Source organism: Bartonella sp. AP58NXGY (genome assembly GCF_042195785.1).
Lineage (GTDB): Bacteria > Pseudomonadota > Alphaproteobacteria > Rhizobiales > Rhizobiaceae > Bartonella.
Window position 1 is genome coordinate 230,687 of record NZ_JBHIOY010000001.1, and the last position, 57,671, is coordinate 288,357.

Annotated in this window: 46 protein-coding genes, 1 tRNA gene and 4 pseudogenes (2 of these 51 running past the window's edge); 33 read left to right on the plus strand and 18 right to left on the minus strand. The window is 38.0% G+C overall.

Annotated elements, in window-relative coordinates:
• The 7 genes from zapE to lpdA all read left to right on the plus strand — a co-directional run.
• Window positions 1-351, plus strand: partial view of a cell division protein ZapE gene (gene zapE, locus ACFINC_RS00820; protein ID WP_375615755.1) — the final stretch only. It extends 849 nt beyond the left edge of the window; the window shows 351 of its 1,200 coding nt (coding positions 850-1,200); its start codon lies off the left edge, out of view; its stop codon occupies window positions 349-351.
• Between the two features lie 288 nt (window positions 352-639).
• Window positions 640-1,602, plus strand: a complete 963-nt coding sequence (gene mdh / locus ACFINC_RS00825; RefSeq protein ID WP_375615681.1) for a malate dehydrogenase — start codon at window positions 640-642, stop codon at window positions 1,600-1,602.
• 91 nt (window positions 1,603-1,693) lie between these two features.
• Window positions 1,694-2,890 carry an ADP-forming succinate--CoA ligase subunit beta gene (sucC, locus tag ACFINC_RS00830; RefSeq protein ID WP_375615682.1) on the plus strand — a complete coding sequence of 399 codons (1,197 nt, stop codon included), beginning with the start codon at window positions 1,694-1,696 and terminating at the stop codon, window positions 2,888-2,890.
• Window positions 2,891-2,893: 3 nt separating this feature from the next.
• Window positions 2,894-3,796, plus strand: coding sequence for a succinate--CoA ligase subunit alpha (gene sucD / locus ACFINC_RS00835; protein ID WP_375615683.1), 903 nt, complete (start codon window positions 2,894-2,896; stop codon window positions 3,794-3,796).
• A gap of 163 nt (window positions 3,797-3,959) precedes the next feature.
• Window positions 3,960-6,959: a 2-oxoglutarate dehydrogenase E1 component gene (locus ACFINC_RS00840; RefSeq protein WP_375615684.1), complete on the plus strand. Its 3,000-nt coding sequence runs from the start codon at window positions 3,960-3,962 to the stop codon at window positions 6,957-6,959.
• Between the two features lie 33 nt (window positions 6,960-6,992).
• Complete coding sequence (gene odhB / locus ACFINC_RS00845) at window positions 6,993-8,204, plus strand: 2-oxoglutarate dehydrogenase complex dihydrolipoyllysine-residue succinyltransferase (protein ID WP_375615685.1); 1,212 nt, start codon at window positions 6,993-6,995, stop codon at window positions 8,202-8,204.
• Between the two features lie 31 nt (window positions 8,205-8,235).
• Complete coding sequence (gene lpdA / locus ACFINC_RS00850) at window positions 8,236-9,642, plus strand: dihydrolipoyl dehydrogenase (protein ID WP_375615686.1); 1,407 nt, start codon at window positions 8,236-8,238, stop codon at window positions 9,640-9,642.
• Window positions 9,643-10,759: 1,117 nt separating this feature from the next.
• Here lpdA and ACFINC_RS00855 read toward each other — a convergent pair.
• Together ACFINC_RS00855 and ACFINC_RS00860 are read right to left on the minus strand one after the other, a co-directional pair.
• Window positions 10,760-11,998: a saccharopine dehydrogenase NADP-binding domain-containing protein gene (locus ACFINC_RS00855; protein WP_375615687.1), complete on the minus strand. Its 1,239-nt coding sequence runs from the start codon at window positions 11,996-11,998 to the stop codon at window positions 10,760-10,762.
• Between the two features lie 53 nt (window positions 11,999-12,051).
• Entirely contained in the window at window positions 12,052-13,149 is a 1,098-nt protein-coding gene (locus ACFINC_RS00860) for a carboxynorspermidine decarboxylase (protein WP_375615756.1), read from the minus strand.
• Window positions 13,150-13,315: 166 nt separating this feature from the next.
• Here ACFINC_RS00860 and ACFINC_RS00865 point away from each other — a divergent pair, with 166 nt between their 5' ends.
• The 7 genes from ACFINC_RS00865 to mnhG all read left to right on the plus strand — a co-directional run bounded on the left by ACFINC_RS00865 (window position 13,316) and on the right by mnhG (window position 20,091).
• Entirely contained in the window at window positions 13,316-13,813 is a 498-nt protein-coding gene (locus ACFINC_RS00865) for a BA14K family protein (RefSeq protein ID WP_375607889.1), read from the plus strand.
• A gap of 229 nt (window positions 13,814-14,042) precedes the next feature.
• Window positions 14,043-16,964, plus strand: a complete 2,922-nt coding sequence (locus ACFINC_RS00870; RefSeq protein ID WP_375615688.1) for a monovalent cation/H+ antiporter subunit A — start codon at window positions 14,043-14,045, stop codon at window positions 16,962-16,964.
• Window positions 16,964-17,305, plus strand: a complete 342-nt coding sequence (locus tag ACFINC_RS00875; protein ID WP_375615689.1) for a Na+/H+ antiporter subunit C — start codon at window positions 16,964-16,966, stop codon at window positions 17,303-17,305. The genes ACFINC_RS00870 and ACFINC_RS00875 overlap by 1 nt, the downstream gene beginning before the upstream one ends.
• Window positions 17,305-18,927: a monovalent cation/H+ antiporter subunit D gene (locus ACFINC_RS00880; RefSeq protein ID WP_375615690.1), complete on the plus strand. Its 1,623-nt coding sequence runs from the start codon at window positions 17,305-17,307 to the stop codon at window positions 18,925-18,927. The genes ACFINC_RS00875 and ACFINC_RS00880 overlap by 1 nt, the downstream gene beginning before the upstream one ends.
• Window positions 18,924-19,406, plus strand: coding sequence for a Na+/H+ antiporter subunit E (locus tag ACFINC_RS00885; protein WP_375615691.1), 483 nt, complete (start codon window positions 18,924-18,926; stop codon window positions 19,404-19,406). The genes ACFINC_RS00880 and ACFINC_RS00885 overlap by 4 nt, the downstream gene beginning before the upstream one ends.
• A complete protein-coding gene (locus ACFINC_RS00890) occupies window positions 19,406-19,687 on the plus strand; it encodes a K+/H+ antiporter subunit F (protein WP_375607884.1) in 282 nt (93 codons plus the stop codon). Before ACFINC_RS00885 ends, ACFINC_RS00890 begins: the two co-directional genes overlap by 1 nt.
• Window positions 19,684-20,091, plus strand: coding sequence for a monovalent cation/H(+) antiporter subunit G (gene mnhG, locus ACFINC_RS00895; protein ID WP_375615692.1), 408 nt, complete (start codon window positions 19,684-19,686; stop codon window positions 20,089-20,091). Before ACFINC_RS00890 ends, mnhG begins: the two co-directional genes overlap by 4 nt.
• Before the next feature lie 14 nt (window positions 20,092-20,105).
• Here mnhG and ACFINC_RS00900 read toward each other — a convergent pair whose 3' ends face one another.
• From ACFINC_RS00900 to ACFINC_RS00915, 4 genes and pseudogenes are all read right to left on the minus strand, one after another.
• Window positions 20,106-20,498 (minus strand): MliC family protein, encoded by a 393-nt coding sequence (locus ACFINC_RS00900; protein WP_375615693.1) that lies wholly within the window; start codon window positions 20,496-20,498, stop codon window positions 20,106-20,108.
• A 17-nt stretch (window positions 20,499-20,515) separates the two neighbouring features.
• Window positions 20,516-20,899, minus strand: a complete 384-nt coding sequence (locus tag ACFINC_RS00905) for an MliC family protein (RefSeq protein WP_375615694.1) — start codon at window positions 20,897-20,899, stop codon at window positions 20,516-20,518.
• Window positions 20,900-21,300: 401 nt separating this feature from the next.
• The gene (gene aroB / locus ACFINC_RS00910) at window positions 21,301-22,434 is read right to left on the minus strand and encodes a 3-dehydroquinate synthase (RefSeq protein WP_375615695.1); all 1,134 of its coding nucleotides are present in this window, start codon (window positions 22,432-22,434) and stop codon (window positions 21,301-21,303) included.
• Window positions 22,409-23,042, minus strand: a pseudogene (locus ACFINC_RS00915) (shikimate kinase). The gene aroB and the pseudogene ACFINC_RS00915 overlap by 26 nt, the downstream one beginning before the upstream one ends.
• A 255-nt stretch (window positions 23,043-23,297) precedes the next feature.
• On the opposite strand from ACFINC_RS00915, the gene ACFINC_RS00920 reads away from it, so the two are divergent.
• The 3 genes from ACFINC_RS00920 to ACFINC_RS00930 all read left to right on the plus strand — a co-directional run bounded on the left by ACFINC_RS00920 (window position 23,298) and on the right by ACFINC_RS00930 (window position 26,060).
• Window positions 23,298-24,236: a site-specific tyrosine recombinase XerD gene (locus ACFINC_RS00920; RefSeq protein WP_375615696.1), complete on the plus strand. Its 939-nt coding sequence runs from the start codon at window positions 23,298-23,300 to the stop codon at window positions 24,234-24,236.
• A 77-nt stretch (window positions 24,237-24,313) separates the two neighbouring features.
• Window positions 24,314-25,270, plus strand: a complete 957-nt coding sequence (locus ACFINC_RS00925) for an acetyl-CoA carboxylase carboxyltransferase subunit alpha (protein ID WP_375615697.1) — start codon at window positions 24,314-24,316, stop codon at window positions 25,268-25,270.
• 40 nt (window positions 25,271-25,310) lie between these two features.
• Window positions 25,311-26,060 carry a L,D-transpeptidase family protein gene (locus ACFINC_RS00930; protein WP_375615698.1) on the plus strand — a complete coding sequence of 250 codons (750 nt, stop codon included), beginning with the start codon at window positions 25,311-25,313 and terminating at the stop codon, window positions 26,058-26,060.
• A gap of 894 nt (window positions 26,061-26,954) precedes the next feature.
• Here the strand turns inward: ACFINC_RS00930 and ACFINC_RS00935 are convergent.
• The 4 genes and pseudogenes from ACFINC_RS00935 to ACFINC_RS00950 all read right to left on the minus strand — a co-directional run bounded on the left by ACFINC_RS00935 (window position 26,955) and on the right by ACFINC_RS00950 (window position 31,710).
• Entirely contained in the window at window positions 26,955-28,016 is a 1,062-nt protein-coding gene (locus ACFINC_RS00935; RefSeq protein ID WP_375615699.1) for a CobW family GTP-binding protein, read from the minus strand.
• Between the two features lie 20 nt (window positions 28,017-28,036).
• Window positions 28,037-28,150: pseudogene (locus ACFINC_RS00940) on the minus strand (integrase); the annotation flags it as partial.
• Window positions 28,151-28,789: 639 nt separating this feature from the next.
• Window positions 28,790-29,881 carry a D-alanyl-D-alanine carboxypeptidase family protein gene (locus ACFINC_RS00945; protein ID WP_375615700.1) on the minus strand — a complete coding sequence of 364 codons (1,092 nt, stop codon included), beginning with the start codon at window positions 29,879-29,881 and terminating at the stop codon, window positions 28,790-28,792.
• Between the two features lie 1,028 nt (window positions 29,882-30,909).
• A complete protein-coding gene (locus ACFINC_RS00950) occupies window positions 30,910-31,710 on the minus strand; it encodes a lysophospholipid acyltransferase family protein (RefSeq protein ID WP_375615701.1) in 801 nt (266 codons plus the stop codon).
• 130 nt (window positions 31,711-31,840) lie between these two features.
• Here ACFINC_RS00950 and thiD point away from each other — a divergent pair, with 130 nt between their 5' ends.
• The 3 genes and pseudogenes from thiD to ACFINC_RS00965 form a co-directional block, all read left to right on the plus strand.
• Window positions 31,841-32,698: a bifunctional hydroxymethylpyrimidine kinase/phosphomethylpyrimidine kinase gene (thiD, locus tag ACFINC_RS00955; protein ID WP_375615702.1), complete on the plus strand. Its 858-nt coding sequence runs from the start codon at window positions 31,841-31,843 to the stop codon at window positions 32,696-32,698.
• A 12-nt stretch (window positions 32,699-32,710) separates the two neighbouring features.
• Window positions 32,711-33,286 (plus strand): NADPH-dependent FMN reductase, encoded by a 576-nt coding sequence (locus ACFINC_RS00960; protein ID WP_375615703.1) that lies wholly within the window; start codon window positions 32,711-32,713, stop codon window positions 33,284-33,286.
• Window positions 33,287-33,932: 646 nt separating this feature from the next.
• Window positions 33,933-34,085, plus strand: a pseudogene (locus ACFINC_RS00965) (DNA adenine methylase); the annotation flags it as partial.
• A gap of 460 nt (window positions 34,086-34,545) precedes the next feature.
• Here ACFINC_RS00965 and ACFINC_RS00970 read toward each other — a convergent pair.
• The 3 genes from ACFINC_RS00970 to ACFINC_RS00980 form a co-directional block, all read right to left on the minus strand.
• A complete protein-coding gene (locus ACFINC_RS00970; protein ID WP_375615704.1) occupies window positions 34,546-34,698 on the minus strand; it encodes a hypothetical protein in 153 nt (50 codons plus the stop codon).
• Between the two features lie 21 nt (window positions 34,699-34,719).
• A complete protein-coding gene (locus ACFINC_RS00975) occupies window positions 34,720-35,355 on the minus strand; it encodes an N-acetyltransferase (RefSeq protein ID WP_375615705.1) in 636 nt (211 codons plus the stop codon).
• Between the two features lie 275 nt (window positions 35,356-35,630).
• A tRNA-Gly gene (locus ACFINC_RS00980) sits at window positions 35,631-35,705 on the minus strand.
• A gap of 186 nt (window positions 35,706-35,891) precedes the next feature.
• Here ACFINC_RS00980 and ACFINC_RS00985 point away from each other — a divergent pair.
• The 7 genes from ACFINC_RS00985 (at window position 35,892) to ACFINC_RS01015 (ending at window position 43,970) form a co-directional block, all read left to right on the plus strand.
• Window positions 35,892-36,869: an ABC transporter substrate-binding protein gene (locus ACFINC_RS00985; protein WP_375615706.1), complete on the plus strand. Its 978-nt coding sequence runs from the start codon at window positions 35,892-35,894 to the stop codon at window positions 36,867-36,869.
• Between the two features lie 63 nt (window positions 36,870-36,932).
• The gene (locus ACFINC_RS00990; protein WP_375612740.1) at window positions 36,933-37,829 is read left to right on the plus strand and encodes an ABC transporter permease; all 897 of its coding nucleotides are present in this window, start codon (window positions 36,933-36,935) and stop codon (window positions 37,827-37,829) included.
• Entirely contained in the window at window positions 37,822-38,616 is a 795-nt protein-coding gene (locus ACFINC_RS00995) for an ABC transporter ATP-binding protein (protein ID WP_375615707.1), read from the plus strand. Before ACFINC_RS00990 ends, ACFINC_RS00995 begins: the two co-directional genes overlap by 8 nt.
• Before the next feature lie 4 nt (window positions 38,617-38,620).
• On the plus strand, window positions 38,621-39,661 hold the full coding sequence (gene holA, locus ACFINC_RS01000; protein ID WP_375615708.1) for a DNA polymerase III subunit delta: 1,041 nt from the start codon (window positions 38,621-38,623) through the stop codon (window positions 39,659-39,661).
• Window positions 39,662-40,556: 895 nt separating this feature from the next.
• Window positions 40,557-41,489 carry a prephenate/arogenate dehydrogenase family protein gene (locus ACFINC_RS01005; RefSeq protein WP_375615709.1) on the plus strand — a complete coding sequence of 311 codons (933 nt, stop codon included), beginning with the start codon at window positions 40,557-40,559 and terminating at the stop codon, window positions 41,487-41,489.
• 1,117 nt (window positions 41,490-42,606) lie between these two features.
• A complete protein-coding gene (locus ACFINC_RS01010) occupies window positions 42,607-43,458 on the plus strand; it encodes a YihY/virulence factor BrkB family protein (RefSeq protein ID WP_375615710.1) in 852 nt (283 codons plus the stop codon).
• A complete protein-coding gene (locus ACFINC_RS01015; RefSeq protein ID WP_375615711.1) occupies window positions 43,455-43,970 on the plus strand; it encodes a YaiI/YqxD family protein in 516 nt (171 codons plus the stop codon). The genes ACFINC_RS01010 and ACFINC_RS01015 overlap by 4 nt, the downstream gene beginning before the upstream one ends.
• A gap of 1 nt (window position 43,971) precedes the next feature.
• Here the strand turns inward: ACFINC_RS01015 and ACFINC_RS01020 are convergent, their stop codons facing one another.
• The gene (locus ACFINC_RS01020) at window positions 43,972-44,670 is read right to left on the minus strand and encodes a TlpA disulfide reductase family protein (protein WP_375615712.1); all 699 of its coding nucleotides are present in this window, start codon (window positions 44,668-44,670) and stop codon (window positions 43,972-43,974) included.
• 33 nt (window positions 44,671-44,703) lie between these two features.
• Here ACFINC_RS01020 and argH point away from each other — a divergent pair, with 33 nt between their 5' ends.
• The 5 genes from argH (at window position 44,704) to ACFINC_RS01045 (ending at window position 51,149) form a co-directional block, all read left to right on the plus strand.
• The gene (argH, locus tag ACFINC_RS01025; RefSeq protein WP_375615713.1) at window positions 44,704-46,104 is read left to right on the plus strand and encodes an argininosuccinate lyase; all 1,401 of its coding nucleotides are present in this window, start codon (window positions 44,704-44,706) and stop codon (window positions 46,102-46,104) included.
• 43 nt (window positions 46,105-46,147) lie between these two features.
• The gene (locus tag ACFINC_RS01030) at window positions 46,148-46,327 is read left to right on the plus strand and encodes an LPS translocon maturation chaperone LptM (RefSeq protein WP_375615714.1); all 180 of its coding nucleotides are present in this window, start codon (window positions 46,148-46,150) and stop codon (window positions 46,325-46,327) included.
• 9 nt (window positions 46,328-46,336) lie between these two features.
• A complete protein-coding gene (gene lysA, locus ACFINC_RS01035; RefSeq protein WP_375615715.1) occupies window positions 46,337-47,611 on the plus strand; it encodes a diaminopimelate decarboxylase in 1,275 nt (424 codons plus the stop codon).
• 114 nt (window positions 47,612-47,725) lie between these two features.
• Window positions 47,726-50,155 (plus strand): TIGR02302 family protein, encoded by a 2,430-nt coding sequence (locus tag ACFINC_RS01040; RefSeq protein ID WP_375615716.1) that lies wholly within the window; start codon window positions 47,726-47,728, stop codon window positions 50,153-50,155.
• Between the two features lie 223 nt (window positions 50,156-50,378).
• Window positions 50,379-51,149, plus strand: a complete 771-nt coding sequence (locus ACFINC_RS01045) for a class I SAM-dependent methyltransferase (protein ID WP_375615717.1) — start codon at window positions 50,379-50,381, stop codon at window positions 51,147-51,149.
• Window positions 51,150-51,901: 752 nt separating this feature from the next.
• Here the strand turns inward: ACFINC_RS01045 and ACFINC_RS01050 are convergent.
• From ACFINC_RS01050 to tsaD, 4 genes and pseudogenes are all read right to left on the minus strand, one after another.
• Window positions 51,902-52,582, minus strand: coding sequence for a response regulator transcription factor (locus ACFINC_RS01050; RefSeq protein ID WP_375615718.1), 681 nt, complete (start codon window positions 52,580-52,582; stop codon window positions 51,902-51,904).
• Window positions 52,583-53,780: 1,198 nt separating this feature from the next.
• Window positions 53,781-54,215, minus strand: coding sequence for an EVE domain-containing protein (locus ACFINC_RS01055; protein ID WP_375615719.1), 435 nt, complete (start codon window positions 54,213-54,215; stop codon window positions 53,781-53,783).
• A 462-nt stretch (window positions 54,216-54,677) separates the two neighbouring features.
• Window positions 54,678-54,809: pseudogene (locus ACFINC_RS01060) on the minus strand (integrase); the annotation flags it as partial.
• Between the two features lie 387 nt (window positions 54,810-55,196).
• Window positions 55,197-56,291 (minus strand): tRNA (adenosine(37)-N6)-threonylcarbamoyltransferase complex transferase subunit TsaD, encoded by a 1,095-nt coding sequence (gene tsaD / locus ACFINC_RS01065; protein ID WP_375615720.1) that lies wholly within the window; start codon window positions 56,289-56,291, stop codon window positions 55,197-55,199.
• A 362-nt stretch (window positions 56,292-56,653) separates the two neighbouring features.
• Here tsaD and ACFINC_RS01070 point away from each other — a divergent pair, with 362 nt between their 5' ends.
• On the plus strand, window positions 56,654-57,671 hold the 5' portion of the coding sequence (locus ACFINC_RS01070) for a mitofilin family membrane protein (protein ID WP_375615721.1). It continues 167 nt past the right edge of the window; only the first 1,018 of its 1,185 coding nucleotides appear in the window; the start codon lies at window positions 56,654-56,656; its stop codon lies off the right edge, out of view.

Here is a 57,671-nt window from a genome sequence, read left to right on the forward strand (position 1 = left end):
GGATGTGCACGCTTTGATTATCGAGATTTGTGTGTACAGCCTTTGGCAGCGGCTGAGTATTTGGTATTAGGCGAGCGTTATCATACGATTTTTATCGATAATGTACCGGTTATGGATGATACATGTCGCAATGAAACAAAACGGTTTATTTTGCTTATTGATATTCTTTATGAGCGCCACATACGATTATTTATGTCTGCAGCAGCAGATGTGGAGCATTTGTATAAGGGGCATGCGCAGATCACGGAAACATTTGAGTTTCAAAGAACACAGTCACGTCTTTTTGAAATGCAAAGTCACGATTATTTGAAACTTTGGGAAGAACATTTTCTTTTGAAGAAGAAGCGTTGATTATACTTTTACCTTTACGTAAACTGTAAAAATAATAACTCTTTGAAATTAAAGATATGCAATAATTCTGTTGTATTTTTTTAAAATTCACTTTATCGATACATCATGATAATTTTCTAATAGTTGTTTGTGCGGAGGGTTATTGTTTTTGTGAAGAGAGAAATTTGTAAACTTCATTTCTTTACTCCTTTTTATGATATTGTTTAAATATGGTTGAATTCAAAAATATTCAGTATACGGACGCAAATGAGTGTGCGCTGGATTGTCTAAAAGTTAGGAAAAAATAAAATGGTACGAAAAAAAATAGCTCTCATTGGTTCAGGTATGATTGGTGGTACTTTGGCACATATTATTGGGCTTAAAGAGCTTGGTGATGTTATCTTGTTTGATATTGCAGAAGGTGTACCACAAGGTAAAGCTCTTGATATTGCTGAGTCCTCACCTGTTGATAGTTTCGATGTTCATTTAAAAGGGGCAAATGCTTATGATGCAATTGAAGGGGTTGATGTTGTTATTGTAACAGCAGGGGTTGCACGGAAACCTGGTATGAGCCGTGATGATCTTTTGGGTGTTAATCTAAAAGTTATGGAACAAGTTGGTGCTGGAATTAAAAAATATGCACCTTCAGCTTTTGTTATTTGTGTTACAAATCCCCTTGATGTAATGGTATGGGCATTGCAGAAATTTTCAGGTCTTCCGGTGCATAAAGTGGTTGGTATGGCTGGTATTCTGGATTCAGCGCGTTTTCGTTACTTTTTATCTGAAGAATTTAAAGTCTCTGTCAAAGATGTGACAGCTTTTGTTTTAGGTGGGCATGGTGATTCAATGGTGCCCTTGGTGCGTTATTCAACAGTTGGTGGTATTTCTTTGCCTGATCTTGTTAAAATGGGTTGGACAACACAGGAAAGAATTGATCAAATTATTCAACGTACCCGTGATGGTGGTGCAGAGGTTGTTAGTTTGTTAAAAACAGGTTCTGCTTATTATGCACCAGCAGCTTCTGCTGTTTGTATGGCTGAAGCCTATTTAAAGGATACTAAGCGTGTTGTGCCTGTTGCAGCCTATCTTTCAGGGGAATATGGGGTTAACGATACATACGTTGGTGTTCCTGTTGTACTTGGTGCAGGTGGTGTTGAACGGGTCATTGAAATTGATCTTGATAAAGAGGAAAGAGATGCTTTTGATTATTCAGTAAATGCGGTTAAAAAGCTTTGTGAAGCTTGTATTGCTCTTGTGCCTAGTCTCAAGTAAATTGAACAGGATTTTGTTCATTAAAATTAAAGTATTTAGAATATTATAACTTTAGGATTAATAATAATCCATAAAAGAAAAGGACAAATGCATGAATATCCATGAGTATCAGGCCAAACGTCTGCTTCATGAATATGGAGCACCAATTGCAAATGGTGTTGCTGTTTATTCTGTAGAGCAAGCTGAAAAATGGGCAAAAAAATTACCCGGACCTCTCTATGTGGTTAAAAGTCAGATACACGCTGGTGGTCGTGGTAAGGGTAAGTTTAAAGAACTTGGTTCTGATGCAAAGGGTGGTGTTCGGCTTGCACAATCTGTTGAAGAAGTTGTTGCAAATGTTCAAGAAATGCTTGGGAAAACGTTGGTAACAAAACAAACAGGTCCAGAGGGTAAGCAGGTCAATCGCCTTTATATTGAAGATGGTGCCGATATTGAACGGGAGCTTTATCTTTCACTTTTGGTTGATCGTAGCGTTGGTCGGATTGCTTTTGTTGTTTCAACAGAAGGTGGAATGGATATTGAAACAGTTGCTGAAGAGACACCAGAAAAAATATTCACGCTGCCTATTGATGCTGTAGAGGGTGTTACTTCTGATGATTGTGCAAGGCTTTGTGATGCATTGGAATTGCGCGATAGTGCACGGGAAGATGGTGAAAAGCTTTTTCCGATTCTCTATAAGGCATTTTGTGAAAAAGATATGAGCCTTTTAGAAATCAATCCGCTTATTGTGATGAAAGATGGTCACTTGCGCGTTCTTGATGCGAAAGTTTCTTTTGATAATAATGCTCTATTTCGTCATCCAGATATTTTAGAATTGCGCGATCTTTCAGAAGAAGATCCAAAAGAAATCGAAGCTTCAAAGCATGATCTTGCTTATGTTGCTCTTGAGGGCACAATTGGTTGTATGGTCAATGGCGCTGGTCTTGCTATGGCAACAATGGATATCATTAAACTTTACGGAGCTGAGCCGGCGAATTTTTTGGATGTTGGTGGTGGAGCATCAAAAGAAAAGGTGACAGCTGCTTTTAAGATTATTACGGCCGATCCAAATGTTAAGGGCATTTTGGTTAACATTTTTGGTGGTATTATGCGTTGTGATGTCATTGCTGAAGGTGTGGTTGCTGCTGTTCGTGAGGTTGGTTTAAAGGTTCCCTTGGTTGTTCGTCTTGAAGGCACTAATGTTGAGCAGGGAAAAGCGATTATCAATGATAGTGGTTTGAATGTTATTCCTGCTGATGATTTAGATGATGCTGCTCAAAAAATTGTTGCAGCCGTGAAGGGAGCGTAAGTTATGTCGATTCTGGTGAATAAAGAGACGAAAGTTCTCGTTCAAGGGCTTACAGGAAAAACAGGAACATTTCATACAGAACAGGCGCTTGCTTATCATGGCACGCAAATGGTTGGTGGCGTTAATCCTAAAAAAGGTGGAGAAACATGGGAAGGTTCAAAAGGTGAAACTCTTCCTATCTTTGCTAATGTTGCAGAAGCAAAAGAAAAAACAGGCGCGGATGCTTCCGTTATTTATGTTCCTCCTGCAGGGGCTGCGGCAGCTATTATAGAAGCTATTGAAGCTGAAGTTCGTTTAATTATCTGTATTACGGAAGGTATTCCTGTTATGGATATGGTGAAAGTAAAGGCGCGATTAGAAAACTCAAAATCTCGTCTTATTGGTCCTAATTGTCCTGGTATTCTCACGCCAAACGAATGTAAAATTGGTATTATGCCTGGTTCTATTTTTAGAAAAGGTTCTGTTGGGGTTGTCTCACGGTCGGGAACTTTGACTTATGAAGCAGTTTTTCAAACGAGTCAGGAAGGTCTCGGACAAACAACGGCTATAGGCATTGGTGGTGATCCTGTTAAGGGTACTGAATTTATTGATGTGTTGGAAATGTTTTTAGCGGATGATGAAACCCAGTCTATTGTTATGATTGGTGAAATTGGTGGTTCTGCTGAAGAAGAGGCCGCACAGTTTCTGCAAGATGAAGCAAGAAAAGGTCGTAAAAAGCCAGTTGTTGGCTTTATTGCTGGTCGTACGGCTCCTCCAGGACGTACAATGGGACATGCTGGTGCTGTCATTTCTGGTGGTAAAGGTGGAGCAGAAGATAAAATTGCGGCAATGGAATCCGCTGGGATTCGTGTTTCTCCTTCACCATCACAGATAGGTAAGACTTTGATGTCAGTTTTGAAAGGCTAAAAGAAAATTTCACCTGAATAAGAATATATTCTTAATTCAGGTGAAAAAACTTGAGTATAAAAAGGTAAAACTTTTTTGAATGTTCAAAGCGTCGCTTGCTTTGTGAGCATTGAAAGGTCGAAAAAAGATATAAGGAGACGGAATAGATGTTCCGGAGAGGTATATGGCAAGGCAGGATGAGATAAATAGTCTTTTTGCACAGACGTCATTTCTTTATGGTGGGAATGCGGATTATATAGATCAACTTTATGCTCAATATGAAAAAGATCACACCAGTGTTGATTCACAGTGGCGTGCTTTTTTTGAAGGCCTTCATGATAACAAAGAAGATGTTCTCAAAAATGCTGAAGGAGCGACATGGCAACGTGATCATTGGCCATTAAAGGCGGGTGGTGAGTTGGTTTCTGCTCTTGATGGTGATTGGTCTTCTCTTGAAAAATATCTTGGTGATAAATTAAAGGAAAAAGCAGTAACAGGTGCTGCAAAAAAGGAAAAAACTTCCAGTGCACAAGATATTATTCGTGCAACGCGTGATTCTGTTCATGCAATTATGATGATTCGTGCGTTTCGAGCACGAGGGCATCTTCGTGCGCGGCTTGATCCTCTTCAATTGGCAGAAAAATTGGAAGATTATAAGGAACTTTCTCCTGAGGCTTATGGCTTTACTCCAGCTGATTACGAGCGTCCCATTTTTATTGATAATGTTTTAGGGTTGGAATATGCAACTATTCCACAAATGCTTGAGATCCTCAATCGTACCTATTGTTCAACAATCGGTGTGGAATATATGCATGTTTCTGATCCGGTTCAGAAAGCATGGCTTCAAGAGCGCATTGAAGGGCGAGATAATAAAATTGCTTTCACACAACAAGACAAGAAGGCTATCCTGAATAAGCTTATTCAAGCAGAAGGGTTCGAACAATTTTTAGATACTAAATATAAAGGCACAAAGCGTTTTGGATTAGATGGTGGTGAAGCGCTGATTCCTGCTCTTGAACAGATTATTAAATGTGGTAGTGCTTTAGGGGTTAGGGAAGTTATTTTAGGAATGGCACACCGTGGTCGTTTAAATGTTCTTTCACAAGTTCTCGCCAAGCCACATAGAGCTATCTTTCATGAATTCAAAGGCGGATCTTATAAGCCTGATGATGTAGAAGGATCAGGTGATGTTAAATATCATTTAGGAACTACCGCTGATTTGGATTTTGATGGGAATAAAATTCATTTATCGCTTTTGCCTAATCCTTCTCATCTTGAGATTGTTGATCCGGTTGTTATGGGAAAAGCTCGTGCTAAACAAGATCAACTTGTGGGACCTACGCACACTGATTCGCTCCCATTAAGTGAGCGTTCAAAAGTGTTGCCATTGCTTATTCATGGTGATGCTGCTTTTGCAGGACAAGGCGTTATCCAAGAAACTTTTGGTCTTTCAGGTCTTAAAGGTTATCGTGTTGCAGGCTCACTTCATGTTATTATCAATAATCAGATTGGTTTTACAACAGCTCCACGTTTTTCACGTTCTTCGCCTTATCCATCAGATGTCGCAAAAATGATTGATGCACCAATTTTCCATGTGAATGGTGATGATCCTGAGGCTGTTGTTTTTGTTGCTAAAGTAGCAACAGAATTTCGTCAAATTTTCCATAAACCGGTGGTCATTGATATGTTTTGTTATCGCCGTTATGGGCATAATGAAGGTGATGAACCTTCCTTTACGCAGCCACTTATGTATAAGGCAATTCGTAATCATAAAACAACTCTTCAGCTTTATGGTGACCAATTGATTGCAGAAGGAATAGTTACTTCAGAAGAAATTGAACAACAAAAAAAATTATGGCGCGATAAGCTTGAAGGTGAGTTTGAAGCAAGTGTTTCTTATAAGCCTAATAAGGCTGATTGGCTTGATGGAAGTTGGACGGGAATCAAAGCTTTTAGTAATGCTGATGAGCAAAATTCCAAAACAACGGGTGTTGAGTTAAAAACTTTAAAGGAAATTGGTCAAAAACTTGTCGAAATTCCAGAAGGTTTTCATGTTCACAAAACCATTCAGCGTTTTTTAAACAACCGTACTAAAATGTTTGAAACCGGTGAAGGAATTGACTGGGCAACTGCTGAAGCTTTAGCTTTTGGTTCACTTTGTTTGGAAGGAGCGCCGGTTCGTCTTTCTGGTGAGGACGTTGAACGTGGAACTTTTTCACAACGTCATTCAGTTCTTTATGATCAAGAGAATGAAGCGCGTTATATTCCTTTGAATCATTTACAAAAGGGGCAAGCGCTTTATGAAGTTGTTAATTCTATGCTTTCTGAAGAAGCTGTTCTTGGTTTTGAATATGGGTATTCTCTTGCTGAACCGCGAGGATTAACACTTTGGGAAGCTCAATTTGGTGATTTTTCTAATGGTGCACAGGTCATTTTTGATCAATTTATTTCATCCGCAGAGCGTAAGTGGCTTCGTATGTCTGGTCTTGTGTGCTTATTGCCTCATGGTTTTGAAGGGCAAGGACCGGAGCATTCTTCTGCACGTTTAGAACGGTTTCTTCAACTTTGTGCGGAAGATAATATGCAGGTTGCTAATTGTACAACTCCTGCAAATTATTTTCATATTTTGCGTCGACAAATTAAGCGTGATTTCCGTAAGCCTTTGATTTTAATGACACCAAAATCACTTTTACGTCATAAGCGGGCTATTTCTTTTCTCGATGAAATGGGACCAGAAACGAGTTTCCGTCGTGTGTTGCTTGATGATGCAGAATGTCTCAAAGATTCTGTCGTTAAATTGCAAAAGGATAATAAAATTCGTCGTATCGTTCTTTGTACGGGCAAGGTTTATTACGACCTTTATGAAGAACGTGAAAAAAAGGGTATCGATGATGTTTATCTCCTTCGTGTTGAACAACTTTATCCTTTTCCTGCAAAAGTTTTGGTGAATGTGTTATCGCGCTTTTTGCAGGCAGAAGTTTTTTGGTGCCAAGAGGAACCAAAAAACATGGGGGCGTGGTCATTTATTGAGCCTTATTTGGAATGGGTTTTGACACATATTAATGCGCAATATTCACGTGCTCGTTATGCTGGACGTCCTGCGAGTGCATCACCGGCCTCTGGGTTGATGGTGAAACACCTTGAGCAACTGGCTGCGTTTCTTAAAGACGCGTTAGGTTCTTAACTTATTATTACTCTGATGTATGGAAAGAATATTATGACTACTGAAATCCGTGTTCCTACTTTAGGCGAATCGGTTACTGAAGCAACGGTTGGCAAATGGTTTAAAAAACTTGGCGAAGCTGTCGCTATGGATGAGCCTTTGGTTGAATTAGAAACTGATAAGGTAACAGTTGAAGTTCCTTCTCCTGTTGCGGGGAAGTTATCTGAAATCATCGCAAAAGAAGGCGATACGGTTGAAGTGAATGCTCTTTTAGGAGCGGTGGAAGCTGGCGAAGCTGGTGTCTCCCAATCATTTTCGTCTTCTGCTGCACCTGTTCCAGTTGCTTCATCTGAATCAGAGAAGCCTGCTTCGAGCAGCACTATGCCTCCTTCACCTTCGGCAGCAAAGTTAATGGCTGAAAATAATGTTGCAAAAAGCGATATTTCAGGTTCTGGAAAACGTGGACAAATTCTTAAAGAAGATGTTCTTGGTGGATTAGAACAAAGAGCAAGCGTCTCTACACTTTCTTCTTCTGCGACAAGTTCTTCGGTAATTCCTGTCCAAGAAATACGTGAAGAGCGGGTTCGTATGACGAAATTGCGTCAAACAATTGCGCGCCGTCTTAAAGATGCGCAAAATGTAGCAGCAATGTTAACCACATTTAATGAGGTTGATATGTCAGCGGTGATGGATTTGCGCAAGCGTTATAAGGACCTTTTTGAAAAGAAACATGGTGTTAAACTTGGTTTTATGGGTTTTTTTACTAAGGCTGTTTGTCATGCATTGAAAGAACTTCCTGCTGTTAATGCCGAAATTGATGGAACAGATATTGTTTACAAAAACTATGTCAATGTTGGAATTGCTGTTGGAACGGATAAAGGGCTTGTCGTTCCAGTGGTACGTGATGCAGATCAAATGTCATTGGCAGAGATTGAAAAAGAAATTGGCCGTTTGGGACGTCTTGCGCGTGATGGAAAATTAGCTGTTTCTGATATGCAAGGCGGAACTTTTACCATTACCAATGGTGGTGTGTATGGGTCGTTGATGTCGACACCGATTTTGAATGCACCACAATCTGGTATTTTGGGAATGCATGCGATTAAAGAGCGAGCAATGGTTGTTGAGGGCCAAGTGGTAATCCGACCCATGATGTATTTAGCGCTTTCTTATGATCACCGTATTGTGGATGGGCAAGAAGCTGTAACTTTCCTTGTGCGTGTTAAGGAAAGCTTAGAAGATCCGGAACGCCTTGTTCTTGATTTGTAAAATACAGTTTTCAGGATGAAAGGAGAAACGGATGTCTTATGATGTGGCTGTGATCGGAGCGGGTCCAGGTGGTTATGTAGCAGCAATAAAGGCGGCACAACTAGGGCTTAAAGTAGCGATTATTGAAAAGCGTACAACATTAGGGGGAACATGTCTCAATGTTGGTTGTATTCCTTCTAAAGCATTGTTGCATGCTTCAGAAGTGTTTGCTGAAATCCAGCATGGTTTTGAAACGCTTGGTATTTCTATTGGGAAACCTAAGCTTAATCTTGAACAAATGATGGTTCATAAGAAAGCTGTAGTGACAGCCAATACAAGTGGTGTTTCTTTTTTGATGAAAAAAAATAAAATTGATACTTTTTTGGGAACAGCTAAAATTTTAAGTGCGAGTCATGTGGAAGTTGTTGCCAAGGATGGTAATAAACAAACGATTGAAACAAAAAATATTATTATTGCGACAGGTTCGGAGAGTTCGGGCATTCCAGGGGTGAATGTTGAAATTGATGAAAAGACTATCGTCTCTTCTACGGGAGCGCTTTCACTTGAAAAGGTACCTGCGCGTATGATTGTCGTGGGTGCTGGTGTTATTGGTTCAGAACTTGGATCAGTTTGGAGCCGTTTAGGTGCTAAAGTGACCATTATTGAATATCATAATAAAATTTTGGGTTCAATGGATGGTGAAATTTCACGGCAATTTCAGAAGTTAATGGAAAAACAAGGAATTGAATATAAAACTGGTGCAAAGGTAACAGCCATTACACAATCTGGCTCAACGGCTCAGGTGAGCTTTGAAACTGTCAAAGGGGGGGAGGCTGAAACTTTAGAGGCTGATGTTGTGCTTATTGCTACTGGACGTTCTCCCTATACAGAGGGGCTTGGCTTACAAGAGGCTGGTGTTCAGTTAGATGAACGCGGATTTATAGCAATTGATGCTCATTGGCAGACGAATGTTCCAGGAATTTATGCGATTGGTGATGTCGTAAAAGGGCCAATGTTAGCCCATAAAGCAGAGGAAGAAGGCGTTGCTGTGGCAGAAATTTTGGCAGGTCAAAAAGGACATGTTAATTTTGATGTTATTCCTAGTGTAGTTTATACTCAGCCGGAAATTGCTAGTGTAGGAAAAACAGAAGAAGAATTAAAAACTGCTGGTATTGAGTATAATGTTGGCAAATTTCCTTTTATGGCTAATGGTCGTGCACGTGCAATGCAAAAGAGTGATGGGTTTGTTAAAATCCTTTCTGATAAAAAAACAGATCGGGTGCTAGGGGGACATATTCTTGGATTTGGTGCTGGTGAAATGATCCATGAAATTGCAGTTTTAATGGAATTTGGTGGTTCATCAGAAGATCTGGGACGTTGTTGCCATGCACATCCTACCTTATCGGAAGCAGTGCGTGAAGCAGCTTTAGCAACATTTGCGAAACCGCTTCATATTTAAAAATCTTTTAAAAGGTACATTTTAAAAAGAGCAAGGGGGGCAGCAAATGCTTGTGAAGCATACAATAGCACTTTAGAAGGAATAAAACCAATAATGAGATATTCCATTTAATGTTGTATGCTCAATAGTTGTTGTTTTAGAGCTCGATTGTGCTATTTTGATTGATTATCGTGGTGTACTGTAAAATCTTATCGTTTAGAGCGGTGATATTTGGTCTACGTAAAAATTTACGTATGAGGTATTTTTTATAGTGTTATAAAATATCTAGGGTATGGAGCGTAGAAGCCTATTTGCGCGCTTTGTTTTAAGAAAATATCTCTTCAAAGCTCCGAGAGGCTATTTCGTTATGGTGTTTGTGAATAGTATAACTATAAAATTCCTTGTGAAGTATATAAAACTCATTATGAACTGTCATCTTCACGTTTAGTAAAAATGTACGCTGACACTATCCTAAATTTTTCCATTCCTCAACATTGCTAAAGCTATTTATTATTCGAGAGTTTTCATAAGAGGAGCTTTTCTTTTATCGTTTTTTGTTTACACGCTTTCTTTGTTTGTGATGTGCAGACAAGAGATTTTAATTGATTCAATAAGAGAGAGTTTATGATGAGAGAATTTTACAGTATTCGGCGTTATGATTCAAATTAAGAACGAAAATTGTATCATTATAAATCAAAATGTTATATATTATGATGAATCATATGAAGTGAGAAATTAAGAGGAATTGAATTATTTAATGATTGGCGCCGGTTAAAAATTTTCATCCTTTAAGGTGAAGATGGATGTCAAATATTTTACAAAATACCGCTCTTTTTTTAAGAGCGGTATTTTTATATCTTTTGTTGATAACACTATCTTTTTGATGACAATGGCAGATCATAGAGTGTGATTAAATCAGTTCTTTTTGCCATTCTATTTTTCTTTATCATGGTTTGCTATATCTTAAAAAGATGATCTGTATCTTCTTTAATGTTTTTAAGAAATCCCAATGTTACCAAAATATAACGAATAGCTAAAATTTTTTTGAAAAAACATAATTTCATAAGAATATTAAGTTTGTTTTCATTTGGCAGTTTTGTGATAACTTGAAAAATTAAGTTTATGCTTTTTATAGGTATTAGAATTGTAATTTTTTATCCTCTTGTTGTTCTCTTATAAAAGTGGGAAGCCCCATATGATCAAGATATTTGAGGAAAGGGTGGGGTGGTAATTCTTCTACGTTGACCATTGTTTTAACATCCCATTCACCTGTGGCAATAAGAAGAGCTGTTGCGGCTGCTGGTACACCAGCTGTATAGGAAATGCCTTGTGCCCCAGTTTCATGAAAAGCTTGTTTGTGATCGGCTATATTATAGATAAAAATTTCTCTCGGTTTTCCATCTTTTTCGCCTTTAATAAGATCTCCAATACAGGTTTTTCCTGTGTAGTCTGGGGCGAGAGAGGAAGGGTCGGGTAAGACGGCCTTTACGACTTTCAAGGGCACGACTTCTTGTCCTTCTGCTGTCTTAATGGGCTGTTCAGATAAGAGACCAAGATTTTTTAGAACAGTAAAAACAGTAATATAACGATCACCAAATCCCATCCAGAAACGGACATTCTCTACATCAAGATTTTTGGAAAGTGAATGAATTTCATCATGTCCTGTCATATAGGCTTTTTGTTTTCCCACAACGGGAAGATCCCATTCATGGCTGACTTCAAACATTTTATTGGAAGTCCATTTTTTATTTTGCCATGACCATACTTGTCCTGTAAATTCACGGAAGTTAATTTCTGGATCAAAATTTGTAGCAAACCAACGCCCATGATTCCCAGCATTAATATCGATAATATCGATGTCTGTGATTTTATCAAAATAACATTTATGGGCTAATGCTGCGTAAGCATTAACGACACCGGGATCAAATCCCGCACCCAAAATAGCGGTGATACCAGCTTTTTCACATTCTTGACGCCGTGGCCATTCATAATTGCCATACCAAGGAGGAGTCTCACAAATTTTAAGAGGATCTTCGTGGATGGCAGTATCGATATAAGCGCATTTGGTTTCGATACAAGCTGAAAGAATAGACATATTAAGAAAGGCAGAACCAACATTAATGACAATTTCGCATTTGGTTTTTTGGATGAGCTTTACAGTTTCTTCTACATTCATTGCATTGAGTGTATGGCTTTTGAAGACACCTTGTTCTTTCATTGCGTTTTTTTCTTTAATAGAAGCAATGATGGCTTCACATTTTTTGAGCGTTCGTGAAGCAATGTGAATTTCACCAAGAATATCGTTGTTTTGAGCACATTTGTGCGCCACAACTTGTGCAACACCTCCAGCACCAATAATGAGAACATTTTTCTTCATTGTAGGTTCATCTCCTTTTTAATACTGTTGTATGACGTTTTTTATGGTTATTTTTATGAAAGGCTTTCCTGATAGTCGTTATAGCTAAACTGGCGTTGCAGTGTTAATGTGCCATCGCATTCTTTGAGAACAATAGCAGGCATTGTAACACCATTAAACCAGTTTTTCTTGACCATTGTATACCCTGCTGCATCTTGAAAAGACAGCCTATCCCCTATTTTAAGAGGTTTTGGAAACTGAAAAGTTCCAAAAACATCACCGGCAAGGCAGGATTTTCCGCAGATCATAATTTCATATTCTCCTTGATTGGGTTCTAATTTGGCATTTTCACGATAAATGAGAAGGTCAAGCATATGTGCTTCAATTGAGCTGTCGACGATGGCAAGATTCTTTTGATTATACAATGTGTCAAGAACGCTGACTTCTAGGGTGGTGCTTTTGGTAATCGCGGCTTCTCCTGGTTCTAGAAAAAGCGTAACACCATGAGTTTTGGAAAAGTGTTTTAAGCGTTCTGCGAAAGCTTCTATAGGATAATTTTCAGCGGTAAAATGGATTCCGCCGCCAAGGCTTATCCAGTCAACGGCAGAAAAAAGCTCTGAAAACTTTTCTTCCATATACCCAAGCATTTGATTAAAAAGATTAAAATCAGCATTTTCACAATTATTATGGATCATCAAGCCGTTGATGAGAGGCAGGACTTCTTTAATAGCACTTTGATTTGTTTCTCCTAAGCGACTAAAAGGGCGGGATGGATTGGCAAGATCAAAATTCGATGCACTAATTCCTGGATTTAATCTTAGACCTCGTTGAATGGTTTTTGTTGCATTAGAAAAGCGTTGAAGTTGTTGGATTGAGTTAAAGATAATTTTATCTGCATAACCACAGGCTTCATCAATTTCATGATCGGCCCAAGCAACCGAATAGGCATGCGTTTCTTTGCCAAACTTTTCTCTTCCTAAATGAAGTTCATAAAGGGATGATGATGTAGTTCCATCCATAAACTCAGACATTAAATCAAAAACACTCCATGTGGCAAAACATTTCAAAGCAAGCAAAACTTTTGCTCCGGATATTTCCCGTAAGCGAGAAATCGTTTGCATATTTTTGATGAGTTTCGATTTGTCTATAAGATAATAGGGGGTTTTTATCATCATTTATTCATTCTTTTTTGAAGGATCTTATTGCCAAGATAAACGTTTAGTATAAAGAGTAACAGAATGTATCAAGAAAAAAGGATTTTAGGAAAAGAAACTGTTTCTGTCTAGCAATGAAAGACTTTCTGTAACTGCTGTCGTTTATTATTTTGAGTTTTGCGTTATGAGTATGAAAAAAAAATTATATTATGCTTTAGCTTTTGTATTTGTTAGCAGTTTTTTCATTATAACAACCACTCTTACTCATTTGGTGCAAAATAGGAGTGATGCTAAAGCCAAACTGATTTCTAACGCCTCTGTCCAAGAGGATTCGGTATCTTTGATTTTTACTGGGCGTAGAGAACTTAATGGTTTTAAGGGGTATCATGATTATCGACGTGGTTATGTTAAGTATAAAGATAATTGGTGGTATCCTGAAGCGGCATTTGTTACATCTCCGCACTTAAGCACAAAAGGCGCATCATTAAAAGTTGTATCAGATACTAAAAGAGAGTTTTTAGCTTCTTCTTCAGAAAAATTAGAAAAAAAAGAGCCATGGATGCTTAAACAACATATTGAATCTTGCCGTGTGCGTTATCGCTCTTATAATAAAAATGATAATAGTTTCCAGCCTTTTCATGGTCCTCGTAAACAGTGTTTATCGCACTTTTTTAAAGGATAGAAATTATTAAATAAAATTTTAATTGCTTCTTGTCGTGGGCGTTATTGTTCTTACAATAAGGAGAAAACTTGTATGGTGCGCAGTATTTTTACGCAAGCATTGTTTTTGAAAAATTTAAATGCTTTTAAGTTTTATTAAATCTTATTATCATTAAGTGTGGAATGGGGGGGAAATATAAATTTTGTTTTGTCAATGACAAAATATTTAAGGGCAGTATGGAGCTGAAAGAATGATAATACGGGAAGCAATGTTGGTATTGCTCGTTTTGCTTCCCTTTGGTGGAAGTGCTGTCATTGGCTTTTTTCGTTCGACAGCAAAAAATAATGAAGCGTGGTTTGCTGGGATTGTCGCACTTTTCTGTCTTTTTTTTACAATCATGCTTTATCCTGCGGTTTGTGGAAATCATATTATACGTTTAGATATTTCTTGGCTTCCAGAATGGGGAGGAAATTTAATCCTTCGGATGGATGGTCTATCGTGGCTTTTTTGCTTGCTCATTACAGGAATTGGGCTGCTTGTTGTTGTTTATGCGCGTTATTATATGGATCCGGCGGATTCTGTACCACGATTTTTTTCCTTTTTTCTGGCCTTTATGGGTTCGATGACAGGGATTGTTTTATCAGGTAATCTCGTTTTTTTGGTTGTTTTTTGGGAACTTACCAGTATTTTTTCTTTTTTGTTGATTGGTTATTGGTATCATAATGCTAGCGCGCGTGAAGGGGCGCGTATGGCTTTAACGATTACAGGTTTTGGTGGTTTTGCCCTTTTTATTGGGGTTTTATTGATTGGGTACATTGTTGGCAGTTTTGATTTGGATAAGGTGCTGCAGTCTGGAGATGTGATCCGGTCAAGTTCTCTTTATAGTCCTGTCCTTATTTGTATTTTATTGGGAGGATTAACAAAAAGCGCGCAGTTTCCCTTTCATTTTTGGCTACCCAACGCGATGGCTGCTCCAACACCTGTATCGGCTTATTTGCATTCGGCAACGATGGTGAAAGCAGGGTTGTTTTTGCTGGTTCGTTTATGGCCCGTGCTTTCTGGGACAGAGCTTTGGTTTTTGCTGGTTGGCTTTTCAGGACTTTCAACACTTCTTCTTGGAGCTTATTTTTCTATGTTTCAGCAAGATTTGAAAGGACTGCTTGCTTATTCGACTATTAGTCATCTTGGATTGATTACCACGCTTTTAAGCCTTGGGAGTCCCCTTGCATGTGTTGCAGCGATTTTTCATATGGCCAATCATGCTACTTTTAAAGCCTCTTTATTTATGGCTGCTGGCATTATTGATCATGAAACCGGAACACGTGATATGCGTAAGTTGACAGGCCTTTATCGCTTTATGCCGATTACAGCAACTCTTGCTTTAGTGGCAAGTGCAGCGATGGCTGGTGTTCCTTTATTAAATGGTTTTTTATCGAAAGAAATGTTTTTTGCTGAGGCTGTTGAAACGCATATGGAATCATGGCTTGATTGGATTGCTCCTTATGTAGCAACGCTGGCTAGCTTGTTTAGTGTGACTTATTCTATACGCTTTATTCATGGTGTCTTTTGGGGACCAAAACCGGATAAATTACCCAAAACTCCGCATGAACCTCCGCATTTTATGCGTTTACCAATGGAGCTTTTGGTGTTTATTTGTTTGGCAGTTGGTATTTTTCCTAATTTAACAATCGGGCCTATTTTAGATAATGCTGTTGTGTCTGTTTTAGGACCGATGAAGATCTCTTATAGTTTAGCTGTTTGGCATGGGATTAATACGCCATTAATGATGAGCTTGGTGGCTTTATTAGGGGGCGGATTGCTCTATGTTGTCGGGCATCGTTATTTTTTATCCTGTGATGATGGTGCTCCTTTTTTTCGTCATTTGAATGGACCACGTATTTTTGAACGTGTTCTTGTGATTATTTCTTGGAAATGGGCACGTGCGGTGGAATCTGTTTTGTCAACACGCCGTTTGCAAATACAGTTGCATTGGATCTTTGGTGTGTGTTTTATTTTTGTTGGTCTTTTGCTTTGGTGTGATGGTTTAATCGCACTAGGAGGATTACCACTTTTTCCACTTGATATCCCTTTTCTTGCTCTTTGGTTAGTCGGTGGATTGTGCGCTCTTTTAGTGGCCTGGCAAGCAAAGTTTCACCGTCTTGCTTCACTCATGCTGTTGGGGGGAGCAGGACTAATGACTTGTGCAACCTTTTTATGGCTTTCTGCGCCCGATTTGGCAATAACGCAATTGGTTGTTGAAATCGTGACAGCTGTTTTATTATTGCTTGGTTTGCGTTGGTTGCCTAAGCGTGTGCATAATCCTGCTCCAACGTCTGTTCACTTTTGGGTGCGTGTACGTCGTGCCCGTGATTTCATCATAGCAATTATGGGAGGTGCTGGTGTTGCATGGCTCTCTTTTGCGGTGATGACACGTCCTCAAGGAACAACAGTTTCTCATTTTTTTCTGAAGAATGCTTATTCTAGTGCTGGTGGTCGCAATGTTGTGAATGTGTTATTGGTTGATTTCCGTGGTTTTGATACTATGGGAGAAATTGTGGTTTTGGGGGCTGTTTCACTGACTGTCTTTGCTCTTTTGCGTCGCTTCCGTCCTGCTCCTGAAAGTATTGATGCACCGTTTCAACAACGTGTTCAGGAAGCTTTTGATAAGGCTCAGCCGGATCGGAATGTGGGGGATACAGTGTTGAATTATCTCGTTATTCCTTCTGTTATTATGGGGTGGCTTTTTCCGGTTATTATCGCTTTTGCTGTTTATTTATTCGTGCGAGGCCATGATCTTCCAGGAGGGGGATTTGTCGGTGGAGTCACTTTAGCGATAGGCTTTATTTTGCAATACCTTGCACAAGATATTCGTTGGGTAGAAAACCATTTGAGAGTCTTGCCTTTACGCTGGATGGGTTTCGGGTTATTGCTATCGGCTCTAACGGGAATAGGGGCTTTGTTTTTTGGGTATCCTTTTTTAACATCATTTTTTCAATATATTCATGTGCCGTTGATTGGAAAGATTCCTATAGCATCTGCTTTTTTGTTTGATTTTGGTGTGTTTTCTCTTGTGTTGGGAGCAACGGTTCTCATTTTAATTGCACTTGCACATCAGTCAATTCGTAGTTACCGAATCGGTAAAAAACCCGCTTTGAAAGAGAAGGAAAATTGATGGAAATTATTCTTTCTTTGGCTATTGGTGTTCTTGTTGGATCTGGAATTTGGCTTATTTTGCGTCCTAGAACTTTTCAAATCATTCTTGGTTTGTCTTTAATATCTCATGGTGTTAATCTTTTCATATTTGCAATGAGTAGACCCCGCAGTAATGCGGCGCCAATTGTTGATCCTACTACAGTGATTAATACAGCTAATTATGCTGATCCTCTTCCTCAGGCTTTGGTTTTAACTGCGATTGTGATCAGTTTTGCAACGACAGCGTTATTTTTGGTTATCTTGTTGGTTTCACGCGGTTTAACAGGTTCAGATCACGTTGATGGACGTGAGGTACAGTGATGGGAGCTTGCGTGCATTATCTTCTTATTTTGCCTATTCTTTTGCCGTTAATTACAGGGGCTCTTCTTCTTTTCTATGATGAACGCCGTTCAAAACTGAAATCACTTATAAGTATTTTTTCCGCTGTATTGTTAATTATTATTGCTGTTTTATTGGTGAGGCGTGCTCTTGAAGTTGCACCAGCCTTGGATGTTTATCGGCTTGGTAATTGGCCTTCCCCTTTCGGTATTGTTTTGGTGCTTGATCGCTTAAGTGCTATGATGCTTTTACTTTCTAGTCTGTTGACCACTGCAGCATTGGTTTTTGCACGAGCACATTGGTATAAAGCGGGTTCTCATTTTCAGTCATTGATGCAATTTTTCATGGTTGGAATAAACGGCGCTTTTTTGACAGGTGATTTATTTAATTTATTTGTATTTTTCGAAGTAATGTTAACAGCCTCTTATGGGCTTGCGTTGCATGGATCTGGTCCGTTACGTGTGCGTGCTGGGTTGCATTATGTCGTGGTTAATCTGGTTGCTTCATTGTTTTTTCTGGTTGGCGCGGCGCTTATTTATGGAATTGTGGGCACGCTCAATATGGCTGATTTGGCTGTAAAAATAAAATATATAGCCTCTAGCGATATGATTTTATTCGAAATAGGAGCTGCGCTTTTGGGAGTTGCTTTCTTGCTTAAAGCAGGAGTGTGGCCATTGAATTTTTGGTTGATGCCAACGTACAGTGCAGCAGTAGCGCCCGTTGGAGCTTCTTTTGCACTTTTAAGCAAAGTTGGTATTTATATTATTTTACGTTTAACATTGTTATGGTTTGGGCCTGAAAGTGGACATTTTAGCCATTTTGGTCAAACGGTTTTATTTTACGGTGGTCTTGCCACTATGGCTTTTGGTTTTATTGGGGTGTTGGCAAGCCAAGTCTTAGTACGTTTGGCAGCTTATAGTGTTTTGGTTTCTTCTGGGACTTTGTTGACAGCGATTGGGATTGGCAACACAGCATTGATTGCAGGTGCACTCTTTTATATTGTTTCCTCAACATTGGCACTTGGTGCTTTTTTTCTTGTTGTGGAGTTGGTTGAACGTTGTCAAGATGTGGCAGCCAATGTTTTGACGGTTACAATGGAAGTTTATGGTGACGATGAAGAGGAGGAAGAAGATGAAGTGGGAACCTATTTGCCGGTAACTTTGGCAATTCTTGGGGCTTGTTTTGGGCTTTGTGCACTTTTGATTATTGGTCTACCACCTTTTTCTGGTTTTGTTGCTAAGTTTATGATGTTCGTGGCACTCTTAAACTATAGTAAAGAAAATATTTCTACCTCTCTGCCCGTTTATCATGATTGGCTTTTTATGATTTTTGTTACCATATCTAGTTTTGCGGCTTTAATTGCGATGACACGAACGGGGATTCGAACTTTTTGGGTTTCTCTTGAAGGCAGAATTCCAAGGGTGCAGGTGATTGAATTTGCTTCTGTTGCCGTTCTCCTTGCTTTGTGTTTTCTTATTACAATTGTTGCTGGTCCTGTTAGTCATTATATGTTGGAAACGGCCAGAACTTTGTATGAACCTCAAAACTATATTGGAAGCGTTTTGGATGATTTTTCTCTAGAAAATAGGGGGATGAATCAATGAAATATTGTTATTTTTTCCCTTTTTCTAGCGTAGCAATTGTTTTTATGTGGCTGATCTTAAATGGCTTTAGTTTCGGCCAATTTCTTTTAGGTGTTATCATCGCGTTGTTTGGGGGCTGGATGATGCGGCTTCTTGAGTCGGAAAAGATAACCATTAAAAGTTGGCGGGCAGTTTTTCAGTTGTTTTTTCGCGTGTTTATCGATTCTATCGTTTCAAATATTGCAGTGGCTTGCTTCGTTTTAACCAAAAGATCTCGAAAACATCAGTCTGGTTTTATTGTGGTGTCCATTTCGCTCGAAAGTCGTACAGCTTTAGCTGTTTTGGCATGTATTCTTTCAGCAACTCCAGGTACTGTTTGGATTGCCTATAATAGAAAAAATAGTGAACTTTTACTTCATGTCTTAAATTTTAAAAATGAATATGATTATCAAAAATTGATCAAAAAACGCTATGAACAATTACTTTTGGAGATTTTTTAATGAGTATGGTGATCCTTTATTGGGGACTTTATCTTTCGCAGTTTTTTTTAAGTTTGGCAATGATTCTTGCACTGTTTCGGTTGATTCGTGGGCCACGGGCGCAAGATCGGATTGTAGGGTTGGATGCTCTTTATATAATCACTATTCTTTTATTTCTTACATTCGATATCCGTTCAGGAACAACTATTTATTTTGTTGCGGCGCTTATTATTGGCTTGTTGGGTCCTGTATCAAGTATTGCGTTGGCAAAATTTCTCATGCGAGGAGAAATTATTGAATGAAGGATGTATCGCTTGTTGTTGCTATTGCTGTTACGTTTTTTTTGATATTAGGATCTGGTCTCACATTGATTGGAACAATAGGATTGGTGCGCCTTCCCACGTTTTATAAGCGTTTACATATGCTTTCGTTGAGTACAAGTTGGGGTGCTGGCAGTATTCTTATTGCGTCGTTTCTTTATTCAATTTTTATAGATCATCATTTTGTTTTTCATGAATTTTTGTTGATGATTTTTTTATTTATAACAATGCCTGTCGCTTCTATGCTCGTATCACAAGCGTCGGCTTATCGGCACTATTCAAAAAATAAATTAAAAAAACCGCTGGCTCTTTTATCACGTCAGATGGAAGAACAAACATCTGCTTCAGAAGAAATATCATGTGATACGAGCCAGAGCGACTTTTAAGATGATAAGCTTTTTTATTCTGTTTTTTGTTCTTCTACACATTGAATAGGTTTTTTATTTTCTGGATCATTAATGAGATCAGAAAGTATGGCTTCGTTTCCTTTTGTCCACCATATATATGGTCCTCCCATATATTTTGCTCCAGAAGCACTTATGCTACGGGAAGCGATGATACGCTTTCCGTTCCATTTGAAATCAACAAGTGAAATGTTACCAGCATTGAGATAGGTCGCTTCAATACGCTCTTTACTTGTGCCTGTATCGCATTGATAGGTAGCAACTTCTGTTGTTGGTTCTGGATCATCCGGTACCTCAATAACTAAAGAGCCAGCAAGGGCATTGAGTGAACCGAATAGTGGCATACTTAAAGCAGCAAAAAATCCTACAATAAAAGTAATTTTTTTCATGATATTTCCTCAGTTATTTAAAATAATAACAGTGATTCATCCTTACAGAGGATGGGATTTTTTTCTTCTGGATCTTGAATAAGATCATAAAGTGTTACTTCTTTATTTTTTTCCCACCAAATATATTGCTCCCCCACATACTTTGCTCCAGAAGCAGCAATAACATTAGCAGCGATAATGTGATCGCCTTTCCATTTGAAATCAACTAATGAAATATTGTCAGCGTTGTGATAGGTTGCTTCAACGCGTTCTTTATTTCCTCCTATATTACATTGATAGGTTATAGTTTGTTTTTCTGGATTATCTGATACCTCAATGATTAAAGAAGCAGCCAAGGCACAGCTGACATTGAAAAATAATAAAGAGGAAAAAAATCCTAAAATATGTAGAGTTTTTTTCATAATGCTTCCCTATATGAAAAGTAATTTATCCTATATGATGGTGTCTACGGCAGGATTCGAACCTGCGACCCCAGGATTCATACCACTTCGATTTTCACCGCCAGCCTTATCGGCTGTTTGTGGTCTGGACTGTCTCTTCACCTTGAAGCTTACGCCTTTTAGGTGCTGCCCGTTCAGTCTCTACACCTTTCTCTCATTTGAAGAGAGACTTGGCTCGGGATTGGCATATAGTTGCCTATGAAGCTTTCCCCGAATTTGAGCAGATTCACTTTGGGGATTTCCCCTCAAAGTGCCCAATTTCTTTAGGAATCCTGTGCTCTATCCTACTGAGCTACGCAGACATCATCATCTTTATTCCTTTAATAGAAGTATAAAAACGAATCAATTATATTCAATATGAATTAACGAATTTCTGTTAATTTTTGTTCCAAAAAGGACAAAACTGCATCTGGTGGAACATTTTTTGCAATAAATGATTGACCAAGTCCGCGCGTTAAGATGAAGGTCAAATTATTTTGTGAAACTTTTTTGTCTTGGGCGATGAGAGTCATTAAAGTTTCAGCATCTGGTAGACCCCCTGGGATATCTGTTAATTGTGTAGGTAATCCTATGGTTTTAAGGTGTGCTTCGATGCGGTGTATGAGCGTGGAGTCTATTAGATTCAGTTGGGCAGAGAATTGATGCGCGAGAACCATTCCAATTGCTACAGCTTCACCGTGAATTAAACGCTTTGAGTCATAAGCGGTTGCTGTTTCAAGCATGTGTCCAAATGTATGGCCGAGGTTTAAGAGTGCACGCTCTCCTTTCTCATATTCATCACGTGCTACAATGGTAGCTTTAAATTGGCATGAGCGAACAATTGCTTCTGTTCGTATAGAGCCATTAGAAAAAATTTCTTGTCCATTTTTTTCAAGCCATTCAAAGAAATCAGGTTGGTTAATGAGTCCATACTTGACTATTTCTGCGTAACCAGCACGAAATTCACGTAGTGGTAGGGTATCAAGGATACATGTGTCAGCAATAACGCATTGCGGTTGATAAAACGCACCAATAAGATTTTTGCCATATCGGCTGTTGATACCCGTTTTTCCACCAACAGAGGAATCAATTTGCGCAAGAAGCGTTGTGGGCATTTGGATGAAGTTCATACCACGGCGGATCATACTTGCCGCAAATCCTGCTAGATCGCCAATGACACCACCACCAAAAGCAATAACACAGTCCCCTCTTTCTAAACGCGCAGCAAGAATTTGATCGATGACAACTTGCAGGGTTGAAAATGATTTTGATTGTTCTCCCGCTTCTACAATAATAGGGACAGTATGGATTTTATTTTTTTTAAACTCTGTTTGTAATGTATCCAAATGGAGGGATGCAACATTTGTATCTGTAACAACTGCTAAACGCGTTTGATGAAAATTTTTTTGCTGAAGAGCATGTTTAATCTGTAAAGAAGCTTGTGTAATGAGACCCGGACCAATGATGATATTATAACAGTGCTTGTCTAATTTAATGGTGACGGTTTTGGCTTTCATGCTTGTTCTTTCTATCGTTATTTTTTTGTATAGAGGTAGTGCTGTATAGATCGTATGACATTTTTTGCTACTCTGTAGGGGCTTTCTTTATGACTGTTAATTGTTAAATTTGCTTTTTCATAGAGAGGATAGCGCTGTTCCATGAGTTGTTGCATCGTTTCTTTAGGGTTTGCTGTTTGAAGAAGTGGTCGTGTTGGACGCTTGGAAACACGTTGCATAAGGATATCAAGATCTACTTTCAGCCAGATGGATATTCCATTTTGATGGATGGCTTTTCGTGTATCTTGATTCATGTAGGCGCCACCACCTGTCGCTAAAACAAGAGGGCTTTTTTTTATGAGATTGAGAATAACACGCTGTTCAAGAGTACGAAATTCCGCTTCACCGTAGATTTTAAAAATTTCTGTGATAGGCATTTGTGCTGCTTTTTCGATTTCTTGATCAGAATCATAAAAGGGTAAACCAAGCATGTTAGCAACACGTTTTCCGATGACTGATTTTCCTGCCCCCATAAGACCAACAAACACAAGAGCTTGGTTATCGAGAGATGATAAGAGTTGTTTCTTTACTTGTGACATAGAGGGATGTTGGGGTCGATTATTTTTCATAGCTTATTTCGGCATTTATCTGCTTGAAAGTCAATTCCTGTTAATCTTTATAAGATAGAATAAGAGATAGAGTATTTTGGAAAAAGTTTATTATTTTATGCCAACATTGACCAGATTTTTGATGATTCTTTTTATTTTGCTTATTATTCTTTTTAGTATAATGATCATTCTTGTGGTTTTTGTTGAGCCTGTAACTGTGGATATGTCTGTTGATGTCCCTTTGGATTCATTGAGTCTTTCCTTGAGAATGAATCAATGAAAAATAACAGTGTGATAGAACGTTTTCTTGAAATGATGAGTGCTGAACGAGGTGCTTCTGTTCATACGCTTGCGGCTTATCAACATGATTTACAGTGGGCGCAAGATGAATTGTCCTCCCATTCTGTTTCGCTTTTTGCAGCACAAAAGGAAGATTTGATTGGTCTTTTGTCGCTTATGCATACGTTTGGTTTTGCTGCATCTTCACAAGCGCGTCGTTTATCGACGTTGCGTCAATTTTATCAGTTTCTTTATGCAGAAGGATTAAGAGCAGATGATCCTTCCCATGATATTGATGCACCTCGCCAAGGACGCCCTTTGCCCAAAATTATCAGTGAAGATGTGGTGACAAAATTTCTTGATTTGGCGCAGTTGGAGGTTAATCAAGCAATTTATGGGTCCAAGGATTATTTGCGAGCATTGCGTCTTCAGTTGTTGAGTGAAATGCTTTATGCAACAGGATTACGCATTAGTGAGTTGGTGAGTTTGCCAGTGCAGGCTGTTCGGGGGAAAGAATACAGTATTTTGGTTTGTGGTAAGGGAAAAAAAGAACGAATGGTGCTGTTATCAAAAAAAGCATATCAAGTTCTGTTGCAGTGGTTGAATTTGCGTGATCAAGGAAAAGATGCAACAAGTCTTTATCTTTTTCCAGCGCATTCAGAAACAGGGTATATTGCCCGTCAAGTTGTTGCACGGGAATTGAAAAACCTTGCTAAAAGAGCTGGAATAAAAAGTAATCACTTTTCTCCCCATGTGTTACGCCATGCTTTTGCTAGCCATCTTTTACAAAATGGCGCTGATTTGCGTGCCGTTCAACATTTGTTGGGTCATTCTGATATTTCTACCACTCAGATTTATACCCATGTATTGGAAGAGGGACTTTATCGTTTAGTCAATGAGCATCATCCACTTGCCGATGAGCAAAAGGCTCGTTAAAGAAAAGGTGTTGTTTTTGAAAAAGACTTTATAAAGCGAATTATAAGTGTATAAGTGACACTGAGTGAGTTGGTACAATGTATAATTATCTTGATTTTGAAAAACCAGTTGCTGATCTCGATGGGAAAATTCTTGAATTAAAAAAAATTTCTCAGGAAAAAGACAGTCTTGATATGAGCGACGAGATTGCGCGTCTTGAAAAGCGTTCCCAAACGGCATTGAATGATATTTATAAAAAATTGACACCGTGGCAAAAAACACAAGTCGCTCGTCATCCTGATCGTCCGCATTTTATGGACTATTCTAAACGCTTATTGAGTGATGTTACACCTTTGGCAGGAGATCGCAAATTTGCTGAAGATGAAGCTATTCAAGCTGGTTTTGCTCGTTTTAAGGGGGAGGCCGTTGCTTACATTGGTCAAGAGAAAGGTCACGATACGCAAACACGTTTGCGCTATAATTTTGGTTCTGCACGTCCAGAAGGATATCGTAAAGCGGTACGTATTATGGAAATGGCTGACCGCTTTGGTTTGCCACTCCTCACTTTTATTGATACAGCGGGTGCTTATCCTGGAGTAAGCGCTGAAGAACGTGGGCAAGCGGAAGCAATTGCTCAATCAACAGCAGCAACTTTGCGCCTAAAGGTTCCTGTTGTATCCGTTGTTATTGGAGAAGGTGGTTCTGGGGGAGCTATAGCAATTGCGGCTGCCAATAAAGTTTATATGTTGGAACATGCGATTTACTCTGTTATTTCTCCAGAAGGAGCAGCTTCTATTTTATGGCGTGATCCAGCCCGTGCAAAAGATGCTGCAATGAATATGCGTATTACCGCTCAAGATTTGTATCGCTTAAAGATTATTGATGGTATTATTTCGGAGCCTTTAGGAGGAGCACATCGTGGAAAAGAAATTGCTATTGATGCAACGGGTGATGTTATTTCAGAGGCTTTAAAAGCGATGGCTGGAAAGGATGGTCAAGTGCTTAAACAAGAGCGAAGGGAAAAATACCTTCAAATTGGTCGCTCACTAGTATAAGTCATTTTTAGTGAGGGGTTTTGGATTGGAGTTTTATTCGATGACATTTAACAGATTCCTCGCTCTGTGTGTTGTGTTTGTAATGGGAATATTGACGGCATGTGAAGGAAGATTACCAGCTTCTATTCGTGCTAAAGTTGAGCAACCTCTTCCGCAGGAAATCCGAAATAGAATGGCTCTGTACAATATAGACCCATATGCACCGATTATGATGCGGTTTTTTAAGGAAGAAAATGTTGCTGAAATTTGGAAGCAATCTCGTTCAGGATCTTTTGTGTTGGTGGCGCGCTATGGCATTTGCAAATGGTCTGGTAAGCTTGGTCCTAAATATAAGGAAGGGGATCTTCAGACACCAGAGGGTTTTTATACGATTAGCGCAAACCAAATGAATCCTTATTCAAAATATTATCTTTCTTTTAATATAGGATATCCAAACCTTTATGATCAGGAAAATGGCCGTACAGGAAGCAATCTTATGGTACATGGTTCTTGCTTTTCCGCTGGTTGTTATTCTATGAGTGATAGAAATATGGCTCAAATTTATGCGTTTGCACGGGATGCTTTTAAAGGAGGGCAAAGAGCATTTCAGTTACAAGCTTTTCCTTTCCGCATGACTGAGGATAATATGTCACGTCATAGCAATGATCCTCATTATCAATTCTGGGTTATGCTTAAGAAAGGTTATGATTTTTTTGAAGAAAATCGTAAACCTCCAATCGTTGAAGTTTATGAAAAACGTTACGTTTTTAATCGCGATATTGGTAAAACTTCAGTTTCTCTGATGCAGTGAGTGTTATTTTATCCTGCTGCGTACCGTAAAACACTGTCGCTTATGGTGATGAGATAGGATATATAACTTTATGCATGAGGTGCTTTTTTTAAGTGAGGCGTCAATATTTTAAAGCGTTGGTCTTGTTCATAGAGCTTTATGTTAGTAAATTAGATTGAGGTGGGACGCCAAGAGGAATTTTCTCAAAAAAGTTGGATTGTTTGCACATCGGTACTGATATCAATCTTCGTTTTTAGTGAAGAGTAAGTTAACATAAAATGTACCTCTCTTTTTATTTCTTTAAAAGAGTTTTGTTCTTTTATGCTGTGAAATATTGTCTTGTCGTGCTGTTATATAAGATACATTCACATATTTTAAAATGCGATATTGCTTCTGTCTGATTTTAGTTTTTTTCTTAACAGGGATTTTGATTTCAATTAGCTTGAATAAATATAAAGTTGAGCAGAATATTTTAGAACCAATAATTTTGCTAATCGGTCTGTGAAATGAATCACATGAAGTGGTTTGCAGATGAAGCGCATTTAGAGAGAAAACAATCTATTTTCAGATTGATGGGTATTAAATTTTTTATCATAACAATTTGATTTGTAATGATAATTTAGTGTTATTCAAGTTAAATTAGAACCCTGAATGCCGTAAGATTCTCTCATTTCAAAGCCGTTCCATGTTGAATAAATTAAAACCATTTTCTTGCACGTTACAAGCGGGGATAGCCGCGTGGGTGAAACTGTGCACGAAAGACTAAAATGCTTTTTACAAACCGTCTCAAGTACCAAGAGATGTTTCAACATTGGGAATTAGCAAAGTGTGTAATGGTGCCGGTTTGCTCCTTTAAAAGCATAAAGATGGTGGTGCCAATGAATTTAATATTATATCATTGAAGGGGAGAAAAAATTAAAACTTTATTCCTGGAATGACCAGAGGATTTTCTAAGAGAGCTGTTTTGTCTGCAGTATCTATTGCTGGTTTATTAAAAAAAGCATTGAGAAGTTTTTCTATCGCTTCTTTTTCAACACCATCGGCAATGATGACAAAACGTGTTTGTTTTATTCCTTTTGGCCATGCTGGCAATCTTATGGGAGGATGAAAAAATGTTTGTACGCCATGTAATACAAGTGGGCGATAAGGATCATCACGCAATGCGATAATTGCTTTAATACGGAGTAACTTTGCACCATAACGGTTTTGTAGGAGATCTAAAAAAGCTTCAATTGTAGCGTAATCAACAGGACTCTCACAGTTTAGTGAAAAGGTACGAATGGTTTTATGGGGGGGATGATCATGGAGGGTAGTCGTAAGATTTTGTTTAAGTTTTGTATTTTCTACTTTTTCATTCCATAATGTGTTATTTATTAATAGATTTGAGCAGAAATCTTCAGAATGGGCGTCAATTATTTGTGCTGTAGGATTAATGGCTTTAAGTGTGTTAAGGAGCGTATTTGAAAGCATTTGTGGGGCTGTGAGATCTGTTTTGGTGAGAATAATTTTATCAGCAAAGATTAATTGTTTATATATTTCAGGATAGTGCTCACATATGGAAAGCGTGCTTAATGTATCAAATGTTGCAAAAACAGCATTTATGGACAATGTTTGAATAAACAGTGGGTGGCTTAAAAGTATTTGTAAAATAGGAGCAGGATCAGCCACCCCTGTTGTTTCAATGATAATGTGATTGAGTTGTTTGATTTGTCCTGTTTGGACGCGATTGATTAAATCGGTTAATGTGTCGATGAGATCACTGCGTAAATTACAGCATAAGCAACCATTGGCAAGCTCAATAATTCCTTCTGTCGCCTTTTCAACCAGAAGGTGGTCAATACTGATTTCGCCGAATTCATTGATGATAACAGCACATTCTGTTAGAAGAGGGTCTTTTAGCATACGGTTGAGCAAAGTTGTTTTGCCAGAGCCTAAAAAACCAGTAATAAGCGTGAGAGGAATGCGCTTTATTTTCATATTAATCATCAACCGTGGTTTTGTTTTAAAGAAACATCTTTTAAAGCACCCAATCCCATTTCATGGCGCCGACCATGAATGGTATAACGATAAAGCCATTGAACACCACCAGCTTTACGTTTGTAGATAAGCAAGCCGGCATTATCACACTATTTGCTAGCTTCCAATGTTGCGCGACAGCTCTTAGAACTTAAGACGGTTCATAAGAGCTACTTTAATCCTTTCTTAATAGTTTTTTATCCATATGGCTAGCCCCGCTTGTGACGTGCAAGCAAGTGATTTTGATTGATTCAAGATAAACAAATTTGAAATGAGAGAATCTTACGTTATTCGGGACTCTCAATTCAATATGAATAATGCTAAATTATCATTATAAATCAATATCTTGTTGTTTTAAAGAAACATATCTTAATATGTTTAATCTCATTTATAATGGTACTTGTGAGGGATATAATGGTAAACTCTCCATAAATCCATTATACCACTATTCTTATGCTTATAAAGGTATACGTAGGCACTCGCTACACTTCTTCAGAGACCAGTGTTGTGATAACTTTTGGTACTTGAAAAGACTTATAAGAGGAATTTTAATTCCCTGCTTTAATTATTTTACCTCTATGTTCATCCAACTGGTGATGTGCAAGAAACTGATTTTAATTGATTCGACAGATACAGATTTGAAATGAGGAAACCTTACGATATTTGTGCTTCTGACATAAGGTGCAAAATTATTATTATAAATCAATCAATTACAATTAATTATAGATTATGGCTTACGGCTTTTTTATAGAATAGTTTGCACTTCTTTTAGACACACTATGGGGTTTTCTTAGTGGTTTTACTGTCATTTTGGGTGTCTGTGGCGTACGAATGAGGTGTACTACTAAAGGATGAGAAAAAGAAGGTGCAGCAGTGATAAAAGGTGAGGTGAGAATAATATTCCCTTGATCATCATATGAATTTGCATGCATTTTTATGGCTTCAGGTGTGCATGTTTGTTTTCTCATATTGCTGGCTTGTGTTATCTTGCTACCATAAGGTTTTAATGTTGCTAGTGTTAATTGAGGGGTTCCTTGATGCAAAAAGCCTGTTTCAAGAAGTTGTGCAGCTTTTTCTTCTCTTTCACTTATGTTGTTAGCACCTAGAATAACAGCAATAATTGTACGTTTATTGCGGGTGGCTGAGGCAACAAGATTAAAACCAGAGGCACAAATAAAGCCTGTTTTCATACCGTCTATCCCATAAAAACGGCCAATGAGGTTGTTTGAGTTATGCTGGATTTTTCGATTATTACCAAAATCAATGGCTGGAATAGAAAAATAATGAGCATATTGTGGAAATTCTCGACGTATTTGAACGGCTAAAAGAGCAATATCGCGTGCCGTGGAGTAGTTTTGAGGGTCTGGTAAACCACTTGCGTTCGCAAAATGGGTGCCAAACATGCCTAAACGTTTAGCTTCGCTATTCATTTTACGTACAAAATCTTTCTGTGAACCTGCAACAGCTTCACTCATGGCAATGGCTAAATCATTGGTAGATTTAACCATGGTGATACTTAAGGCTGTATCAAGTGTGAGTACAGAACCAGCTTTATAGCCTGAACGATATGAGGGAGCTTTTGCGGCGTATTCGCTGATGGTGATAGGTTTGTTTGGTGAAACTTCTCCTCGGCTCATGGCACGAAAAATAACATAAGCGGTCATTAATTTTGTCAAGGAAGCAGGATACCAACGCTCAAAAGCTTGATTATGTTTTAAGATATGCCCCGTTGTAACATCAACAGAAATAAAAGGCTGCGCTAGAGCAGAAGCGCTGGATAAACTCAAAACGAAAGAAAAAAATAAATTATAGAAGAGATGTTTCATTAATTTAAATCGAGTTCCTTTTTATTCGTTATTTAGAATTATTTTAATGTAACACACAAAGCTTTTGAGTCCAGGATTGAAAGGACAGATGGTTAATTGCTGTATCAGTTGTGTTTCAGGGATAAAAACCAACACTCATCTTCATTTTCCCCTTGAATTTGGTTTGATAGCTTAAGTATCTCAAGAAATACTTTTTAAATAATGAAGATTGTGCAAGATTTCAGGTTTTTGGGAGAATTGATGTTTCGCAGGAAGGAACAAGCCGGTATAATCATACATTTTGCTCGCTCTTCTGTTAGGTTGTGTTAGGACAACTCTTGGCACTTGAGATGGCCTATGAGGTATTTTTTATCTATACATGAACCTTGCTTATGACAGACAAGGAAGTAATTTTAATGAGATTCAATATGAGAAGGAGGAGAATGAGCTGATTTTACTATATTGGGAGTTATTATTTAATATGAAAAGTTATTTATCATTATAAATCAATGTTTTATACATAAAAGTAATACGATGCTATATTGTTTATTTATCTCTTTTCTTTAAAGAAGTTGTTTATTTTTCTCCTAATTCCACTCCGTCAAGCATTTTTAGCATTGTTTGTGCATAAGTATAAAGTCCTTATTATGCGGTTCCTTTATGTACTTACTTTAATAGGAGAATACGTTCCTTGTGCAAGGCAAAACGCTCACAATAAAACACTGTTGCGTTGCAGATTTATGTGTCTGTTTTAAAGAAATATTTATTAGTCGTTATGTTTCTTTTAAGACGTCGCTCGTAAGAAGTATAACATGAAGCTTACAGAAAACCTCATCCTTATGTTTATGGAGAAAGATGTTGGCATTTATTATTTGCTGTCAATGTTGTGTTTATTATTTAAACGATTTTCAAGATAAGAAGATTTCTTTTTCAAAAAAATTTATACATTGATCGTTTTTTATAATTTTGAATGAGGAAATTTTAAGTGTTTTTCTTATATTTTTGTTCCCTATACTCCGCTCAATATACAAAGCGATGCATTATTCTAATTAATGAGTGTCTTGGTTTAGTTTTTGAAGTTTTTGAACAGCGGATGGTGGCATAGGAGGAGGGGTAGGATCTTGAGCTGCTAAGAGAAGCAGTTCATCACAGGCTTTTTCAGTCTTTTGGACCAGTTGATCTAGAAAATCACGTTTGCTTAAACCAGCCTCTATCGGGGGAAGAATGCGAACGCGGATTGTTCCAGGATAACGGCGAAAATTATTGCGTGGCCAATATAAACCCGCATTGTGTGCAATAGGCACTACTTTAAGCCCTAATTCATTATAGAGCGCGACAATTCCTGACTTATAATCTGGTTCTTGACCGGGTTGTCGGCGTGTTCCTTCGGGAAAAATCAAGATTTGGCGCCCTTGTTTTACTTTCTCTTTTGCTTTTTGTATAATCATTTTTAAGGCTTTGATGGGTGTTGTACGGTTAATGGGGATAATTTGTGTTTTTGCCATATACCAACCAAACAATGGAATCCACATCAATTCACGTTTTAAAATGAGAGTGGGATCATCAAAATAGGGAACAAGACTGAAAGTTTCCCAAGCTGATTGATGCTTTGGAGCAATGATATAGGCTCCTTTGGGAAGATTTTCTAAACCTTCAATCTCATAACTTGTGCCTGCGATGTATTTTTGCAAAAAGAGTGTGACGCGCGCCCATGTTTTAGGTACAATCCATGCTTTTTTACGTGGCATTAAAAAATAAACGGGAGCGTAAAGAATCATTTGTATGAAAGTGGTTGTATAAAAAGCAAACGTAAAAAGAACAGAACGAAGGATAAGCACTACATTTTCCATTTTATAGCTATAAGAGAACTTTCATATATAATATAATTTACATGAGAAAACATCTTCTTTATGTTTTTTCAAGCATCTATTTTTTCGGTAACTCATTTTCCGATATTTAAAAACAGAAGGAAAGAGGTTAATGGAATTACAAAAAGATAAACTTTTTATTCCACGGATTTTATCTATTGCGGGAACAGATCCTTCTGGTGGCGCTGGAATGCAGGCGGATTTGAAGGTTTTTTCAGCTATGAAAACTTATGGTATGAGTGTGGTTACAGCTGTTGTTGCACAAAATACTCAGGGTGTGCGTTCTTTTCAGGCATTAGATGCTTCTTTTGTTGCAGATCAAATTGATTCTGTTTTTGAGGATATCCATGTTGATGCCGTTAAAATTGGTATGGTTGCAAATGCTCAAATTGCACAGGTTATTGCAGAACGTCTTGCTTATCATAAAGCGCGTTTCATTGTTTTTGATCCGGTTATGGTTGCAAAAAGTGGTGATGTTCTTTTAAAGTCTGATGCAATTGAAATTATGCGTGATGTTCTTGTGCCGATGTCAACTTTGATCACACCAAATTTGCCTGAAGCTGCACTGTTATTGGGAGGTGAAGTGCAATGGTCTTTAGAGACTATGTATCAATATGCTCCACGACTCTTGGCGCTAGGGTGCCATGCCGCTCTGTTAAAAGGAGGGCATTTGAATACGCTTACCAGAAATAGTACAGAAAATTACGATTATTCTAGTCCAGATCTTTATTGTGATTGTGAAAACCTTGTTATACTTGAAGCTTCACGTATCATAACGACCAATGATCATGGTACAGGTTGTACTATTGCAGCTGCAATTGCAGCACTTTTACCGACAACACCTTTGGTTTGCGCTGTTAAACAAGCAAAAGATTATCTCAATGATACTTTAGCAGCTTCAACTGTTTTGCAAGTAGGAAAAGGGCGAGGGCCGCTTCACCATTTTTGTAAACTATGGGATGAAAAATAAAGGAGAATCCTATTGAATATTGCGATTGTTTTGGGATCTATACGTCAACCCTCGTTAACAAGAGCTTTAGCTAACTGCTTGGCTGATTGCCTATTGACGCGTGGTGCATCTCTTCATTGGGTTGATTTACGTGAACAGCCTTTGCCGATTGCTGATCCAGATTATCACCATCATGTAGAGGCTAATCCAAGTGCTGCCGTCCGCCAATTTGTTAAAACAATTGCAGCAGCTGATGGTGTTATACTCGCTAGCCCCCTTTATCAAGGATCTTATTCTGGTGTTTTAAAAAATGCTCTTGATCATTTAGCCTATGATGCCTTTTTAAGTAAACCGGTTGGGCTTATTTCTCATGGGAGTACGGCAAAAAGATGTGCACAACCGTGTGAACATTTGTTGCCGGTGGTGCGTACGCTTTATGGGTATGCGCTACAATGTCAAGTCGCTTCGGCTAAAGAGGATTTTACATCAGATGATGAAGGTCGTGCATGGAAAGTCATAAGCAAAGAGGTACGGACACGTTGTGAGCGGCTTGCTGATGAAATGTGTGCATTTTTAAATCAAAAAGCTGGGAGAGATGATAAAAAATGATGAGAAATATCGTTATTTAGTGGTAGGTGGCACGGGGATGCTTGCTCCTTTGTGTCAGTCGCTAAAGCCACAAGAAGTGATTATTGCGGCGCGCGCTTTCTTTCTCATCAGGATCAGCTTGAGGTATTGCAAAAAAACTATATGTGTGTGCCGTTGGATTATTATTGTACGACTTCTCAGACACAATTTTTAGAAACTGTGATGCAATGGCGTGGGTTAAAATTTGCATATTATAGATTTATTCACCTGCCCATGCATTTTCTTGCGCGTTGATTGAGCAGTTGGCTCTTTTACCTAATCCACCATGTATTCTTCATATTTTTGGTTTCGATTCTCATGATTAAATGCTTGTTGATTGTGCGCGCAAAAATAAAGTTGATTTTATATCTGTTAAATTAGGACGAAAAACAACATCAAATGGATGGCGGTGGCTTACCCATCAGGAGATAAGTCAACAGGTATTGGATGCAATGAAAGGTTATGCATGAACTAAAATTTTAATTATTTGAGATGGCGAATTGGGTTCGTTTTTTGTATATTTTTTTGAAACATAGATACTTGTTATGAAGAGGGCAATATAAAAGCCGATTACTGATCGCTTTATGATAGTGCTCAGAATGAATTGTTTTTCATGCTTTGCATACCTAAGGGGAAGTTTCTACTGTCTCTCAATGATGTCCTTCAGATCCAAAAAACCTTTAGCAAATTTAAGATAAAAGAGGTGAATACATCTTAATCATGTGGTTTAAAGAAACCGTCTCCGGTTCAAGAATCAATCATCTCAAATTGTGATTTTTAAGAAAAGAAAAAGATTCATGAAAGAGGCTTTAAATGATCTTTGAAAGTTTTTTTAAGCTCCTTTGGTTATTGTATAAAGCGAAAATTTTTTCTATTAATTAACTAACAGACTAACCATCTAACAAACTATGATGCAACTGTCGTTTTAAATATTTGCTTTCGAGTTCTCCATAATTATCAGTAATAATCAGTAAATTATAGATCATATCAAATAAAAAATTTGCACTTGTTCAACTTAGATTTGTGATAGATATCTTTTTTAAGATAAAGTAAAAAAAATAAGAAAATTTGAGTGAGTCATTTGAAACAATTATGTTTGTAATAACTGATTTTAGCTTTTCACTATCAGTATTAAAGGGGATTGGCCAAGCTTCCTTGGTTATATCGATTGCTTGATCATATTTGAGTTTTGTTGAAAATAATAAATTTTTTTAATTGATGAGCAAAAAAAGAGTTCATAGCTAAACCACTACGTGTTTATTGGAATAAACTTTAAATTCACCAAAGTTTGTAAAACCAAATTTTTTATAAATGCTAATTCCCTCGTGAGAGGCTTGCATACCAATAACATGACATCTCTTTCTTTTTAAATGCTCAATAGCAATTTTTGTCATGAATGTCCCAACACCTCTTTTCTAAAAATCCGGCTTGGTGACAATATCATACACTCCACCAATCCCATCCGCTTTAATACAAAAACATATTGCTACAGGATTATTATTTATATAACCAACGAACATCTCTACATCAGAGTCTTTTTTATAACAACGGCCTATTGTTTCATAAAATATAACCGCTTCTTCATCAAAAGGCTCGAATACTGATGCCATAACATTTCCGTAATCTCTAAAATCTTGAAGAGATTCAACTTCTTTGATTTTGAAGTTATCCGGCATAGAAGTAACATGTGAGTCTATATCTTGCGCTAAAGCTGCCATTCCTACCTCTGTTTCAACATGCTCTAAGCCAATAGATAAGAGAACTTCATCAACTTTATAATGAGACGAATGAGGTCCAACCCACCAAGCTAAAGGTAGTTTCTGCGCATTAAAGGAAGCGATTATAGATTTTGCCTGCTCTACAGGTATAGTTTCTTGTAAATTTTTAGCAGAGATAATATTGAGTGTATCTGAAGCAAATGTTGAATTAATAGAAGAAACGCCATTTGAAAAATCAACAACCTTCATTTTAGGGCACAATTTTGGTAAAAAACGTACTTTTGAACAAAAATTATTCTCTAATGATAAGTCAATTTTTGATTTGTTTAACATTTGTTTTTCTTGTCATTGCTCATCATTTCTAATTAATCTTTTATACGGGGACTGTAAAAAAATCCGTCTAAGTTAAAAATTATTATCTTAGATCTAAGCCCCAATCCAATAGATGCTTCACAAGAAATTACGAATCTTAGAAAAACTTTGAAAAAAGTAAATTGATACAAAACCGAGTGGAAAAATATACAAAACCTGCTGGCAAGCTACATACAGCTACAACAACCGATGATAAGCTATAACTCCATACAAGAACGAATAAATACAAAATTCAATGGAGCGGGCGATGGGATTCGAACCCACGACCCCAACCTTGGCAAGGTTGTGCTCTACCCCTGAGCTACACCCGCTTACCGATTCGATATATGTCTTGTCTGTATGGCGTAGGCTTCTACGAATTGCAACAAAAAAATATCATTTTAGTTTGATTTATTTTGTCCATGTTTAAATAAAATGAAATAAAGATTGATTTTAGAAAATTCTTCAGTAATAAATTATTCCTTTTTTAATTTTTGCATGGAGAGGGGTGGAATATAATGTTGAAGAGAATAAATATATTAGGGGTTATCATTACAACTGTTTTTATGATGAACAGTGTTGCAAAGGCCGATGACCAAGTTAAACACGTTAAAGTTGCAATAACGCAAATTATGGTCCATCCTGCTGCGGATGCTGTTCGTAAAGGTGTGGAAGATGTGCTTGCAGCAAATGGTTATAAGCAAGGTGAAAATTTTCAACTTACCTTTTTATCAGCGCAGGGTAATATTTCAACAGCAACGCAAATTGCGCGTAAATTTGTTGGTGATAAACCCGATGTTATTGTAGCAATTACCACGCCTTCAGCACAAACGATGCTTGCGGCAACAAAAACAATTCCTATCGTCTTTGCAGCAATTTCTGATCCTATCGGAGCTAAAATCGTTTCTTCACTTACCAAGCCTGGCGGTAATATGACGGGGAGTTCTGATCGTATAGATGTTGCAGAAAGTGTTAGACTTTTACAAGAAGTAAAACCAGATTTGAAAAAAATTGGTTATCTTTATAATGCTTCTGAGGCAAATTCTGTTTCGACACTTAAAACGTTAAAGGATGTAGCAAAAAAAGCTGGAATTGAAATTATTCCCTCATCGGCACCAAAGCCTTCAGATGTTCAGGCAGCAACACGCGCTTTAATCGGTAAGGTCGATATTATTTTTGTTCCTGCTGATAATACGATTTTATCTGTTTTAGAAGGTGCAATAAAGGTCTCAGAGGAAGCCAATATGCCTGTATTTACTGTTGATGCGAATACTATCGGGCGCGGGCCTTTTATGACGCAAGGTGTGAATTTCTATGATGTAGGGGTTGATGCTGGGAAATTGGTTGTGCGTATTCTAAAGGGTGAAAAGCCTGGTGATATTGATGTTGTGCAGGCGGCTAATAATGACATTCGAATTGATTTGAAAGCAGCCCAAAAAGCAGGGATTATTATTCCGCAGGCAGTTATTGATCGTGCAACAAAAGTGATTCAATAACTTTTATTGATAGAGTGTTGATACAATAAAAATACGTTAAGTTTTCATGGGGATTGTCTTTACATGAATATATTTGCGTTTTCTGGTGCTGTGGAATTAGGCCTTATTTATGCGTTTGTTGCTATAGGGGTTTATCTTTCATTTCGGGTTTTGGATTTTCCTGATTTAACGGTTGATGGCTCGTTTCTTCTTGGATCCTGTGTCTGTGGTGTTTTGATTCTTTTGGGTTTCAATGCATGGACAGCTATGGCATGCGCTTTTTGTGCAGGTATGGCGGCTGGTTTGTTAACAGCTCTATTGAATTTGCGTTTTGGCATTTTGAATCTTTTAGCTTCTATTTTAACAATGTCAGCACTTTATACAGTTAATCTTCGTATTATGGGAATTATGGGAGGGTCTAATGTTAATTTAGCACTTGCTGATACGGCGTTAACCCCCTTTTATAATCTGTTTGGTTTGTCTGATATTTTTGTGCGTCCTCTTTTCGTTGGTATTGTGTTGCTCGTTATGGCGTTTTTGATTTGGCGCTTTTTGGAAAGTGAAATTGGTCTTGCTATGCGTGCAATGGGCGCTAATCCACGCATGGCGACGGCGCAAGGTGTCCATACATCAGCATTGATATATTTTGGAATGGGGCTTTCCAATGCGTGTGTGGCACTTGGTGGTTCTCTTTATATTCAAACTGCGATTGCAACAGATATTACCGGTGGAATTGGAACAATTGTTTTTGGGTTGGCAGCCGTGATTATCGGTGAAACTCTCTTTCGTACGCGCAATATTTTTTGGATTATAATCAGCTGTATTGTAGGGTCTGTGCTTTATCGTGTGGCGGTGCAATTTGCATTTGAAGCAAATGGCATTGGCATTGATACGTCGACAGATCTTCAGTTGATTACTTCGCTGTTGGTTGTTTTAACCCTTATTGTGCCACGCTATTGGAGGAGGCATAAACGTGATTGAGTTTTTTCATGTTGGGGTCACATTTAAACCGCAAACACCTCTGGAAAAACAGGCTTTAATTGATATTAACCTGAAAATTGATCAGGGTAGTTTTGTTACGGTTATTGGTTCAAATGGTGCTGGTAAATCAACGTTGCTTAGTGTTTTAGCGGGTGCAACGCTTCCCTCAACGGGGAAAGTGGTTATCAATGGACAAAATGTTTCTAGGCAATCAGTCAGTGAACGCGCTGGAAAGATTGCTTGTGTTTTTCAAGATTCTTTAGAGGGAAGTTGTGGTTCTTTAACAATTGAAGAAAATTTGGCTCTTGCTGCTCTTCGAGGAAGTCGTCGTGGTTTGCGTGCGGCTTTAAATCATGAGAAACGGCAATTTTTTCGAGAGAAAATTGCTCAATTAGGCATTGGTCTTGAAGCATATATTCATAATCCTATGGATAGTTTATCAGGTGGGCAACGCCAAGCAGTTTGTCTTGTGATGGCAACATTAGCACATGCGGATGTTTTATTGCTTGATGAACATACCTCAGCGCTTGATCCTGGAATGGCTGATTTTGTGATGCGGTTGACTGAAAAAATCGTTGAAGAGAAAAAATTAACGACTATCATGGTGACTCATTCTATGCGTCAGGCTCTTGATTATGGCGATCGTACCTTGATGTTGCATGGTGGAAAAGTGATTTTGGATGTCTGTCATGAAGAGCGTAAGGGCTTGGATGTCAATGATTTAATTGGCATGTTTCAGAAAGTTCGCGGGGAAGTTCTTGATGATGATGGACTGTTAATGGATTAATAGTGTGGCTCAGAAAAAAGCACATGAAGTTGATCAGTTTCTAATGCGTTTTTCACGTGCTTTTCCTATTGTTCTCATTTATGGGCCAGATCGTGGTCTTATTTGTGAGCGTGCACAATGTTTTGCAAAACTTACACGGGTAGCAATAGAAGATCCATTTTCGACAATTCGTTTGGATGCTGCTGAAATTGATAAAGATCCTGCACGTTTAGAAAATGAAGCGCGTACGTTATCGCTTTTTGGGGGAGATCGTTTGATATGGATCTCTAATGCTGCTAACCAAAAAGGTTTTCTTGCTGCCTTAAAACTTTTAATTGAGAAACCACCAGAAGCTTGTTTTATTCTCATTGAGGCAGGGGATTTAAAAAAAGGAACAGGGTTGCGCAATGCTGTTGAAACAGCATCAAAAGCGATGGCTTTGCCCTGTTTTGCCGATGATATGCGGTCTCTTGACGGTTTGATTGATGAGGTTTTAGGACAGTTTAAGAAGACTCTTTCTTTAGATGCACGTAGATGGTTGCATGAATGTTTAGGGGCGGATCGCCTTGTATCACGCAGTGAATTAGAAAAGCTTTGTCTTTACGCTGCAAATGTTCATATTACTCTTGAAGATGTGAAAGCTGTTGTAAGCGATGTCAGTGCTCTTTCTCAAGATGAAGTCATTGATGCTCTTTTATTGGGCGATATATCAGGCTTTGAAGCGCATTTTAACCGACATGCAGCAGTGCAGGGGGCACTTTTTTTAATTTTGAGTACAGCTCAAAGGCATTTTCAGCAATTACAGCTATTGCGTTATCAGGTAGAGGTTGAAGGAAATTCACCTTTTACGGTGGTTTCTGAAGCTCGTCCTCCCATTTTTTTTCAACGGAAAAAGATCGTTGAACAAGCTTTAAAATATTGGAAGTTAGAACAAATTTCTTATGCAATGGAAAGAATTCAGAGTGCTGTTTTAGACAGTCGTAAAAATCCACTTTTGGGCGAAGCTATCATTCGTCAAGTTTTGTTAGGGCTTACAATTATTGCACGACGCCAGATGGCAGCTTAACAGCCTAGAAATATAATGATTTTTTATTTTTGGTATACCATAGAGGTATTTTCAGCAATTACAGCTCTTGCGTTATCAGGTAGAGGTTAAAGGTGCTGTATTTTTGAGGAGGCGTTTTTAGAGCTTGAAAGTTTGATAAAAACTTTCCTTCAAAAGACAATTTTGATACAGTTTTATTATCTTATTGTGCCGCAAAACACTGTACTTTAGGTTAGTAATATAAGGCTCAGGTGAAATTTTACGCCTTCGGTGTTTTTGTATGAGGATGTGGTGAATATTAAACGTCTTCAGAGAGTCCTAATAGCGTAATCCCTTTCATGAAAGACAGAATGTTCCAAACAGAATATACTTGTGTGGCAAATTCTACGCTTTTTTAGAAATATTTTTCAATGCGCCTCATATCTATTTCGCGGCGACGCTCATGAATGTTATAGCGGTAAAATTTCGAAGAATATAAAATCTGTAGGATACTCCTATCTTTACGCTTTTAATGAAAGTGCAAACCGGCACTCATTATGTGCTTTATATATTTTTCTCGCTTTTAATGTTGTTACAGTCCTTGGCATTAGAGAATATGAGGCTTTTTATTCTTTTTTTTGAGAGTAAATTAGTGAGATAAAGTAAACTAGTAAGATTTTGTGTAGCGTCGTTGTTATCTTGATAAAGGGGGGTGAGAGTGCATTTACATTTTTCATCACTCATTTTAGTATTTTTTGTAGGTAAAACGATCTGTTGTCAGCTTGGCATAGGTGATGATTGTAAGCTGCGTTATTCTTTATTCTCTAGTTGTAGTTTTTTAATGTTTTGCGCATAACTCTTAAACAAACAGACAGGACAATTATGATTTTTACAATTGTCTTTGTTGTTCTTTGCACAGAATCTTTAAAGGTGAAAGATGCTCCATATTCAATTTGAAAAAATAGCGCTCATAGGGATTGGTTTGATTGGATCTTCTTTAGCAAGAGTGATTAAAAAGAAAAATCTTTCAGTTCAGACTTCTATTGCAACGCGTCGTCAAGAAACACTGAAAAGAGCGCGCGAATTAGAACTTGGAGATTTTTATACAACAGATAATGCAGAGGCTGTTAAAGGTGCAGATCTCGTTATTATTTCTGTTCCTGTTGGAGCAAGTGCAGAGGTGGCAAAAGACATTCATGATCATCTAAAACAGGGGGCGATTGTAAGTGATGTTGGTTCTACAAAAGAATTGGTTATTACAGAAATGGCGCCTTTATTGCCCAAAACGGTTCATTTTATTCCAGGGCATCCTATTGCTGGAACGGAATATTCAGGTCCAGACGCTGGTTTTGCTGATTTGTTTATCAATCGCTGGTGTATTTTAACGCCTTTTGCAGATAGTGATGCGGAGGCTGTAGCACGATTGACAGCGTTTTGGGAAGCTTGTGGTGCGCGTGTCGAAAAGATGGAGCCTAAGCATCATGATCTTGTTTTGGCTATTGTTTCACATTTACCTCATTTGATTGCGTATAATACTGTTGGGACAGCGAGTGATTTAGAAAAAGTAACAAATTCAGAAGTGATTGCTTATTCTGCTTCTGGTTTTCGTGATTTTACGCGTTTGGCATCTTCTGATCCCGTTATGTGGCGGGATATTTGTTTGCATAATAAAGATGCTATTTTAGAAATGCTAGGTCGTTTTAGTGAAGGGCTTGCTTTTTTAGAACAGGCAATTCGTTTAGGGGATGGTGAAACGCTGTTTAATTTTTTTACGCGTACGCGTGCTGTACGCCGTAATATCATCGCAGCGGGACAGGAAATTGATGCCCCTGACTTTGGGCGTCATAGTCTTCCTAAAGAGAGGATGTAAATTAAGAGATTTTTGAATTTTGTGTTGTTTTGCTTATTCCTATCATGCCTCTTTATTGGGATATATGTCCTTTTAAATTGTGTGTTATGATAACAATACGGTGCAATTCTCAATAATTTGTACGATAATAAGTGCACTTACCTTTGTCTTTTAGTCTGTGCTCTAAAATGATTTTTGACCTTTATGAGGAGTGCTTGTGGTTTTGGTTAGCTAATCGCAAAAATTAAAGCAAAATTCATGGAGATATGCTTTAATTTTGATTTATTTCATATCAATGGACATGTAATTCTCATTCAAAGGATTACGATTAGAAAAAGTATAAAATCATTTTTTGAAAGATAAAATCTTTGTTCAATAATCTTTCGTATTGCTGAGAGTAAAGACCTATAAAACTCTTCTATAATTTGATTTTCACGAATATAATCTAAGAGATTTGCGAAGGGTTTTTCAGGGAGAAGGGGTTGTATGAGTTTCTGTAAATCAATGCAAAGAGTGTTGTATTATGAGTGTTGTCTCGCAAAGTATTTTATAAAAAATAGGAGAGTATTCTCTAATCGGTAGCCAGTATATTTTTCATTTTATGATATGGTTTTCTTCATAAAGCTTGTATAATTGCTGTCAATTGTAAATTAATATTCAAATCTCATGCAGCAACATGTTTGAAATAAATATTAAGATGCTTCAGTGTTTTCGTTTTTTTAGCTTTTGTATGCCTGTTTGGGGCGGGAATATCCTCTCTGTTTGATTGATCTGTTGAAGCGAGAAAACAACTTTATTTGAGAAAACTATAAAAGAAGGAAAGGGAGAAATTCTTTTTCATCTATCTCCTTTTAATGAAATTTTACACTGTGAAAAAAAATTCATTGAAATATTTTTGCCTCACATTTTTTTTCGCGTTTTATGATTACGCTACTTAATGTAAAACAAAAGGCTTCAAACAGAATACAATTGCTTGGTACAATTTGTTGGCTTATTCTTTTCATTTTTGGGACAGAGTGAGACTTGACCGCGTGGATTATTGCCCTTTATACTAAAAAATGTTTGTTTTTAAAGTCTTGATGGTTTTTATAAAGCTTAGGATATCTGAAAAAAGGATGTTACCAGAAAGTATTGAGGTTTGTTAAAAAATATCTTTTGGTATAGCTATCGTATTTTTTGTGACGCAATAAGCCATTATTGGCGTGATAATGGGAGTGCTTTTGCAAGCCATGTTGCGCTATCAGGGCTTTTAGCATTTTTTCCTTTCTTTATTTTTGGAATATCTTTTGCTCGTTTTCTAGGGGCTTTTACCTATACACCACAAAAAATTAAAGCATTGGTGCAGTTATTGCCTGATGTTATTGCAGAGCCTTTATCTCAGGAAATTGTCAATGTTTTAACCATTCATCGAGGAGGTGTATTGACGCTTTCTGTCATTGGAGCGGCTTATTTTGCTTCTAATGGGATAGAGGCTTTGCGTACGGCTTTAAATAAAGCTTACCGAGTTACTGAGCGACGGAGCTTGTTGTTTTGTCGTTTTCAAAGTTTGTTTTTTGTGATCCTTGGAGCTGTTGGTCTTGTTGTGATTAGCTTTTTGTTGATTCTCGCACCTTTGCTAACCAAAATTATGCAAAATCATTCTTTTTTTATGACTGAATACATTGGTATTATTCGTTTATGGCGTTATACAGTTGCAGTCGTTATTTTGTTTATCAGTCTTTTGATTGTTCATAAATGGCTTCCAGCAGGGCAGCGGAAATTTATAGATGTTTTACCTGGAATCGTGGTGACAATGTTTGTATGGTTTATGGCTTCTCTTGCTTTTGCACAATATTTGACGATGTTTGATTATATTTCAACCTATGCGGGGTTAGCATCTATTATGGTTGCCATTATTTTTCTTTACATCTTAAGCGCAATTTTTATTTTGGGAGGTGAAATAAACGCTGCAATAATGTTTTATCGTAACTATTGGCGCTCTCTTCGATGAATGAAAAAAACTGTAGATCGTACGAAAATCAAAAGATAGATAGAAGAATAAGACCTGCCATTACTTTGTTGGTTGATGCGGATGCTTGTCCTGTAAAAGATGAAATTTATCGTGTTATGAATCGTTATCAGCTTAAAACATTCATTGTCGCAAACCGTTTTCTTTCTCTTCCCGATGAAGCACTCATTGAAAGAATCGTCGTTTCTGGTGGGCTCGATAGTGCGGATGATTGGATTGTAGAACATGTACATGAGGCGAGTATCGTTATTACCAGTGATATTCCTTTAGCAGCACGGGTTGTGCAAGCTGGGGGTTTTTGTCTTTCTCCAACAGGGCGTATTTTTGATGCAAATTCAATTGGTCAAGCGTTAGCAATGCGCAATTTGATGGAAAATTTAAGAGAGCAGGGGCACGTCACAGGAGGACCGCGTTCTTTTTGTGGTACAGATCGTTCTACTTTTTTGTCAGCATTGGATTTGACTATCCAACGTTTAAAAAGGCGCGGTTATTAGGTTATTGTGCTTCTTTCATGACAGCTTTTATAAGTGCTTTGGCATCGTCATTGGCCCATGGAGCTGCACCATTATATGAAGCAATGAGATAACCATTTTTATCAACGAGAAGAGTGACGGGTAATCCTAAAGCAAGTCCTTGTTTTCTCATGTCGTTGAAGATATTCATGGTTTCATCGCGGTAGTAAACTAAATTATCCGCGTGAATATCTTGCAGAAATCGCTGAATTTTTTCAGGAGAAGCTGTTTTATCGATATTAATCGCTATGACGTCGAAGTTTTCTCCTCCCAATTCGCGTTTTAATTGTGCCAGTTCGGGCATTTCTGTGCGGCAAGGAACGCACCAGATAGCCCATAGATTGATGAGTATCGGTTTTCCGGTAAAATCAGCGAGTGTGTGATCCTTTCCTTGAATATCCTTAAAAGAGAGGTTTTTCATATCTAAGAGCGTATCCGTAAATCGCATGTGAGCAAACAAACCGGTTGCAGCTTTTTGGATTGCTGTCATTTTTTTGTCTTGTACTTTTTCGATATTTTCTTTTGAAATAAAGGTGGCATAAGAAGCACCACTCTTGTCATGATAACTTTTTATTGCGTATAAACTGATACCAACGAAGATTATGACAACAAAAAAGGATGCTATGAAAATTTGCCGCTTTTTATTTTTCTTCTTTGGACTATTAAATTTTTGAGGAATCATGATTTTTATCCTTTTTATAGGTGTTTTTAGACTATGACAGATGAGAAGTTAAAAAACCCAATGTGGGGGGGACGGTTTATTGCAGGACCTGCTGCAGTTATGGAAGAAATTAACGCCTCAATTGATGTTGATCAAAAACTCTATCGGCAAGATATTGAAGGTTCGCTTTCTCATGCTGCGATGTTAGCGCAAACAAAGATTATTTTACAGTCTGATTATGAAAAAATTTCTCATGGTTTAAAAATTATTCACCAAGAAATTGAAGAGAATAAATTTATTTTTTCACGAAAGCTTGAAGATATTCATATGAATATTGAAGCGCGGCTGAGTGCGTTGATTGGTCCTGTTGCTGGGCGTTTGCATACGGCGCGTTCACGCAATGATCAAGTGGCTGTTGATTTTCGCTTGTGGGTACGTGAAGCAACGCAAAAGATAGCACAAGCTTTAAAAGGATTGATAGAGCAATTACTTATTCGCGCAGAACAACATGTTGATACCTTTATGCCAGGCTTTACGCATTTACAATTGGCTCAACCCGTAACATTTGGCCATTATATGATGGCTTATGTTGAAATGTTTGGTCGAGATTTATCGCGGATGCGTGATGCTCTTGAGCGAATGAATGAATCCCCTTTGGGTGCTGCTGCTTTAGCAGGAACAAGTTTTCCGATTGATCGCTTTATGACAGCACAAGCACTAGGTTTTCGGGAACCTACACGCAATTCAATTGATAGTGTTTCTGATCGTGACTTTGCATTGGAGTTTTTAAGTGCTGGTGCTCTTTGTGCGATGCATCTTTCGCGTTTAGCGGAAGAAATAATTCTTTGGTCAAGTGAACAGTTTTGTTTTATTCATTTGTCAGATGCTTTTTCAACGGGTTCGTCTATTATGCCACAAAAGAGAAATCCTGATGCGGCAGAGTTAGTACGGGCGAAAGCAGGTCGATTGAATGGAGCGCTTATGGGATTGTTAACGGTGATGAAAGGATTACCGCTTGCTTATTCAAAGGATATGCAAGAAGATAAAGAATATGTATTTGATGGGGCTTTGAGTTTGGAATTATCACTAGCAGCAATGACAGGGATGATTGCTGACTTGAAAGTGAATAAAAAAGCTATGAAACAAGCAGCGGATTTGGGGTATGCAACCGCTACGGATTTTGCTGATTGGCTTGTCCGTGAGTTAGGGATTCCTTTTCGTGAAGCACATCACATAACAGGGCGTGCTGTGGCATTGGCAGAAGGAAAACAATGTCGCCTTCAGGATTTATCATTAGATGAACTTCAAGCAATTTGTCCTGATGTCAATGCGACACTTTTTGATGTTTTGACCGTTGAAAAATCTGTTGAAAGTCGCAAAAGCTTTGGGGGAACAGCACCTTCAGAGGTTCTTCGGCAAATTGCGTATTGGAAAAAGCGTCTTATAACAGCTTGAATGATTGTATTTTAAAAGAGAGCAAGATGAGGAAAGAGGACAGATGAAAATTATAATAAAGGGGTTGATGGTTGTCCTTTTTGGGGGCTTGGGTGTTGTTGGGTGTGGGCGTAAAGGGTCATTGGAGATGCCTCCTACAAGTGTGGAAAAACCTACGCAGGGAACATCTGTTGCTAAAAGTGAAGATGATAAACCTTTTATTCTTGATCGTTTGATAAAGTAGGAGGCAAGTGTGGATTTTTTCTCCTATCATCAAGGTATGCTTCATGCTGAGGGTTGTTCACTTGCTATGCTTGCACAGGAGGTGGGAACTCCTTTTTACTGTTATTCAGCCAATGCATTGGTTACACATTTTAAGGACTATCAAAGAGCATTTCAAGGGATGCCCAGTCTGATTGCTTATGCGGTTAAAGCGAATTCTAATCAAGCAGTTTTGCGGCTTTTAGCTAACAATGGAGCGGGAGCTGATGTGGTTTCAGAAGGTGAATTACGGCGTGCTCTTGCTGTTGGTATTCCGGCGCATCGTATTGTTTATTCTGGTGTTGGTAAAACCGTGAGAGAGATAGATTTTGCTCTTTCTCAGAATATTTATTGTTTTAATGTTGAATCAGAGCCGGAACTTGAACAGTTATCGCAACGCGCTGTTGCACTTTCAAAAAGAGCGCGTGTTTCATTACGCATTAATCCAGATGTTGATGCAAAGACCCATAAGAAAATTACAACAGGAAAATCTGAAAATAAATTTGGTATTCCCTTGTTGTTGGCAAGAGAGGCTTATAAAAGAGCGTCCTCTTTACCTGGATTGCAGGTTTGCGGTATTGATATGCATATTGGCAGTCAAATTTGTGATTTAAAGCCGTTTGAGGAGGCATTTATTATTATCGTAGATTTGGTGCGTCAATTGTGGAGTGATGGTTATGCAATAACGCATATAGATATTGGTGGCGGGCTTGGTATTGCCTATGGTTGTGAACAACATACCGTACCCTCCCCTTTTGATTATGCCGCGCTGGTAAAGAAGCATATTGCTCCTTTAGGGATTAATATTGTGGTGGAGCCGGGGCGGAGCATTGTGGGTCAAGCTGGTGTGTTGGTAACCTCTGTTCTCTATTTAAAAAAGGGGCAAGGGCGGAATTTTGTTATTGTGGATGCGGCGATGAATGATCTGATGCGTCCAACGCTTTATGACGCTTGGCAGAATGTCGTCCTTGTGAAACAAGCAGCAAAAGACGCCCCCCTTATTCGTGCAGATATTGTGGGTTCCGTTTGTGAGACTGGTGATTATTTAGCATTAGATCGTTGCTTGCCAATTTTGGCACCCAGTGATCTTTTGGCAATTACGCAAGCTGGGGCTTATGGTGCCGTGATGGCGAGTACTTATAATAGCAGACTTCTGGTCCCTGAAGTTCTCGTTCAAGATATGCGTTATGCAGTTATTCGTCCACGTCTTGATTATGCGCAATTGATGGGATGTGATCATATTCCTGATTGGGTTGAGCATTCTTAAATATTTTTGGTCTTATTTTTACTAAACTTTGATGGAACAATTTATTCTGGAAATTATCTTTTATGGGTTTTATGATCTTAATGCACCACGGTAAAAGGGGAAAAATGCTTGTTTATGAAAAATAAAAACATCAAAGGCTTTGCAATGAAGCTTTTGTGTGTGCGCATTTTGATGTGGGGGATCATTTCATTGGAACGGATCTGGGGTCGGTTATTACCATTTTTCCTTGTTCTTAGTCTGTTTTGTTCGTTTAGCTGGTTGGGACTTTTTGGCGTTTTGGGCTATTGGTCCCATTGGCTTTTACTCGGGGTTATGCTTGTTTGTGCTGGGGTAAGTTTATTTTTTCTTATTGGTTTTCGGTTTCCTACCATGCGGGAAGTGGATCACCGTCTTGAACGCGTCAATGGTCTTAAACACCAGCCTTTGAATATTCAGACAGATCATCTATGTTCTGAAAATGATGAAGATTTTGGTGCTGTTATTTGGCGTGAACATCAACGCCGAATGGCAAAGCAATTGTACCATTTAAAAACCGGATTTATCTCGCTTAATAGTGCGGCTTATGATCCTTTGGCTTTGAGGGCTTTGTGTGTTCTCCTTTTTGTGTGTGCTTTTAGTTTTTCTTTTGGTTCACGAGGGGGGCGTTTGACTGATGCCTTTGATTTTCGTCCTGTTGTTGATGAAAAATTCATGCGAATTGATGCTTGGGTAACACCACCTGCTTATACCGGTGTGGCACCTATTTATTTGACAAAAGATGAGAAAACACAACTGGTAATCCCTGAAGGGAGTGATGTTGTTGTGCGTGTTGTCAATGGTGCTGGTGTTACAGTAAAAGCAAAGTCTGTAGAAGATGGGAAGGAAGTTTCGTTTTTAGAGAAAAATGAAAAAACAGCTTTGAGTGATCCAATCGTTCATTTTGAAACACATTTAGAGCATTCAATCAATTTGTTTGTATCATCACGTCATAAAAAACAGCAGTGGCATTTGCAGATGATTAAGGACGCGTTTCCAACAATTCGCTGGCTGGAAAAACCAGGGCGAATTTTAACGGGGTCGTTAGAATTACGATATGAGTTAGATGATGATTATGGTGTGACAAAGGCTTTTGTTGAAATAGAGCCTTTTCTTCCTCAGAATAAAAGCGTTCCTTCTCTTTATAAAGCTCCGGAAATAGAGCTTCTTCTTCCGCGTGGTGGAAAGGGTAAAATGCGGATGGTACAAGATGTATCAGCGCATCCATGGGCGGGGTCGCAGGTCAAAATTACTTTAGTGGCAGAAGATGGTGCGGGGCAGAAAGGACGTAGCAGAACTTTTGTGATGACATTACCACAGCGTGTTTTTTCAAATCCTGTTGCGCGTGCTGTAAGTGAATTGCGTCGTTTATTAGCGCTTGATGCTTCTGCGAGAGAGCGTGTATTGGATATGCTTTCTGCTTTGCTCGTGCGTCCAGAAAAGGGGTTGAAAAATGCAACACATTTTATTGTTCTACAAAGTGCGTGGACAAAACTTTCGTTGGCTCAAACAGAAGAGGATTTGCGCGATGTGGTGGATTATTTATGGCAAATTGCTTTGGGTATTGAAGGTAATCAACTTGAATCCGTGCAAAAAAAGTTAAAACAAGCACAAGCTGCTTTACGGGATGCACTGCGTTATGGCGCCCCAGCGGCAGAAATCGAACGGCTTATGGCAGATTTACGTCAAGCTATGGATGCGTATATTCGTGCTTTGGCTGAAAAAGCGCAAGATAGTCAAGTTTCTAAAAATTCTAAAAGCTTAAAAAGTCCTAATCTTTCTGAGAATACATTACAAGAAAAGCTGAATCTCATTGAAGAAATGGCTAAAACTGGCTCTTCTTTAGCAGCTGAACAGCTCTTGGCGGAAGTTGAACAGACGCTTGATCATTTGCATGTGCAAAAAGGTAATCAAAATGAGGGAGAAAAAAGCCAATCTGCACAAATGAAAGAAAAGATGGACCAGCTTGGAGATTTAATGCGTCGTCAGCAAGAAATTCTCAATGAAACACATCAATTGGAGATGGAACAAAAACGCGGAGAAAATGTGCCTGAACAGCAAAAAAAGTCTTTAAAAAAACGTCAAGCTGAATTGCAGTCTGAATTATCAACATTAGAAAAAGAATTATCAGAACAGGGATTTGAAACAGGTGGCGCATTGAAAAGGGCAGAAGAACAAATGAATTTTGCAGAAAGTGCTCTTGATAATGGAAATCATCAGGTATCTATAAAAAATCAGTCTGATGCTTTGGAATCTTTGCGGCAAGGTGCACAAAATGTTTTGAAAAAAATGCGCGAAACACTCAAAGAAACGGGAAATGATCAAAATGCTGATTCTGGTCCTAAAGATCCGTTAGGGCGTCCACTTTCTTCAAAAACAGATGAAGAACAAGAAGGTGAGGCGCTCCCACAAGAAAGTGATCAAATGCGTACGCGGCAAATTTTGGATGAAATTCGCAAACGCCTTGGTAAGGAGCATATTTCAGAAGAAGAAAAAAACTATCTTGAAAGATTACTTCATTTTCATTAATCAATATTGGCTTTTTTCTTCATTGATGTCAGAAGCAGTGTGTGAAAAACCTCTATGGAGTTCATCTTCAAAGAAAATAATTAAAGCACTTGTAACGCGATAATCATTCTGTTGTACTGCTTTTTTAATCATTTAAGTTTAAAATATGAAATATTGAAGTGTTCGCTATTGCGGAGAAAGAGCAGAAGTCCATATAAGTTGGGTATATGAAAATCTGTAATGTTTGAAATTTGTTTCTACATGGTATGTTGAGTTGGATATCGTTACGCTGAAAGATTTTTATGCTTCTGCACTTGGGCTGCGTGTGCAAAAGACGCTGTGTGACCAATTAAATTTATGGTGGCCTGATCTTACGGATAAACGGATTATGGGGTTGGGTTATGCGATTCCTTATCTTTCTGTATTGCGTGAACGTACCCGACAATGTTTTGCTTTTATGCCAGCTGTTCAGGGTGCTTCGCCTTGGCCTTGTGCTGAGAAAGTTGCTACAGCGCTTGTTTTTGAAGAAGATTTGCCGCTTCCTGATGCGTCAGTTGATTGTATTTTATTGGTTCATGCATTAGAGTATACAGAAAATTCATTTGAAACGTTGAATGAAATATGGCGTGTTTTAGCACCCAATGGTCATTTGATCGTTATTGTTCCTAATCGCTCTGGCTTTTGGGCGCGCAATACGACTACGCCTTTTGGTTATGGCGAACCTTATAGTCCACAACAGATTATTCGTTTGTTCGAAAAAACAAATTTTATTTCTGGACCAATACAAGAAATTGTACATTATATGCCCTCTACAGGTTATAGTTCGCGCTTGTTTTCATTTTTTTATGAGCCATTTGCACGCCATCTTTTGCCTTATTTTGGTGGACTCTTAATGTGTCAAGCACAAAAACGTGTTTATCAAGGTTTGCTGGTACAGCGTCGTCAGTCGCGGCGTATTTTTATTCCTGCTTTATCACCACAGACAAGAAATATTTTAATTTATAAAGATAATTAATCATTTTGCCATTGGCATAGGAACCGCAAATATAGGAGAATTCTCTTATGTCAAATTACCCTCATATTGAATCAAACAAAATCATTTTCTTGTACGTCGCAAGTGGGTGGGCCATGTAGGGAAAATTGGATAAGAAAAAACATGCTTCTTATGGACTGTCTCAAGAGCTGTAGGGTTATCGCAACATTTTAGAGCAAGCTCAAGTGTGTGATGGTACTAGCTTACCCTTTTATTAAGTATAAAGATAGTTGTGCTTAATGGTTGTCTTTATCGTTAGGATAAACAGATTATATAATTAATTATTTTGTTTTTTTAAGAGGAGATAAGTAAAGGATGGAGGAAAAATATAAGAAATATTCTCTCAATTTAGGCGAGTAAATGTGAGGTAAAGCAGTGCGTGAAGCGGTATCTTTAAAAAAACAATGATAAATATCAATATTCTAAAGAAAATGATTATGATAAAGAATGTTGCTACAAGATATTACGATTGTTTGTAGACGAAATATATTTAAAATTTTAAAGGGAGCAAAAACATATGAAGCAGAAGCTGCAAAGTATGTCGTAAAAGCATTTCTGTTGCGGGTTTTCGTGTTGGAATATTTTCATAAGGGAGGGTGATATTTTGTCATAAGAACGCTGATAAGGGAAGTTCTATACGGCATTACTCAAATTGCATATAAGCATTTTTTTTCATCTTGTTTGTATTTTAATTGAAAGATATTAAAATTATTTTTGAAACAGTAAATATCAAATTAGAGGTTTAAACAATAACCATTTTGATCTGTCATGAGAATTTGTGCATTGGAGGGATCTTTTTCGATTTTTTGTCGCAAACGATAAATATGGGTTTCTAAAGTATGGGTGATAACATTTTCATTATAACCCCAAACTTGTTCTAACAATGTTTCACGGCTGACAATTTTATCATTGGCGTAATAGAGGCACTTAAGAATCGCTGCTTCTTTTTCTGTGAGACGGATTTTATTGTTGTTCTGATCAAGAAGGAGTTTTTGCCCTAGTTTAAAAGTATGGTGACCAATTTGAAAGGTCGCATCTTCATTTTGTTCATATTGACGTAACTGTGCTCGAATTCGCGCTAATAACACCGCAAAGCGAAAGGGTTTTGTCACATAATCATTGGCACCTGTTTCAAGATCTAAAATGGTGTCGCAGTCTGTATCATAATTTGTTATCATGATAATGGGAGCACGAAATCCTTGAGTGCGTAATTGTTTAACGGCTTTGCGACCATCAAGATCAGGAAGTTCAAGTCCCAAAATAGCGAGATCAATATTTTTTTCTTGGATTATTTTCATTCCCGCTTCAGCTGTGTTTTCTTGGAAAATTTCGAACTCTTGATGCATTTGTAATTGTTCTACCAAAACGGGACGTAGATCATCATCTTCAATGATTAAAAGAGTATAGTGATTCATGTTTTTCCTTATAGGCATGTTGATGTACTGATTGGTGAAGTAGTTTCACGAAAAATGAGATTTCATGCAAGAAAAATTAAAAGAGGAAAATTAAAAAAAGTCTTTGAAAAAATAAACTTTTATAATTTCTATGGTTGCTTGCTGAAAAAAGGTGTTTCCGTTTGCAGAGTATTTTACGTATTGGTTGGAAGCGTTTTTTTATGCTCTAGAACGTGTTTTAGCCATTGAGATGTCAATCATCTTTACGCTTATAGAGAAACAAGCTAGCACTATCATTCACTTTGCCAGCTCGTGGGTGTTTCGGACAGTCCTTGGCACTTGAGACTCTTCATAAGAGGAATTTTTAGTCCTTTCTTTCACGTTTTTTATCTATACGGGATTTTCCCCGCTTGTAATGTGCAAGCAAATAGCTTTTGATTGATTCAATATAAACAGGTTGGGAATGAGAGAATCCAGCGGCATGAGAGGCTCTCATCCAACATGCAAAACAATGAACACTCAATATGATGCGTTTTTTAAGCGTGAAGAGAACTGTGCAACACCTAGCAGATATGCACTGTTTAGGAGAATTTTACGGTCATTTTTATTGTTTTTTATCCACGTTCAGTTTTGTTTTTTGTTGCATTTGTGTGCGAAGGGGTCTGTGTGTTATGTTCGTGGTGTTGCTTATTATAATCGTTGCTTAAGCTTTACATTTGGTCGCAATGCCTAAAAAATACCTAATGAAGGAGGGGCAGTTTTGGGGCATTTTATCTTGAGAAGAGTGCAGAATGAAAAATGATAAGGAAGAGTATCCTATTTATGTATTTAGCGTGAAAACACATCAATAGAGAGGGATGCCTTGTGCGACATGAAGTGCTTTTTCATATGAGTCTAACGGTAAATCCATCGAACACTCCCATCTTTACGCTTATGAACAAGTAAGCCGGATCATACACTTTGCCAGCTCGTGGGTGTTGTCGAGACAGCCCTTAGCACTTAAGACGGTTCATAAGAGCCATTTTCACTCCTTTCTTTAACAATTTGTATTCACACACTCATCCCGCTTTTTATGTGCAAGAAAGTGGTTTTAATTGATTCAACAGGGGACAAATTTGAAATGAGAGAATCTTACGATATTCGGGACTCTTATTCAACATGCAAAACAGTAATTTATCATTATAAATCAATGTATTATTAATGAATAAAATTTATTGTTTTAAGATAAAAGCATTTCCTTCTTAAGGTTGCCCATCAAACAGACTTCTGTCCATTCCTCTTCTGTCACGGGTTGTACTGATAAGCGGCTGGCCTTGACCAACACCATATTTGCTAGTTTAGGATTGGCTTTGATTTGTTTTAATGAAACAGGTGTTGGCATGTCATAAAGTGCTCGGATATCCACACATTCCCAGCGTGGATCAGAGCTTGTAGAATCAGGGTGTGCTTCAGCACATATTTCTACAATTCCTACAATTTCTAAACCTTTATTTGAGTGATAAAAAAAACCTTTATCACCATATTTCATAGCGCGCATATTGTTACGGGCTTGATAATTGCGTACACCATCCCATTGTTCGCCATTAACTCCTTTTTTCTTTTGCATCTCCCATGACCATTTATGGGGTTCAGATTTAAAAAGCCAATAAGCCATGTGTTCACCTTTTTCATAGATTGTTATGCATTCGTCATGTCCAATTTTTTATAAGTATCTTTGTCATATCATCAAGGGTGATTTTTAAAATGGAGTAAAGAACGGGCATTATCTGTTTTTTCTTATTTCAAAATAATTTGTAGTAGAAAAACGCACTCCATTGATACTTTATGGTGTATAAAGGTATTTTACTTATCTTGTAGCAGAAAAATATATCAGTGTATCGAAGAATAGACTTAAAATTGCTCAGCCATGTGGAGGCTCAATCATCTTCTCAGCGACGGTTTGAAACGCAGTTACTATAGGATCATTGGAGCATTGCGTTGGAGAAAATTTGGCAAAAAAATTGATTCTAAAAAGTTTTAAGATTACAATGGCAATGAAACAAACAAAAGGTCAAAGGTGATAATGTCAAAGGATGGCTTGATATTATGCTTTGTGGGATAGAGTGCGTCTTATTATGCCGTGAAACCGTAAAATCCATTGTGTACCTCCATCTTTACGCTTATGGAGTAACAAGCCGGCACCATCATTATATTTGCCAGCTCCCAATGTTGGGACAGCCCTTGCATTAAGACGGTTCATAAGAGCCATTTTTAGTCCTTTCTTATATAAATTTTATCCACACACTCATCCCGCTTGTGATGTGCAAGGGAATGGTTTTGATTGATGCAATATAAACAGATTTGAAATGAGAGAATCCTACGTTATTCGAGACTCTCATTCAACATACAAACAGTGAATTATCATTATAAATAAATGCCTTGAATACTTCATTTAAGGTGTGTGATATAAGGCTGTTTTCTTGAGACTGAAGTGTTTTTAGAATGTGTGGTCAATATTGAGGTTTTTGTATCGAGCTTTGAGTTAAGTGAATTGTGTGATTTGGAAGCCAAGGGAAATTCGCTTGATAAGAAATTCGGACTGTTTACAGATTCAGATTGAGTGGAAGTCTTCTTTCTTTGAGAGATGACAATTTTCTTATGCTTTTGTTCCACGGCGTCCCATCCCAATCAAGGGGAGGGCTTTTTCATCTAATGGCCAGCGTGAGCGAGGAGCAATATCAAGAGGGCTTGTTTCTCCTCGTACAAGCTTTTGTGCACCAGCAAAAGCAATCATCGCAGCATTATCGGTACACAAGGAAAGAGGAGGGGCTATAAATTCAAAACCATGTTGATGGGCAAGTTCTTGCAATGTAGAGCGAATGGCTTGGTTTGCGGCAACGCCGCCCGCAACAACTAAAGCAGGAGAACGCCTTTCTTGATTATCAGAGAGAGGATATTGGTGGGTAAAGTGTTGTAAAGCTAGGTGAACACGATCACGTACCGTATCAGTCACAGCGGCTTGAAAACTTGCGGCAATGTCAGCAATATCATTTTCTGTAAGGGGAGCTATGGCTGTTGCGGCTTGTCGAACAGCAGTTTTGAGTCCTGAAAAAGAAAAATCTAACCGTTTTTCACCTTTTAAAGGTCGTGGAAGAGGGATGCGATTTTTATCACCCAATAAAGCAGCTTTTTCAAGTGCTGGTCCACCAGGATAAGGAAGACCTAAAAGTTTTGCTGTTTTATCAAAGGCTTCTCCTAATGCATCATCAATGGTGGTTCCTAAACGCTGGTAGTTTCCTACTCCATGAACAAGGATTGTTTGTGTATGGCCACCTGAAACTAAAAGTAATAAATAAGGAAAGTTGACATTGTGCGTCAACACAGCTGTTAAAGCATGTCCCTCTAAGTGATTTATGGCAATAAATGGTTTTCCAGTAGCAAGAGAGAGTGCTTTTGCGCTCATAACCCCTACCAACAGTCCTCCTATCAAACCAGGTCCACTGGTGGCTGCAATGCCATCAATATCTTTTAATTTTGTGTTTGCTTCTGTTAGTGCTTGCAGAATTAAACGATCAAGAACTTCAACATGGGCACGAGCAGCAATTTCAGGAACAACACCGCCGTAAGGTGCATGGTGATCAATTTGACTCCAAACAACATTGGAAAGAATTCGGCTGTTTGATTCATTGTTATATTCAATAACAGCCGCTGCCGTTTCATCACAACTTGTTTCTATTCCCAGCAGACGCATTTTAAACAAAACCTTATATTGAAGCTTCTTTCCTGCGTGCGTACCATGAACAGAAAAAGATGCAAAGTATTTCTCTTAGAATTGATTTTTCTATGAAAAATATGTGTTTTGGCATTTTCTTTGAATTTTATGATATCGTTGATTAAAAAATAAAGCTGTATTTTCGAGTATAAAATGCAAATGTTTTTTTAAAACTTGTCTATTAAAGTCTATAATTGTAACTATTCTTGAGAAAAATGAGTTTTGGAAAATTTCTGTAAATTTATACTCTTTCGAAGATATTTGAGAAAAGCTTCATTTTTAAAACTTTTTTCATTTTATTATTTTATTTTTGAAAAAAGTGTGCACAAAAAGTGACAGAGATGGTCGATTCTTCAAAACCAAAAGTTAAATCACATTATACTGGTACGCGCCGTAAGAAACCAGTTATTGAACATGAAGCTATACCCCATGATTCAGAGGAAAAAATCCACAATTCTGTAGAATCTCCTGCGCGAGAAAAACAGAATATGCAAGGTCAGGATAAAAGTACCTCTAGTACAACTTGGCTTTTCTTGTCCCTTTCTGGGATTTTGGGGGGATTCATTGCTTTGGGAATTTTTATGGGGCTTCAATGGGCTGGTTTTTTTCCTTCTCCTTTTGTGGCAAATTCTGCTGGGGAGGAAAAAGCCTTGCAGATTGCTGAAGCCGCAAAAAGTCAAAGTGAAGACACAAAGGAACAATTGAGCCGGGTCTTTCAAGAAATCGATGCGTTAAAAACAGAGTTTTCTTCTTTTTCATCACAACAGTTTAAAACAACGAAAAATGATGAACTATCGAAAGAAGAAAGCAAAAAAGCTTTTGCAATTTTAGAGGAAAAAGTAAAAGCTCTTGAAGAAACTGTACAAACTTTTGTTAGAGAGTCGAAAGAGATAGAGACGGCTTTGTCTGTTGGGCAGAGCAACGCAAATGATCTTGCTGCGTTAAAACAACAGTTAGAAGCACTACAGGAAGAAACTGCTGTTAAAAATAGTAAGAAAAAAGAAATAGATACCGCGCTCTTTACTGCAATTAGTTCATTAAAAAATGCTGTAGAGCGTGGTGGATCTTATAATAATGAATTAAAGCTGTTGCAGCAACTATCGCCTTCGATTAATGGAATTGATTTGTTACAAAAAACAGCTACTGTGGGTCTTCCAAGCTCAGCACAACTTTCAGTTGATTTTGCTTATGTTGCTGATGCAATTGTTGGTACGCAAAATCTTGTTACGTCAAATGCTGGTTTTTTTGACAGAATTTTAGCTTGGATAAAAGGGCTCATTGTTTCGCGACCGATTGGAAATGTTGAAGGGACAACGCTGGAAGCTATTGCGGCGCGCATGGAAGTTGCCATTCAAACCG

Excerpts from the sequence above, each read along its gene's own strand:
- ACFINC_RS00900 (WP_375615693.1), bottom strand. The coding sequence starts at position 20,498 with ATGAAAAAAATTACTTTTATTGTAGGATTTTTTGCTGCTTTAAGTATG.
- ACFINC_RS00950 (WP_375615701.1), bottom strand. The coding sequence starts at position 31,710 with ATGGAAAATGTAGTGCTTATCCTTCGTTCTGTTCTTTTTACGTTTGCT.
- mdh (WP_375615681.1), top strand. The coding sequence starts at position 640 with ATGGTACGAAAAAAAATAGCTCTCATTGGTTCAGGTATGATTGGTGGT.
- ACFINC_RS01015 (WP_375615711.1), top strand. The coding sequence starts at position 43,455 with ATGAATGAAAAAAACTGTAGATCGTACGAAAATCAAAAGATAGATAGA.
- ACFINC_RS00925 (WP_375615697.1), top strand. The coding sequence starts at position 24,314 with ATGTATAATTATCTTGATTTTGAAAAACCAGTTGCTGATCTCGATGGG.
- ACFINC_RS00985 (WP_375615706.1), top strand. The coding sequence starts at position 35,892 with ATGTTGAAGAGAATAAATATATTAGGGGTTATCATTACAACTGTTTTT.
- ACFINC_RS00890 (WP_375607884.1), top strand. The coding sequence starts at position 19,406 with ATGAGTATGGTGATCCTTTATTGGGGACTTTATCTTTCGCAGTTTTTT.
- ACFINC_RS00855 (WP_375615687.1), bottom strand. The coding sequence starts at position 11,998 with ATGAAGAAAAATGTTCTCATTATTGGTGCTGGAGGTGTTGCACAAGTT.
- sucD (WP_375615683.1), top strand. The coding sequence starts at position 2,894 with ATGTCGATTCTGGTGAATAAAGAGACGAAAGTTCTCGTTCAAGGGCTT.
- ACFINC_RS01030 (WP_375615714.1), top strand. The coding sequence starts at position 46,148 with ATGAAAATTATAATAAAGGGGTTGATGGTTGTCCTTTTTGGGGGCTTG.
- ACFINC_RS00970 (WP_375615704.1), bottom strand. The coding sequence starts at position 34,698 with ATGACAAAAATTGCTATTGAGCATTTAAAAAGAAAGAGATGTCATGTT.
- lpdA (WP_375615686.1), top strand. The coding sequence starts at position 8,236 with ATGTCTTATGATGTGGCTGTGATCGGAGCGGGTCCAGGTGGTTATGTA.
- ACFINC_RS00975 (WP_375615705.1), bottom strand. The coding sequence starts at position 35,355 with ATGTTAAACAAATCAAAAATTGACTTATCATTAGAGAATAATTTTTGT.
- ACFINC_RS00935 (WP_375615699.1), bottom strand. The coding sequence starts at position 28,016 with ATGAAAATAAAGCGCATTCCTCTCACGCTTATTACTGGTTTTTTAGGC.
- ACFINC_RS00945 (WP_375615700.1), bottom strand. The coding sequence starts at position 29,881 with ATGAAACATCTCTTCTATAATTTATTTTTTTCTTTCGTTTTGAGTTTA.
- thiD (WP_375615702.1), top strand. The coding sequence starts at position 31,841 with ATGGAATTACAAAAAGATAAACTTTTTATTCCACGGATTTTATCTATT.
- sucC (WP_375615682.1), top strand. The coding sequence starts at position 1,694 with ATGAATATCCATGAGTATCAGGCCAAACGTCTGCTTCATGAATATGGA.
- mnhG (WP_375615692.1), top strand. The coding sequence starts at position 19,684 with ATGAAGGATGTATCGCTTGTTGTTGCTATTGCTGTTACGTTTTTTTTG.
- ACFINC_RS00920 (WP_375615696.1), top strand. The coding sequence starts at position 23,298 with ATGAAAAATAACAGTGTGATAGAACGTTTTCTTGAAATGATGAGTGCT.
- ACFINC_RS01050 (WP_375615718.1), bottom strand. The coding sequence starts at position 52,582 with ATGAATCACTATACTCTTTTAATCATTGAAGATGATGATCTACGTCCC.
- ACFINC_RS01005 (WP_375615709.1), top strand. The coding sequence starts at position 40,557 with ATGCTCCATATTCAATTTGAAAAAATAGCGCTCATAGGGATTGGTTTG.
- ACFINC_RS00860 (WP_375615756.1), bottom strand. The coding sequence starts at position 13,149 with ATGATAAAAACCCCCTATTATCTTATAGACAAATCGAAACTCATCAAA.
- ACFINC_RS01040 (WP_375615716.1), top strand. The coding sequence starts at position 47,726 with ATGAAAAATAAAAACATCAAAGGCTTTGCAATGAAGCTTTTGTGTGTG.
- argH (WP_375615713.1), top strand. The coding sequence starts at position 44,704 with ATGACAGATGAGAAGTTAAAAAACCCAATGTGGGGGGGACGGTTTATT.
- ACFINC_RS00865 (WP_375607889.1), top strand. The coding sequence starts at position 13,316 with ATGAGTATGAAAAAAAAATTATATTATGCTTTAGCTTTTGTATTTGTT.
- aroB (WP_375615695.1), bottom strand. The coding sequence starts at position 22,434 with ATGAAAGCCAAAACCGTCACCATTAAATTAGACAAGCACTGTTATAAT.
- ACFINC_RS00880 (WP_375615690.1), top strand. The coding sequence starts at position 17,305 with ATGGGAGCTTGCGTGCATTATCTTCTTATTTTGCCTATTCTTTTGCCG.
- ACFINC_RS01055 (WP_375615719.1), bottom strand. The coding sequence starts at position 54,215 with ATGGCTTATTGGCTTTTTAAATCTGAACCCCATAAATGGTCATGGGAG.
- ACFINC_RS00885 (WP_375615691.1), top strand. The coding sequence starts at position 18,924 with ATGAAATATTGTTATTTTTTCCCTTTTTCTAGCGTAGCAATTGTTTTT.
- ACFINC_RS00840 (WP_375615684.1), top strand. The coding sequence starts at position 3,960 with ATGGCAAGGCAGGATGAGATAAATAGTCTTTTTGCACAGACGTCATTT.
- ACFINC_RS00990 (WP_375612740.1), top strand. The coding sequence starts at position 36,933 with ATGAATATATTTGCGTTTTCTGGTGCTGTGGAATTAGGCCTTATTTAT.
- odhB (WP_375615685.1), top strand. The coding sequence starts at position 6,993 with ATGACTACTGAAATCCGTGTTCCTACTTTAGGCGAATCGGTTACTGAA.
- ACFINC_RS00875 (WP_375615689.1), top strand. The coding sequence starts at position 16,964 with ATGGAAATTATTCTTTCTTTGGCTATTGGTGTTCTTGTTGGATCTGGA.
- tsaD (WP_375615720.1), bottom strand. The coding sequence starts at position 56,291 with ATGCGTCTGCTGGGAATAGAAACAAGTTGTGATGAAACGGCAGCGGCT.
- ACFINC_RS00905 (WP_375615694.1), bottom strand. The coding sequence starts at position 20,899 with ATGAAAAAAACTCTACATATTTTAGGATTTTTTTCCTCTTTATTATTT.
- ACFINC_RS01020 (WP_375615712.1), bottom strand. The coding sequence starts at position 44,670 with ATGATTCCTCAAAAATTTAATAGTCCAAAGAAGAAAAATAAAAAGCGG.
- ACFINC_RS00930 (WP_375615698.1), top strand. The coding sequence starts at position 25,311 with ATGACATTTAACAGATTCCTCGCTCTGTGTGTTGTGTTTGTAATGGGA.
- ACFINC_RS00870 (WP_375615688.1), top strand. The coding sequence starts at position 14,043 with ATGATAATACGGGAAGCAATGTTGGTATTGCTCGTTTTGCTTCCCTTT.